Annotated in this window: 56 protein-coding genes (1 of these 56 only partly in view); 33 read left to right on the forward strand and 23 right to left on the reverse strand. The window is 68.8% G+C overall.

Going from position 1 to position 54,337, the window contains the following annotated elements; all coding sequences use genetic code 11:
• Together metG and ACGHC0_RS19575 are read left to right on the forward strand one after the other, a co-directional pair.
• Nucleotides 1–1,210, forward strand: partial view of a methionine--tRNA ligase gene (gene metG, locus ACGHC0_RS19570; protein WP_368352545.1) — the 3' portion only. 890 nt of this gene lie to the left of the window's left edge; the window shows 1,210 of its 2,100 coding nt (coding positions 891–2,100); its start codon lies beyond the left edge, outside the window; it ends in the stop codon at nt 1,208–1,210.
• 10 nt (nt 1,211–1,220) lie between these two features.
• Entirely contained in the window at nt 1,221–1,538 is a 318-nt protein-coding gene (locus tag ACGHC0_RS19575) for a hypothetical protein (RefSeq protein WP_368352546.1), read from the forward strand.
• On the opposite strand, the gene ACGHC0_RS19580 is transcribed toward ACGHC0_RS19575, so the two are convergent.
• Nucleotides 1,523–2,158, reverse strand: a complete 636-nt coding sequence (locus ACGHC0_RS19580) for a YitT family protein (RefSeq protein ID WP_415266515.1) — start codon at nt 2,156–2,158, stop codon at nt 1,523–1,525. The two genes, ACGHC0_RS19575 and ACGHC0_RS19580, sit on opposite strands and share 16 nt — an antisense overlap.
• 95 nt (nt 2,159–2,253) lie before the next feature.
• Complete coding sequence (locus ACGHC0_RS19585; RefSeq protein ID WP_368352548.1) at nt 2,254–2,823, reverse strand: outer membrane protein assembly factor BamE; 570 nt, start codon at nt 2,821–2,823, stop codon at nt 2,254–2,256.
• A gap of 157 nt (nt 2,824–2,980) precedes the next feature.
• Here ACGHC0_RS19585 and ACGHC0_RS19590 point away from each other — a divergent pair, with 157 nt between their 5' ends.
• From ACGHC0_RS19590 to ACGHC0_RS19630, 9 genes are all read left to right on the forward strand, one after another.
• Complete coding sequence (locus tag ACGHC0_RS19590) at nt 2,981–3,184, forward strand: DUF3460 family protein (RefSeq protein ID WP_019701695.1); 204 nt, start codon at nt 2,981–2,983, stop codon at nt 3,182–3,184.
• 73 nt (nt 3,185–3,257) lie between these two features.
• On the forward strand, nt 3,258–4,097 hold the full coding sequence (locus ACGHC0_RS19595; protein WP_368352549.1) for a segregation and condensation protein A: 840 nt from the start codon (nt 3,258–3,260) through the stop codon (nt 4,095–4,097).
• Between the two features lie 72 nt (nt 4,098–4,169).
• Entirely contained in the window at nt 4,170–5,759 is a 1,590-nt protein-coding gene (nadB, locus tag ACGHC0_RS19600) for an L-aspartate oxidase (RefSeq protein WP_368352550.1), read from the forward strand.
• A gap of 35 nt (nt 5,760–5,794) precedes the next feature.
• Nucleotides 5,795–7,162, forward strand: a complete 1,368-nt coding sequence (gene bioA, locus ACGHC0_RS19605) for an adenosylmethionine--8-amino-7-oxononanoate transaminase (protein WP_368352551.1) — start codon at nt 5,795–5,797, stop codon at nt 7,160–7,162.
• On the forward strand, nt 7,159–7,848 hold the full coding sequence (bioD, locus tag ACGHC0_RS19610; protein ID WP_368352552.1) for a dethiobiotin synthase: 690 nt from the start codon (nt 7,159–7,161) through the stop codon (nt 7,846–7,848). Before bioA ends, bioD begins: the two co-directional genes overlap by 4 nt.
• The gene (gene bioF, locus ACGHC0_RS19615) at nt 7,845–9,083 is read left to right on the forward strand and encodes an 8-amino-7-oxononanoate synthase (protein WP_368352553.1); all 1,239 of its coding nucleotides are present in this window, start codon (nt 7,845–7,847) and stop codon (nt 9,081–9,083) included. Before bioD ends, bioF begins: the two co-directional genes overlap by 4 nt.
• Entirely contained in the window at nt 9,080–9,718 is a 639-nt protein-coding gene (gene queE, locus ACGHC0_RS19620; RefSeq protein WP_368352554.1) for a 7-carboxy-7-deazaguanine synthase, read from the forward strand. Before bioF ends, queE begins: the two co-directional genes overlap by 4 nt.
• Before the next feature lie 32 nt (nt 9,719–9,750).
• Nucleotides 9,751–10,128 carry a 6-pyruvoyl trahydropterin synthase family protein gene (locus tag ACGHC0_RS19625; protein ID WP_019702023.1) on the forward strand — a complete coding sequence of 126 codons (378 nt, stop codon included), beginning with the start codon at nt 9,751–9,753 and terminating at the stop codon, nt 10,126–10,128.
• Between the two features lie 39 nt (nt 10,129–10,167).
• Nucleotides 10,168–10,527 carry a 5-carboxymethyl-2-hydroxymuconate Delta-isomerase gene (locus ACGHC0_RS19630; RefSeq protein ID WP_368352555.1) on the forward strand — a complete coding sequence of 120 codons (360 nt, stop codon included), beginning with the start codon at nt 10,168–10,170 and terminating at the stop codon, nt 10,525–10,527.
• A gap of 22 nt (nt 10,528–10,549) precedes the next feature.
• On the opposite strand, the gene ACGHC0_RS19635 is transcribed toward ACGHC0_RS19630, so the two are convergent.
• The 5 genes from ACGHC0_RS19635 to nadC all read right to left on the reverse strand — a co-directional run bounded on the left by ACGHC0_RS19635 (nt 10,550) and on the right by nadC (nt 16,393).
• Nucleotides 10,550–11,758: a hypothetical protein gene (locus tag ACGHC0_RS19635; protein WP_368352556.1), complete on the reverse strand. Its 1,209-nt coding sequence runs from the start codon at nt 11,756–11,758 to the stop codon at nt 10,550–10,552.
• 1 nt (nt 11,759) lies between these two features.
• Nucleotides 11,760–12,254 (reverse strand): hypothetical protein, encoded by a 495-nt coding sequence (locus tag ACGHC0_RS19640; RefSeq protein WP_368352557.1) that lies wholly within the window; start codon nt 12,252–12,254, stop codon nt 11,760–11,762.
• 241 nt (nt 12,255–12,495) lie between these two features.
• Entirely contained in the window at nt 12,496–14,295 is a 1,800-nt protein-coding gene (locus tag ACGHC0_RS19645) for a chorismate-binding protein (RefSeq protein WP_368352558.1), read from the reverse strand.
• Nucleotides 14,292–15,419 carry a quinolinate synthase NadA gene (gene nadA / locus ACGHC0_RS19650; RefSeq protein WP_368352559.1) on the reverse strand — a complete coding sequence of 376 codons (1,128 nt, stop codon included), beginning with the start codon at nt 15,417–15,419 and terminating at the stop codon, nt 14,292–14,294. The genes ACGHC0_RS19645 and nadA overlap by 4 nt, the downstream gene beginning before the upstream one ends.
• A gap of 80 nt (nt 15,420–15,499) precedes the next feature.
• On the reverse strand, nt 15,500–16,393 hold the full coding sequence (gene nadC, locus ACGHC0_RS19655; protein WP_368352560.1) for a carboxylating nicotinate-nucleotide diphosphorylase: 894 nt from the start codon (nt 16,391–16,393) through the stop codon (nt 15,500–15,502).
• Nucleotides 16,394–16,525: 132 nt separating this feature from the next.
• Here nadC and panB point away from each other — a divergent pair, with 132 nt between their 5' ends.
• Both panB and panC read left to right on the forward strand, forming a co-directional pair.
• The gene (gene panB, locus ACGHC0_RS19660; protein ID WP_368352561.1) at nt 16,526–17,416 is read left to right on the forward strand and encodes a 3-methyl-2-oxobutanoate hydroxymethyltransferase; all 891 of its coding nucleotides are present in this window, start codon (nt 16,526–16,528) and stop codon (nt 17,414–17,416) included.
• A 68-nt stretch (nt 17,417–17,484) separates the two neighbouring features.
• Nucleotides 17,485–18,333: a pantoate--beta-alanine ligase gene (gene panC / locus ACGHC0_RS19665; protein ID WP_368352562.1), complete on the forward strand. Its 849-nt coding sequence runs from the start codon at nt 17,485–17,487 to the stop codon at nt 18,331–18,333.
• A 275-nt stretch (nt 18,334–18,608) separates the two neighbouring features.
• Here the strand turns inward: panC and ACGHC0_RS19670 are convergent, their stop codons facing one another.
• From ACGHC0_RS19670 to ACGHC0_RS19685, 4 genes are all read right to left on the reverse strand, one after another.
• The gene (locus ACGHC0_RS19670; RefSeq protein WP_368352563.1) at nt 18,609–19,637 is read right to left on the reverse strand and encodes an NAD(P)H-dependent glycerol-3-phosphate dehydrogenase; all 1,029 of its coding nucleotides are present in this window, start codon (nt 19,635–19,637) and stop codon (nt 18,609–18,611) included.
• 88 nt (nt 19,638–19,725) lie between these two features.
• Complete coding sequence (gene secB, locus ACGHC0_RS19675; RefSeq protein ID WP_011796887.1) at nt 19,726–20,184, reverse strand: protein-export chaperone SecB; 459 nt, start codon at nt 20,182–20,184, stop codon at nt 19,726–19,728.
• 124 nt (nt 20,185–20,308) lie between these two features.
• Nucleotides 20,309–20,566, reverse strand: coding sequence for a glutaredoxin 3 (gene grxC / locus ACGHC0_RS19680; RefSeq protein ID WP_013596134.1), 258 nt, complete (start codon nt 20,564–20,566; stop codon nt 20,309–20,311).
• A gap of 55 nt (nt 20,567–20,621) precedes the next feature.
• Nucleotides 20,622–21,029, reverse strand: coding sequence for a rhodanese-like domain-containing protein (locus ACGHC0_RS19685; RefSeq protein WP_368352564.1), 408 nt, complete (start codon nt 21,027–21,029; stop codon nt 20,622–20,624).
• A gap of 81 nt (nt 21,030–21,110) precedes the next feature.
• Here ACGHC0_RS19685 and gpmA point away from each other — a divergent pair, with 81 nt between their 5' ends.
• From gpmA to ACGHC0_RS19705, 4 genes are all read left to right on the forward strand, one after another.
• Nucleotides 21,111–21,854, forward strand: coding sequence for a 2,3-diphosphoglycerate-dependent phosphoglycerate mutase (gene gpmA / locus ACGHC0_RS19690; protein WP_019702034.1), 744 nt, complete (start codon nt 21,111–21,113; stop codon nt 21,852–21,854).
• A gap of 139 nt (nt 21,855–21,993) precedes the next feature.
• A complete protein-coding gene (locus ACGHC0_RS19695) occupies nt 21,994–23,433 on the forward strand; it encodes a S41 family peptidase (protein WP_368352565.1) in 1,440 nt (479 codons plus the stop codon).
• A 103-nt stretch (nt 23,434–23,536) separates the two neighbouring features.
• Nucleotides 23,537–24,322 (forward strand): HesA/MoeB/ThiF family protein, encoded by a 786-nt coding sequence (locus ACGHC0_RS19700; protein WP_368352566.1) that lies wholly within the window; start codon nt 23,537–23,539, stop codon nt 24,320–24,322.
• A 115-nt stretch (nt 24,323–24,437) separates the two neighbouring features.
• Nucleotides 24,438–24,833 carry a response regulator gene (locus ACGHC0_RS19705; protein ID WP_368352567.1) on the forward strand — a complete coding sequence of 132 codons (396 nt, stop codon included), beginning with the start codon at nt 24,438–24,440 and terminating at the stop codon, nt 24,831–24,833.
• A gap of 263 nt (nt 24,834–25,096) precedes the next feature.
• Here the strand turns inward: ACGHC0_RS19705 and ACGHC0_RS19710 are convergent, their stop codons facing one another.
• Nucleotides 25,097–25,729, reverse strand: a complete 633-nt coding sequence (locus tag ACGHC0_RS19710) for a response regulator transcription factor (protein WP_011796894.1) — start codon at nt 25,727–25,729, stop codon at nt 25,097–25,099.
• 145 nt (nt 25,730–25,874) lie between these two features.
• Between ACGHC0_RS19710 and ACGHC0_RS19715 the strand changes: the two genes are divergently transcribed.
• From ACGHC0_RS19715 to ACGHC0_RS19740, 6 genes are all read left to right on the forward strand, one after another.
• Nucleotides 25,875–27,215 (forward strand): CHASE3 domain-containing protein, encoded by a 1,341-nt coding sequence (locus ACGHC0_RS19715; protein WP_368352568.1) that lies wholly within the window; start codon nt 25,875–25,877, stop codon nt 27,213–27,215.
• A gap of 266 nt (nt 27,216–27,481) precedes the next feature.
• Nucleotides 27,482–27,646 carry a DUF1328 domain-containing protein gene (locus tag ACGHC0_RS19720; RefSeq protein WP_011796896.1) on the forward strand — a complete coding sequence of 55 codons (165 nt, stop codon included), beginning with the start codon at nt 27,482–27,484 and terminating at the stop codon, nt 27,644–27,646.
• A 51-nt stretch (nt 27,647–27,697) separates the two neighbouring features.
• Nucleotides 27,698–28,093 carry a hypothetical protein gene (locus ACGHC0_RS19725; RefSeq protein WP_415266516.1) on the forward strand — a complete coding sequence of 132 codons (396 nt, stop codon included), beginning with the start codon at nt 27,698–27,700 and terminating at the stop codon, nt 28,091–28,093.
• Between the two features lie 98 nt (nt 28,094–28,191).
• A complete protein-coding gene (locus tag ACGHC0_RS19730) occupies nt 28,192–28,746 on the forward strand; it encodes a ferritin-like domain-containing protein (RefSeq protein ID WP_368352570.1) in 555 nt (184 codons plus the stop codon).
• Nucleotides 28,747–28,857: 111 nt separating this feature from the next.
• A complete protein-coding gene (locus ACGHC0_RS19735) occupies nt 28,858–29,172 on the forward strand; it encodes a BON domain-containing protein (RefSeq protein ID WP_013596144.1) in 315 nt (104 codons plus the stop codon).
• A 144-nt stretch (nt 29,173–29,316) separates the two neighbouring features.
• Nucleotides 29,317–30,393, forward strand: coding sequence for a zinc-binding metallopeptidase family protein (locus ACGHC0_RS19740; protein WP_368352571.1), 1,077 nt, complete (start codon nt 29,317–29,319; stop codon nt 30,391–30,393).
• A 25-nt stretch (nt 30,394–30,418) separates the two neighbouring features.
• Here ACGHC0_RS19740 and coaD read toward each other — a convergent pair whose 3' ends face one another.
• Genes coaD through ACGHC0_RS19760 form a run of 4 tightly spaced genes read right to left on the reverse strand, consistent with a single transcriptional unit; the run spans nt 30,419 to nt 34,455 of the window.
• Nucleotides 30,419–30,922, reverse strand: a complete 504-nt coding sequence (gene coaD / locus ACGHC0_RS19745) for a pantetheine-phosphate adenylyltransferase (protein ID WP_368352572.1) — start codon at nt 30,920–30,922, stop codon at nt 30,419–30,421.
• A 42-nt stretch (nt 30,923–30,964) separates the two neighbouring features.
• Nucleotides 30,965–31,615 carry a 16S rRNA (guanine(966)-N(2))-methyltransferase RsmD gene (gene rsmD, locus ACGHC0_RS19750; protein WP_368352573.1) on the reverse strand — a complete coding sequence of 217 codons (651 nt, stop codon included), beginning with the start codon at nt 31,613–31,615 and terminating at the stop codon, nt 30,965–30,967.
• Nucleotides 31,612–32,973 (reverse strand): M16 family metallopeptidase, encoded by a 1,362-nt coding sequence (locus tag ACGHC0_RS19755; protein ID WP_415266517.1) that lies wholly within the window; start codon nt 32,971–32,973, stop codon nt 31,612–31,614. The genes rsmD and ACGHC0_RS19755 overlap by 4 nt, the downstream gene beginning before the upstream one ends.
• Before the next feature lie 27 nt (nt 32,974–33,000).
• Nucleotides 33,001–34,455, reverse strand: coding sequence for a M16 family metallopeptidase (locus ACGHC0_RS19760; protein ID WP_415266518.1), 1,455 nt, complete (start codon nt 34,453–34,455; stop codon nt 33,001–33,003).
• 29 nt (nt 34,456–34,484) lie between these two features.
• On the opposite strand from ACGHC0_RS19760, the gene ftsY reads away from it, so the two are divergent.
• Nucleotides 34,485–35,753 (forward strand): signal recognition particle-docking protein FtsY, encoded by a 1,269-nt coding sequence (gene ftsY, locus ACGHC0_RS19765; RefSeq protein ID WP_368352576.1) that lies wholly within the window; start codon nt 34,485–34,487, stop codon nt 35,751–35,753.
• Between the two features lie 35 nt (nt 35,754–35,788).
• On the opposite strand, the gene ACGHC0_RS19770 is transcribed toward ftsY, so the two are convergent.
• Nucleotides 35,789–36,640 carry a fumarylacetoacetate hydrolase family protein gene (locus tag ACGHC0_RS19770; RefSeq protein ID WP_415266519.1) on the reverse strand — a complete coding sequence of 284 codons (852 nt, stop codon included), beginning with the start codon at nt 36,638–36,640 and terminating at the stop codon, nt 35,789–35,791.
• 47 nt (nt 36,641–36,687) lie between these two features.
• A complete protein-coding gene (locus tag ACGHC0_RS19775) occupies nt 36,688–37,458 on the reverse strand; it encodes an SDR family oxidoreductase (RefSeq protein ID WP_368352578.1) in 771 nt (256 codons plus the stop codon).
• A 60-nt stretch (nt 37,459–37,518) separates the two neighbouring features.
• Here ACGHC0_RS19775 and ACGHC0_RS19780 point away from each other — a divergent pair, with 60 nt between their 5' ends.
• The 4 genes from ACGHC0_RS19780 (at nt 37,519) to ACGHC0_RS19795 (ending at nt 44,546) form a co-directional block, all read left to right on the forward strand.
• Nucleotides 37,519–38,586: a 2-keto-3-deoxygluconate permease gene (locus ACGHC0_RS19780; protein WP_368352579.1), complete on the forward strand. Its 1,068-nt coding sequence runs from the start codon at nt 37,519–37,521 to the stop codon at nt 38,584–38,586.
• Between the two features lie 135 nt (nt 38,587–38,721).
• Nucleotides 38,722–41,976, forward strand: coding sequence for a 3-keto-5-aminohexanoate cleavage protein (locus tag ACGHC0_RS19785; RefSeq protein ID WP_415266520.1), 3,255 nt, complete (start codon nt 38,722–38,724; stop codon nt 41,974–41,976).
• A 149-nt stretch (nt 41,977–42,125) separates the two neighbouring features.
• On the forward strand, nt 42,126–42,623 hold the full coding sequence (locus ACGHC0_RS19790) for a hemerythrin domain-containing protein (RefSeq protein WP_415266521.1): 498 nt from the start codon (nt 42,126–42,128) through the stop codon (nt 42,621–42,623).
• A 258-nt stretch (nt 42,624–42,881) separates the two neighbouring features.
• Nucleotides 42,882–44,546, forward strand: coding sequence for a methyl-accepting chemotaxis protein (locus ACGHC0_RS19795; protein ID WP_415266522.1), 1,665 nt, complete (start codon nt 42,882–42,884; stop codon nt 44,544–44,546).
• A gap of 90 nt (nt 44,547–44,636) precedes the next feature.
• Here the strand turns inward: ACGHC0_RS19795 and ACGHC0_RS19800 are convergent, their stop codons facing one another.
• The 4 genes from ACGHC0_RS19800 to ACGHC0_RS19815 all read right to left on the reverse strand — a co-directional run bounded on the left by ACGHC0_RS19800 (nt 44,637) and on the right by ACGHC0_RS19815 (nt 49,216).
• The gene (locus ACGHC0_RS19800; RefSeq protein WP_368352583.1) at nt 44,637–46,208 is read right to left on the reverse strand and encodes an MATE family efflux transporter; all 1,572 of its coding nucleotides are present in this window, start codon (nt 46,206–46,208) and stop codon (nt 44,637–44,639) included.
• 147 nt (nt 46,209–46,355) lie between these two features.
• On the reverse strand, nt 46,356–47,057 hold the full coding sequence (locus tag ACGHC0_RS19805; RefSeq protein WP_026433059.1) for a MarC family protein: 702 nt from the start codon (nt 47,055–47,057) through the stop codon (nt 46,356–46,358).
• An 88-nt stretch (nt 47,058–47,145) separates the two neighbouring features.
• On the reverse strand, nt 47,146–48,156 hold the full coding sequence (locus ACGHC0_RS19810) for an alpha/beta hydrolase family protein (protein WP_415266523.1): 1,011 nt from the start codon (nt 48,154–48,156) through the stop codon (nt 47,146–47,148).
• Between the two features lie 445 nt (nt 48,157–48,601).
• Nucleotides 48,602–49,216, reverse strand: a complete 615-nt coding sequence (locus ACGHC0_RS19815) for an FMN-dependent NADH-azoreductase (RefSeq protein ID WP_415266524.1) — start codon at nt 49,214–49,216, stop codon at nt 48,602–48,604.
• Nucleotides 49,217–49,269: 53 nt separating this feature from the next.
• Here ACGHC0_RS19815 and ACGHC0_RS19820 point away from each other — a divergent pair, with 53 nt between their 5' ends.
• From ACGHC0_RS19820 to ACGHC0_RS19840, 5 genes are all read left to right on the forward strand, one after another.
• A complete protein-coding gene (locus tag ACGHC0_RS19820; RefSeq protein ID WP_415266525.1) occupies nt 49,270–49,746 on the forward strand; it encodes a winged helix-turn-helix transcriptional regulator in 477 nt (158 codons plus the stop codon).
• 502 nt (nt 49,747–50,248) lie between these two features.
• Complete coding sequence (gene rpoH / locus ACGHC0_RS19825; protein ID WP_013596157.1) at nt 50,249–51,190, forward strand: RNA polymerase sigma factor RpoH; 942 nt, start codon at nt 50,249–50,251, stop codon at nt 51,188–51,190.
• A 104-nt stretch (nt 51,191–51,294) separates the two neighbouring features.
• Nucleotides 51,295–52,323, forward strand: a complete 1,029-nt coding sequence (locus ACGHC0_RS19830) for a Bug family tripartite tricarboxylate transporter substrate binding protein (RefSeq protein WP_368352589.1) — start codon at nt 51,295–51,297, stop codon at nt 52,321–52,323.
• A 117-nt stretch (nt 52,324–52,440) separates the two neighbouring features.
• On the forward strand, nt 52,441–52,821 hold the full coding sequence (locus tag ACGHC0_RS19835) for an oxidoreductase (protein WP_368352590.1): 381 nt from the start codon (nt 52,441–52,443) through the stop codon (nt 52,819–52,821).
• A gap of 7 nt (nt 52,822–52,828) precedes the next feature.
• On the forward strand, nt 52,829–53,668 hold the full coding sequence (locus ACGHC0_RS19840; RefSeq protein ID WP_415266526.1) for a Crp/Fnr family transcriptional regulator: 840 nt from the start codon (nt 52,829–52,831) through the stop codon (nt 53,666–53,668).
• A 44-nt stretch (nt 53,669–53,712) separates the two neighbouring features.
• On the opposite strand, the gene ACGHC0_RS19845 is transcribed toward ACGHC0_RS19840, so the two are convergent.
• The gene (locus ACGHC0_RS19845) at nt 53,713–54,336 is read right to left on the reverse strand and encodes an SCO family protein (RefSeq protein ID WP_415266527.1); all 624 of its coding nucleotides are present in this window, start codon (nt 54,334–54,336) and stop codon (nt 53,713–53,715) included.
• Nucleotide 54,337 lies beyond the last annotated feature (1 nt).

Genomic DNA, 54,337 nt, shown 5'->3' on the forward strand with positions numbered 1-54,337 from the left:
GTACCACTTCATCGGCAAGGACATCGTCACCTTCCACACGCTGTTCTGGCCCGCGATGCTGAAATTCAGCGGCCGCAAGACGCCGGATGCGGTCTTCGTGCACGGTTTCCTCACCGTGAACAACGGCGAGAAGATGAGCAAGAGCCGCGGCACAGGTCTCGACCCGCTCAAGTACCTGGGCCTGGGGATGAACGCCGAGTGGCTGCGCTACTACCTCGCGGCCAAGCTCAACGGCCGCAACGAGGACATCGACTTCAACGCCGAGGACTTCATGGCGCGGGTCAACAGCGACCTGATCGGCAAGTTCGTGAACATCGCGAGCCGCGCCGCGGGCTTCCTCACCAAGCGCTTCGGCGGCAAGCTCGGCACGCCCGATGCCGACGGCGCGGCGCTGCTCGATGCCCTGCGCGCACAGGCCGGCGCCATCGCCGAGGCCTACGAGCGGCGCGACACCGCACGTGCCGTGCGCGAGACCATGCTGCTGGCCGACCGCGTGAACGAGTACGTGGATGCGCGCAAGCCCTGGGAACTCGCCAAGCAGGAAGGCCAGGAGGCCGCGCTGCAGGCCGCCTGCACCACCTGCATCGAGGCCTTCCGCCTGCTCACGCTCTACCTCAAGCCCGTGCTGCCGGCCCTGGCGGCACAGGTGGAGGCGTTCCTGAACGTCCAGCCACTCACGTTCGCCGATGCGCCCGCCCTGCTGGGCGAGGGCCACGCCATCGGTGCCTACCAGCACCTGATGCAGCGCGTGGACATCAAGCAGCTCGAGGCGCTGTTCGAGCCCCCGGCTGCGGCTGCCGCGCCCGCAGCGGCAGCCGCAGCCGATGCCGATGCCGGAGCGGACGCACCGGGCGGCGAAACGATTGCTCCCACCATCACCATCGACGACTTCGCGAAGATCGACCTGCGCATCGCACTGATCGTGAACTGCGAGCCGGTCGAAGGCTCCACCAAGCTGCTGCGCCTCACGCTCGACGTGGGCGAAGGCCGCCACCGCAACGTCTTTTCCGGCATCGCGAGCGCCTACCGCCCCGAGGAACTCGTGGGCAAACTGACCGTGATGGTCGCCAACCTGGCTCCGCGCAAGATGAAGTTCGGCGTCTCCGAAGGCATGGTGCTCGCGGCCAGCCACGGCGACGAGAAGGCGCACCCGGGCATCCATGTGCTGAATCCGTGGCCGGGGGCGACCCCGGGCATGCGGGTCCGCTGACGAGACGACCATGTCCGTCCGACCACACGGGCCGTGCGCCCTGCTGCGGCTGGCCTTGCCGGCAGCACTGGCCATGCTCGCCGGCTGCACGGTGGTGAGCGTGGCCTCCACGGCCGTCGGCGTCACCGCGAGCGCCGTGGGCCTCGCGGCCGATGCGGCCATCGGCACGGTGAAGATCGTCGGCAAGGGCGTGGGCATGGCGGCGGATGCCGTCACGGGCGGCGACTCCGACAACAGCGGCATCCACATCCGCGAGTCGATCCGCCCGGCCCCGGTACAGGCCGCCCCGGCAGCGCCGTATCCCGTCGCGCCCTATTCCCCCACGTAGCGCCCCGGCCGGTGGCTGATCCAGAGGAACACGCTCATCACCACCGCCGCCAGCACCGAATAGCCCACGCGCTCGGGCGGCACCACGAACAGGGCCAGCGCCAGCACGGTGCAGTCGATGGCCATCTGCACCTTGCCCGCACGGATGCCGTGCCGGTTCTGCAGGTACAGCGCGACGATGGTGGCCCCGCCCAGGCTGGACTTGTGCCGGGCCAGGAACAGGCAACCCGTGCCCAGGAGCAGGCCGCCCAGCACCGCAGCGAACAGCGGATCGAGGTAGTCCACGTGCATCACGTGCGGAAACATTTCGGTGAGCAGCGACAGCAGGGCCACGCTCAGGAAGGTCTTGATGGTGAACTCCCGCCCCATGCGGGTCCAGGCGAACCAGTAGAAGGGCAGGTTGACGGCGAAGAACAGCTTGCCGAAGGACACATCCGTCAGGTAGTGCAGCAGGAACGCGATGCCGGCCGTGCTCCCGATGAGCAGCCCGGCCTGCCCGAACAGCATCAGGGCCATGGCCACGAACAGGGTGCCCGCGACCAGCGCCTGGGCATCCTCGTAGCGGCCATGCCGCAGCGAAGGAACGGGAACCGGAATGGGGTCGGGCGGCGTGGACGGCATGGCAGGCAGGAGCGGCGGGAGGTGCAGAAGTGGATGTGCAGAAGGCATGCAAGCGGCGGGCCAGCGGCTTGCTGCGGCACCTCCACCGCGCGGGCTCAGCGGCCGTCCTGCAGCTCGGCCGTGCTGCCGCTGCGCAGCACGCGCCCGCGGAGGTCGAAGGTCACGGTGAACACCATGGGCTGGGTGCCGCCATCGTTCCAGCGCCAGTCCCAGACCGTCTCGCCCTTGCGTTCGAAGGTCATCATCTTCGCCGGCTTGCCGAGGCGGCGGCGCACCTCCTCCATGAGCATGCCGGGGACGATGGTCTCGAACACGTGCGGTGCGAGCACCTGGCGCAGCGCGCTCATGCGGCCATCGGGGCCGATGGTGATCATGTAGTTCTGGTGCCCGGCGGGCTGGCGGTTGTATTCGAGCGTGCGCGCGCCGCCGGGCTCGTCCCAGATGCGCTCCGGCTCGCCGAAGCGGGCGCGCACGTCGGCCTCGGTCGAGACGCCCTCTTCCAGTTCGCTGATGCGCTGGGGGTCGCAGGCGGCAAGCAGCCAGAGCGCCGCGCCGCCCGCGGCGGCGACGGCCAGCGCGCGGCGGCGTGCGGGGGAGGCAGGCCCGGGAAGGCCGGACAGGGTCAGGGAATGGGGTGGGGATGCAGGGGACAGGACAAGCGTCATCGATAAGGGGGAAAAGGCGAGCACGCGCCAGGCGCGGAATGCAGGGTGACGTGCGGCCCCGGCCACCGGAGCGGCGGGGAACACCAGCCGGAAATGGTAGCCGCGTCCGGCCCCCGGTAAAATCTCCGGTTGTTACAAAGACTCCGATTCGCCTGCCATGTCCTTCTTCCGCCGCCCCGACTACCAGTCCGACGCCACCCAGTTCATCCAGAAGCTCAAGTCCGACCGGCCCGAACTCGACGCCCAGCAGGTGGCGGGCCGCGCCCTGCTGTGGGACAAGCAGGTGGACCGCGACATCTGGGAGGAATACGGCGAAGCCCGCGTGGCCCAGAAGCCCTACGTGTACCAGACGCAGGGCTGACCGCACAGCCCATGGAACGGCCGGCATGCCATCGATCGGCGGACGGCCCGGCCCAGCCGGATGAAGGCAGCGCATGAGCGCTGACACCGTGGACTCCCCGCCGCACGCCGGTGACGCTGCGCAGGACGCCGCCGGCGATGCCGTGGCCCGGCTCTACGGAGAGCCCCTGTTCGCCCTGCCGCAGGACCTCTACATCCCTCCCGATGCGCTGGAAGTGTTCCTGGAGGCCTTCGAGGGGCCGCTGGACCTGCTGCTCTACCTCATCCGCAAGCAGAACTTCAACATCCTCGACATCCCGATGCTGGATGTCACGCGGCAGTACCTCGGCTACGTGGACGAGATCCGCAGCCGCAACCTGGAACTGGCGGCCGAGTACTTGCTGATGGCGGCGATGCTCATCGAGATCAAGTCGCGCATGCTGCTGCCGCCCAAGAAGCAGGAAGGCGCGCAGGAGCCGGAAGACCCGCGCGCCGAACTGGTGCGCCGGCTGCTGGAATACGAGCAGATCAAGCTCGCGGCGGCCAACCTGGGCAGCGCTCCGCAGTACGGACGCGATTTCCTGCGCGCGCAGGTCCACATCGAGCAGAGCCTGGTGCAGCGGTTTCCCGATGTCCATGTGGCCGACCTGCAGGAGGCCTGGCGCGACATCCTCAAGCGCGCGAAACTCGTGCAGCACCACCGCATCACCCGCGAAGAGCTGAGCGTGCGCGAGTACATGAGCGCCGTGCTCAAGACGCTGCAGGGCCGGCGCTTCGTCGAGTTCGAGGAACTGTTCGACCCCTCCAAAGGCTCCACGGTGCTCGTGGTGACCTTCATCGCCCTGCTGGAGCTGGGCAAGGAAACGCTGATCGAGATCACCCAGGCGGAAGCCTTCGCACCCATCTACGTGCGCCTGGCCTACACCCCGGTGTGAACCGCCGCCGCGGCACCGCCTTGCGGCGGACAGCGGCCCCTTCGACTTCCATCCCTTCCGAACCGCATCCGCATGGCCTCCTTCGACTACGACGTACTCATCATCGGCAGCGGCCTCGCAGGCCTGTCCACCGCGCTGCACCTCGCCCCCACGCACCGCGTGGCCGTGCTCACCAAGCGGGGGCTGGGCGACGGCGCCAGCGGCTGGGCCCAGGGCGGCATCGCCGCCGTGCTGGCCGAGGGCGACACCTTCGATGCCCACGTGCAGGACACGCTCGTGGCGGGCGCGGGGCTGTGCGATCTCGCCGCCACCCGTGCCGTGGTCGAGGGCGCACCACAGGCCATCCAGTGGCTGCAGACCCTGGGCGTGCCGTTTTCCGAGGAGGCGCCGGGCCGGCTGCACCTGACGCGTGAAGGCGGCCATGGCGCCCGGCGCATCGTGCATGCCACCGATGCCACCGGCGCGGCCGTGCAGCGCACCCTGCTGGACGCGGTGCGCGCCACACCCGGCATCACCCTGCTGGAAGAGCACACGCTGGTGGACCTGATCACCGCCCGCAAGCTCGGCCTGCCCGGCCCGCAGCGCTGCCTGGGGCTCTACGCGCTCGACGAGGCCACCGACACCGTGCACACCTTCCGCGCACCGCATACCGTGCTGGCGACGGGGGGCGCGGGCAAGGTGTACCTCTACACCAGCAACCCGGACACGGCCACGGGCGACGGCATCGCCGCCGCGTGGCGCGCAGGCTGCCGGGTGCAGAACATGGAATTCATCCAGTTCCATCCCACCTGCCTCTACCATCCGCAGGCCAAGTCGTTCCTGATCAGCGAAGCGGTGCGCGGCGAGGGCGGGCGCCTGCTGCGGCCCGACGGCACGCGCTTCATGCCGGCGCACGACGAGCGGGCCGAACTCGCACCGCGCGACGTGGTCGCCCGGGCCATCGACTTCGAGATGAAGACCCACGGTCTCGACTGCGTGCACCTGGACATCTCGCACCAGAGCCCGGAATTCCTGCAGGCGCACTTCCCGACCATCCTCGCGCGCTGCGCGGAACTGGGCATCGACATCACGCGCCAGCCCATCCCCGTGGTGCCCGCCGCCCACTACACCTGCGGCGGCGTGCTCACCGACCTCGCGGGGCGCACCGACCTCGCGGGCCTGCATGCCATCGGCGAGACCGCCTGCACCGGCCTGCACGGCGCCAACCGCCTGGCGAGCAACTCGCTGGTGGAGTGCATGGTGTTCGCGCGCGCGGCGGCCGATGCGATCATGGCCGCGCCCGGCGGCGGTGCAGCGGTGCCGGCGCTCCCCGCCTGGGACGACAGCCGCGTGACCGATGCCGACGAGCGCGTGGTCATCTCGCACAACTGGGACGAGCTGCGCCGCTTCATGTGGGACTACGTGGGCATCGTTCGCACCGACAAGCGCCTGGAGCGTGCCGCGCACCGCATTGCGCTGCTGCAGGCGGAAATCGCCGAGTTCTACGCGAACTTCCATGTCTGCCGCGACCTGCTGGAGCTGCGCAACCTCGTGCAGGTGGCCGAACTCATCGTGCGCTCGGCCCAGCAGCGGCGCGAAAGCCGCGGCCTGCACTACAGCCGCGACTGGCCCGCCATGGCCGCGCCCGCGGCCCCCACCCTCCTCGTGCCGCCGGTCCGCTGACCGGCGCCGGCCCTTTTTTTCGTTCCTGGAGACGCATGGTCCGAGACGACAACCCCCTCGCCGCCCGCAGCATCGCCAGCGTGTGGCATCCCTGCACCCAGATGAAGCGCCACGAGGCCGATCCACCCGTGGCCATCGCCCGCGCGGCCGGCCCCTGGCTGGAAGGCGAAGACGGCCGCCGCTACCTGGACGGCATCAGTTCGTGGTGGGTCAACCTTTTCGGCCACGGGCATCCGCACATCCGCGAGGCCATCGCCGACCAGCTGGCGCGGCTGGACCACGTGATGCTGGCGGGCTTCACGCACGCGCCGGTGGTGGAGCTCTCCGAGCGCCTCTGCGCGCTCACCGGGCTCGGACATGCGTTCTACGGCAGCGACGGCTCGGCCGCCACGGAGATCGCGCTCAAGATGAGCGCGCATTTCTGGCGCAACCACGGCCGTCCGGAGAAATGCCGGTTCATCGGCCTGGCAGGCGGCTACCACGGGGAGACCGTGGGCGCGCTCGCGGTGACCGACATCGGCCTGTTCCGCGAAGCCTACGCGCCCCTCGTGCGCCTGGGCGCCACCGTGCCCAGCCCCGACGCGCGCAACGCCGTGGCCGGAGAGGACGCCGCCGCCGTGGCGCGCCGCGCCGCTGCCGCGCTGCAGGCCTGGCTGGAGGAACACCATGCCACCACCGCCGCGCTCATCGTGGAGCCACTCGTGCAGTGCGCCGCCGGCATGGCGATGCACGACGCCGAATACCTGCGGCAGGCCCGCGCGCTGTGCGACCACCATGGCGTGCACCTCGTCGTGGACGAGATCGCGACCGGCTTCGGCCGCACCGGCACGATGTTCGCGCACCAGCAGGCGGGCATCCGGCCGGACTTCATCTGCCTCTCCAAGGGCCTGACGGGCGGCACCCTGCCGCTCTCGGCCGTGCTCACCACCGATGCGGTATATGCCGCGTTCTACGACGACGACGTGGCGCGCGGCTTCCTGCATTCGCACTCCTACACCGGCAACCCGCTCGCCTGCCGCGCGGCGCTGGCCACGCTCGACCTGTTCGCGCAGACCGATGCGCTGGCGCGCAACGCACGGCGCGCACCGCTGTTCCACGCGGCCTTCGCACCGCTCTCGGCACATCCGCGCGTGCGGCACGCCCGCCACCTCGGCATGCTCTGGGCCTGGGACGTGGAAGGCACGGCCGCCGACTTCGCGCGCCGCTACCACCGCCACGCGATGGCGCGCGGCCTGCTGCTGCGGCCCATCGGCCGCACCCTCTACGCCATGCCGCCCTACGTGCTGGACGACGACGCCATCGCGCACCTGGGCCGGCAGGCGCTCGCGGCGCTGGACGCCACGCTGGCCGAAGAAGACGGCGCGCCCGCCACGGCGCCGGCCGCCGAAGGGAGCCTGCCATGATCGGCTGCTTCGTCACCGGCACCGACACCGGCGTGGGCAAGACCCTGGCCAGCGCCGGCCTGCTGCACGCGCTCGCGCGCCACCATGCGCGCGTGGTCGGCATGAAGGCCATCGCCGCGGGCGCGGAACCCATCGGGCCCGGCGGCGTGCTCGCCAACGAGGACGTGCTCGCGCTGCGCGCCACATCCACGATCCAGGTGGCGCCCGCGCTGGACAACCCCGTGCTGCTGCCCGATCCGCTCTCGCCGCACATCGCCGCGCGGCGTGCGGGCACGCGCATCGACATCGCCGCCATCGTGCATGCCTATGGCGCGCTCGCCGCACAGGCCGATGCCGTCGTGGTGGAAGGGGCCGGCGGCTTCCACGTGCCCCTCTCGGACACGGAAACCGGCGCCGACCTGGCCCAGGCACTCGGCCTGCCCGTGGTGCTCGTCGTGGGCCTGCGCCTGGGTTGCCTCAGCCACGCGGCGCTCACGGCCGATGCCATCCGCGCGCGCGGATTGCCCCTCGCCGGCTGGATCGCCAGCCGCATCGACCCTGCCATGCTGGCCGCGGAGGACAATATCGCCTGGCTGCGCCAGCGCCTGCAGGCGCCCCTGCTCGCCGACATCCCCCACCAGCCACAGCCCGACCCGCGCGCCACGCCGTTCACGCTGCCCGACTCCTGGACCACGCCTTCCGCATGACGACCTTTCCCTTCGCCCCCTCCTGGCTCGACGAACTGCCCGCCCGCCTGGCGGAACTCGACGCCGTCCACCTGCGCCGCCGCCGGCGCGCGGTGCGGCCGCTGCAGGGTGCACACCTGGACGTGGACGGGCTGCCCATGCTGGCCTTCTGCAGCAACGACTACCTGGGGCTGGCCGGCCATCCCGCGCTCACCGATGCCGCCTGTGCGGGCGCGCGGGAATTCGGCGTGGGATCGGGCGGTTCGCCGCTGGTGAGCGGCCACAGCCAGGCCAATGCCGCGCTCGAGGCCGACCTCGCGCGCTTCGTGCAACTGCCCCGGGCGCTCTACTTCTACGCCGGCTACGCGACCAACATCGGCATCGTGCCGGCGCTCGTGGGCGCGGGCGACGCGATTTTCTCGGATGCGCTGAACCACGCCTGCCTGATCGACGGGGCACGCCTTTCTCGCGCCACCATCCACCGCTACCCCCACGGCAACCTTGCCGCGCTGGAGGCACTGCTCGCGGCCAGTCCCGCACGGCGCAAGCTCGTGGTCAGCGATGCCGTCTTCAGCATGGACGGCGACGTGGCCGACATCCGCACGCTGCATGCCCTCTGCGAGCGCCATGACGCCCTCCTGCTGCTCGACGATGCCCACGGCTTCGGCGTGCTCGGCCCGCAGGGCCGCGGCGCCCTCGCCGAGGCGGGCCTGACCGGGCAGCGGGCATCGCAGCGCGTACTCTACATGGCCACGCTGGGCAAGGCGGCAGGCGCCGCCGGGGCCTTCGTGGCCGGCAGCGAAGTCCTCATCGAATGGCTGCTGCAGAAAACGCGCAGCTACATCTTCGCCACTGCCGCACCCGCGCTGCTGGCGCGCACGCTCCAGGCCAGCCTCGGCCTCATCGAGCGCGGGGATGCCCTGCGCGCCCATCTCGATGCCCGCATCGCGCAGCTGCGCGCGGGCCTCGCGCCCGTGCTGCAGGACACGCACTGGGAACTGGGCACGTCGCGCACGGCCGTCCAGGCGCTCGTGATCGGTGCCAACGACGAAGCTCTGGCCGCCATGGAAGCGCTGCGCGCGCGCGGCCTCTGGGTGCCCGCGATCCGGCCGCCGACGGTGCCGGAGGGCACGGCGCGGCTGCGCATCGCCCTCTCGGCAGCCCACACCGAGGCGGACGTGGCACGGCTCGTGGATGCACTGGCCGACATCGCCCCCACTGCCCGATCCACACTGCCCCAGGAGGCCGCCGCATGACCTACAGCGTCAAGGAGATCTTCTACACCCTGCAGGGCGAAGGCGGCCAGGCCGGCATGCCCGCCGTGTTCTGCCGCTTCGCCGGCTGCAACCTCTGGAGCGGACGCGAGGAAGACCGGAGCACCGCGGTGTGCCGTTTCTGCGATACCGATTTCGTCGGCACCGATGGCACGCTGGGCGGCAAGTACGCGCAGGCCGACGCTCTGGCCGACGTGATCGCCGCGCAATGGCCGGCACACGACGCCGACCACCGGCTGGTGGTGCTGACCGGCGGCGAGCCGCTGCTGCAGCTCGACACCCCGCTCATCGGCGCGCTGCACGCCCGGGGCTTCCGGATCGCGGTGGAAAGCAACGGCACCGTCGCCGCCCCGCCCGGCATCGACTGGCTCTGCGTGAGCCCCAAGGCCGGCACGCCCTGGGTGCAGCGCGCGGGCCAGGAACTCAAGCTGGTCTGGCCCCAGCCCGGCTTCGACCTTGCGGAACTCGAAAGCACCACGCACTTCGAGCACCGATTCCTGCAACCCATGGACGGGCCCGAGCAGGCCGCGAACACCGGCCTGTGCATCGCCGCCTGCATGGAGCAGCCCGCCTGGCGCCTGAGCCTGCAGACCCACAAACTCACGGGCATCCGCTGAAGCGGCGCCCCTTTCGCCTTCGTCTCCCGACCATGCTGTTCACCGTCCACCAACGCTTCTTCTTCGACGCCGCGCACACGCTGCAGCGCGAAATCGAAGCCGAAGGCAGCCGCCGCATCCACGGCCACACCTACCACGCGGAGATTTCCGTCACCGGCCCGCGCCATCCTGCCACGGGCATGGTGATCGACCTGGGCCATCTGCGCGCGCGCTGCGCCCAGCTGCGCGAGCGCCTGGACCACCACCTCCTCGACGAAGTGCCGGGCCTGGGCCCCGCCACGCTGGAGAATCTCTGCGTGTTCATCGCCGACGCGCTCGGCGACCTCGATCCGCCGCCCAGCCGGGTGCGGGTGTGGCGCGAGGCCGTCGGCGACGGCTGCGTGCTCGACCTGGCACGCCCGCGCGGCTGACCCTTTTCCGTCCCCTTCCTTCAAAGCCCCTGCGACGCCATGCCCCATCTCGTCATCGAATACAGCGACAACCTGCGCCCGTTCCCCGAAGCGCAGGTGCTGGAGGCGGTCAATGCCTCTCTCACCTCCAGCCCCGAAATCCTGGCCGAATCCGACCTCAAGAGCCGCTTCGCCACCGCCGAGCGATTCGCCATCGGCACCCAGCCGGCCGGGCGCGCCTTCGTCCATGCGCAACTGCGCCTGCTCTCCGGCCGCACGCCCGAGGCCAAGCAGGACCTCGCCGGCCGTGTCGGCGCGGTCCTGCGCGAACACACGCCCAGGCCTGCCGGGGTGATGGTCCAGCTCAGCGTCGAGATCGTGGACATGGACCGTGCGTCCTACGTGAAGGAAAAGCTCTGAAGTAGCCTTTCCGGCCGCAGGATCAGCCGGCCACGGGCCGCATCATCGATGCGATGGCCTGGAAGGCACCGATCGACTGGCCGACGGCGCGGCCACTGCGCTGCAGGGTCCCGCGCTCCGGCGCATCTTCCGCCAGGGCGCGCGCCTGCGGCAGCGAACCGGCAGCCGAAACGGACCGGGCCAGTTCCGCCATCGCGGCGGACGAGCGGCCCACCGATTGCGCGGCACGCCGCGCCATCAGGCCCTGCACGGGGCTCGGCGCATGCGCCGCCGCATCCCCCGCCGCGGGCTCTGCCATGAAGAGCGGCGCGGCCACGGCGGTTTCCATCACCTTCGCCAGGACGGCCTGCCCACGGACGGCCCCCGACGATACGGCCGCGTGCAGCACGCCCAGGTCCGGCACCGGCAGGGTGGACGCCTGCAGGCGCAAGACCAGCGCAGCGCCCACGTGGCGGCCGGCCTCTGCATGCCCGCCGCGGGCCACGGCCCCCAGGGCGATCTGCGCGGCCAGCACATTGCCGTCGCTGCCCGGCGTCGTGATGTCCTCCTGCAGGGAACGGGCCCGCTCGCGCAGCGCCGTCCCGGAGGCCGGCTCCAGCGCGTTCATCCCGTGCACCATGGCATCCGGCACGATCGCACGCTCGTCGATCGGCTCGAACGGCAAGGGCGGAAGCGGCGCCATGGCACCGATCATCGCCTCGGCACGCCGGCTGGCCGCGCCATCCAGCAATGCCTCCACGGCTGCGTCCGGCATCCTGCCAGCGCCATGCAGGGCGCCGAATGCCAGCGCGGCCTGCTCGGCACCCTGGCGCGCAGCCGCAAGATCGGAAGGCAGCGACCGGTCCAGGCCGGCGAGCGCCGCCTGTCCGTGCCGGATCGCCTCGCCATGGGCGGCCTCCTGGCGGCCCGGCATCGACAGGTCCTGTCGCAGGGCGGCGAGCAGCCGGGTGCCGTCGGCGGAGCCGGCCGCGGCCCTGCGCTGCGCTGCCGCCGGCATGCCGGCCGGTGAAGCCGCCTGGCGCGCCACCACCGGGCGCGGCGGCAGGGCCGCGGTCCTGCTCCTGCCGGCCACGCCGCCCTGGGGCTGGGGCGCACGCCGCGCCAGCCCGGACGGAGCTTCCAGGGACTCGGAAGAAGGCCGACCGGTCGGAGCATCCGCAGGCCGTGTCTCCGTGGCGCGCGCCGCATCCGGCCCGGTGGGGGAGCCTTTGCGCGAAATGCGGGTGGTCATGTCAGCCTCCTGCGATGCCGGGGGAAAAGACCAGGGTGGCCAGGCGCGCGGTGGCCACCATTTCGGCTGCCAGTGCCTGCCCTTCGGCATCCCCGGCGGGCAGGGTCACGCGGCGGTGCAGGGTCGCCTCGCCTTCCGGCAGGCAGCCGATCGCGGCATCGAACCCCGCCAGCAGCCCCGGCGCGTTGGACAGCAGCGCGGACGCATCCTGCGCCGGCATTTCGGAGAACCGCTGCCGCATGACCACGGTGAGCATCACCTGCACATCCGGCCGCGGCATCGCGTCCTGCCTGCCGGGCGGAGGCGACAGCGGCGCCACGGTGATCAGCAGGTCGCCGATCGCGCACCCGCCATCCTCCGCCGCACGGTCGATCCCGGCGTTGTCCATGCCCAGCGCACGGGCAGCGGCGCGGATGAAATCATGGGTATCGAGCGGCGGGCTCTGGAACGTGGCGGCACCGTTGTCGGCTACCGCGGGCTGGTGAGACGATCGCATGAGAAATCCTTGTCGTGTATCGAAAAGCGGCGGTCCCTGCCACAACGTGCGCTTTTGGAGCACGCCCGCGCGGGCACGTACGGCATGGCCGGGAACGGGTGCCCGGCCGCCGCGACCCGCAACCACAGGTCCGCCCCGGCAGGGTACCGATGCGGGGGGCATGCAGGCGGCACGGCGCGAAGGCATGCACGGCGATGCGAAGCCGCCAGCCACGGATCCGAAGCCGGCGCCGTGAGCGCGCTCAGGAACCGGAGGCCAGTTCCGCGGGCAGCCAGCCCCGCAGGCTGTTCAGGAACGCCCATCCGCGCACGCGGGGCACGTCTTCCAGCCGGACCACGGCCTCCACGAGCCGCCCCTCGCGCAGCGCGACCGCCCGCCCCACCCCGGGCAGCAACCCGCAGTCCAGCGGCGGCGTGACCCAGCGCCCGTCCAGCAGCGCCGCGATGTTGCCGAAGGTGCCTTCGGTGATCTCCCCCGCCTCGTTCCAGAGCACCGTATCGAACACCCCCGGCGCGGCGGGCGCGAAGGCCGCGTAGTGCGTGCGCCGCGTGGTCTTGTGGCGCACGAACTCGCCATGCGCCGCGCCGAAAGGCCGGTCCGCCAGCACCAGCCGCACCGGCACCGGCACCTCCGGGCAGGCGAACGCTTCGGCGCGTGGCCGTCCGGCGGCATCCAGCAGCAGCCGCGCGCGCCACCGGCCCTGCGGATGCGCCGCCGCCAGGGCGTCCAGGCAGGCCTGCACGCGGCCGGCATCCCAGGGAAAGCCGAAATGCGCGGCGGACCCGGCCATGCGCGCCAGGTGCTCATCCCGATGGCGGAAGGCCCCTTCCTGCAGCGCCAGCGTCTCCAGCACCTCGAAAGGCTGGCTGGCCCGCTCCACGAAGGCCCGCTTGTGGCGCCACTCGTCCCATTCGGCATCCGCCTGCGCATCGGAAGTGATGCCGCTGCCGATGCCGCATTCCGCTGTGCCGCCACGCAGCACCACGGTACGGATCGGCACGTTGAAGGTGGCCGAGATACCGCCCTCTCCAGGCGCGCCGTCGGGACGCACCACGCCCAGCGCCCCGCAGTACACCCCGCGCGGCGCAGCCTCCAGCGCGCGGATGGTCCGCATCGCCTGCACCTTGGGCGCCCCCGTGACCGACCCGCAGGGGAACAGCGCGGCGAACACGTCCGCGAGGCCCAGCCCCGGCCGCGTGCGGGCCGTCACGTCCGACGTCATCTGCCATACGGTGGGCAGCGCCTGGGTGCGGAAAAGCGCAGGCACGCGCACGCTGTGGGGCTCGGCGATGCGCGAGAGGTCGTTGCGCAGCAGATCCACGATCATCACGTTCTCGGCCCGCTCCTTGGGAGCAGTGCGCAGATGTTCCGCCCGGGCTTCGTCCGCTTCGGGGGTGGCACCCCGCGGTGCCGTGCCCTTCATCGGGCGGGCCAGGATCGATCCGCCCGCGGGCCCCGAACGCCAGTCGAAGAACAGTTCTGGAGACACCGACAGCACCTGCTCGCCTCCGGTATCGATGTGCGCGGCGTATCCCTCCGGCTGCGCGCGCTGCAGGGCCCCGAACAATGCCGCCGGGCTGCCCTCGAACCGGCCCCTCAGCGGCGCGGTGAAATTGACCTGGTACAGTTCGCCATCGCGGATGGCCTGCTGGATGCGCCCGAAGGCCCCATCGAAGTCCTGGCGGTCCAGTCCGCTCCAGCCCTCCACCGACGCGGACGCATCGCCGGCTCCAGCCAGGTCGCCGCAGCCCGCCGCTCGGCCTGCCGGCAAGGGGGCGCCATACACCGCGAACCACGCCAGCGGCCCGTCGGCCGGGTGCGTCACGAGCGCCGCATCGAACGCCCCCGCCGCCTCATAGCGCAGATAGCCCACGCACCATGCGCCCCGCCGCGCCGCAGCGTCCACCGCATCGAGCACGGGGCGGACCTCCTGCAGCGAGCGGGCCACCAGCACCTCGCGCGGCTCCGCGAAGGCCAGGCGCAGCCGCGGTGCCGCCGGGTCCAGCGGCGTGGAGAAATCGATGCGGGCCGAAGGGGTCATGCCGCGCCGATGCGCGGCACCAGGGCGCCCGCGGGCTGCCCCCCCTTGAGCGCCGCGGTGAACGCGAGCATGCGGTCGATGGGCTGGCGTGCCCGCGGAATCAGCGCCGGATCGACATGGACCGCATTCGCGCCGGTCTCCAGCACGCGCGCCACATCGGCCAGGCCGTTCATGGCCATCCAGGGGCAGTGCGCGCAGCTCTTGCAGGTGGCGCTGTTGCCGGCCGTGGGCGCCTCGTGGAACACCTTGTCCGGATTGAGCGCACGCAGCTTGTGCATCATCCCGTTGTCCGTGGCCACGATGAACTCGCGCGCGTCCATCTCGCGCGCTGCCTTGAGGATCGCGCTCGTGGAACCCACCGCATCCGCCAGGGCCACCACCTCGGCCGGGCTCTCCGGATGCACCAGCACCCGGGCCTGCGGATGCTCCCGCTTGAGCGCCTCCAGTTCCGCCGCCTTGAACTCGTCGTGCACGATGCAGGCACCGTTCCAGAACAGCATGTCCGCCCCGGTCTCGCGCTGGATGTAGGCCCCCAGGTGCCGGTCGGGCGCCCACAGGATCTTGTGGCCCGCCGCATGCAGTGCGCCCACGATCTCCAGCGCGCAGCTGGACGTGACCAGCCAGTCGGCCCGCGCCTTCACCGCGGCGCTGGTGTTGGCATAGACCACCACGGTGCGGTCCGGATGCGCGTCGCAGAAGGCGCTGAATGCGTCCACGGGACACCCTAGGTCCAGCGAGCAGGTGGCGTCCAGGTCGGGCATGAGCACGGTCTTCTCGGGCGACAGTATCTTCGCCGTCTCGCCCATGAAGCGCACCCCCGAGACGACCAGCGTCTGCGCTGCATGGTCGCGCCCGAAGCGGGCCATCTCCAGCGAATCGCTGACGATGCCGCCGGTTTCCTCCGCCAGATCCTGCAGGTCGGGGTGCACGTAATAGTGCGACACCATGACCGCGTTCTTCTCGCGCAGCAGCGCGCGGATGCGCTCCTTGAGCGCGGCGCGTTCGGCCGGCAGGGGCTCCGCGGGCACGCGGGCCCAGGCGTGGCGGGTGGAACACACGCCCCCGCCCTCGCTGGCGGGCTGTTCGTATTCCACGGGCTTGAGGGCGAGGGTGTCGGTGGTCATGGCGGGGTGCCTATCGGGCCGGTTCTGCGGGGCCTCGTTGGGGTTTCGGAAAACGCGCGATGCAACGTGCGGCGGGCGACTCAGGCCGGATCCTGCATGCGCATCGAAAAATCGGTGGCCTTCACGTCCTTGGTCAGCGTGCCGATGGAAATGCGGTCCACGCCCGTCTCGGCCAGCGCGCGCAGGCCTTCCAGCGTCACGCCCCCGGAAATCTCCAGGATGGCCGGCCCCGCGGGATGCGCGGCATTCAGGCGCACGGCGTCATGCAGCATCGGCAGCGGCATGTTGTCCAGCAGCACCATGCGGGCACCGGCCGACAGGGCCTCGTCCAGCTGCTCCAGCGTCTCGCATTCGATCTCGATGAACTTCGCCTGCGCGGCCGCGGCACGCGCCGCTTGCAGCACGGCCGTGACACCTCCCGCCGCGGCGATGTGGTTTTCCTTGATGAGCACCGCGTCGTGCAGACCGATGCGGTGGTTGGTGCCTCCCCCCATGCGCACGGCGTACTTCTGCGCCAGGCGCAGTCCGGGCAGGGTCTTGCGCGTGTCCACGATCTGCGCGCGGGTGCCCGCCACGGCATCGACATAGCGCCGGGTCTTGGTGGCCACGGCAGACAGCAGTTGCAGGAAATTGAGCGCCGTGCGCTCTGCACTCAGCAGCGCGCGCGCCTGGCCTTCGATCTCCAGCACCACCTGGCCGGCCGTGCAGCGCTGGCCTTCGGCCACGTGCCAGGTCAGGCGCACGCCCGGATCCAGCGCACGCAGCGCGGCCTCGGCCCAGGGGGCGCCGCAGATCACGGCCTCTTCGCGGGCCAGCACGCGCGCACGCGCACGCCGCGCCGGATCGATCAGGGCGGCGGTCAGGTCGCCCGCTCCCACGTCCTCCTGCAGGGCACGGGCCACGTCGGCGTGCACCACGGCCTGCCACTGCGCATCGCCGGTCGGGACGGCGGCTGGCTGAAACAAATTCGTCATGGGACGCGAGCATACCGGCAACGCGCCCCCGCCAGCAGGGGTGTCCCCTGCCTGTGGAAGAGCACTCCGGCGGACCGGTCCGGACGCCGGCTTAGACTCGCGGCTCATTCGCGTTTCCCGAGGATTGATTGCATGACCGCGCCAACGCCGACACCCGCCAACGCCGCCACGCCCTACGGCACTCTGCCTCCCGCCTCCCCGCTGCCGCAGCGCCGCCCCGTGAGCCTGCCGCGCCTGGCGCAGATGCGCGAGGCCGGCGAGAAGATCACCATGCTGACGGCCTATGACGCCACCTTCGCCGCGGTGGCCGACGCTGCGGGAGTGGAATGCCTGCTCGTGGGCGATTCGCTGGGCATGGTCTGCCAGGGCCTGCCCAGCACCGTGGGCGTGTCCCTGGACACCATGGCCTATCACACGGCCAGCGTGGCGCGGGGCCTGCACCGGGTGCAGGGCACGGCCTGGCTGATCGCCGACCTGCCCTACGGCAGCTACGCGGAAAGTCCCGAACAGGCCATGCGCAGCGCCTGCACGCTGATGCAGGCCGGAGCCCACATGGTCAAGCTCGAAGGCGGTGGCTGGACGGCACCCACCGTCCGGTTCCTGGTCGAGCGCGGCGTGCCGGTCTGCGCGCACCTGGGCCTGACCCCTCAGACCGTGCATGCCCTGGGCGGCTACCGCGTCCAGGGCCGCAGCGACGAGGCCGCGCGCGCACTGCGCAGCCAGGCCAACGAACTGCAGGACGCGGGCGCCGCCATGCTGGTGCTCGAAATGGTGCCCGCCACCCTGGCGCGCGAGGTGACCGATGCCCTGCCGCGCTGCCACACCATCGGCATCGGCGCCGGCAGCGGCACGGCCGGCCAGGTGCTGGTGCTGCACGACATGCTGGGCGTGAACCTCGGCAAGAACCCGAAGTTCGCGCACGATTTCATGGCCCAGGCCGGCAGCGTGCGCGGCGCCATCGAAGCCTACGTGCAGGCCGTCAAGACGGGGCAATTCCCGGACGACGCACTCCACGCCTGGTGACGCGCCCTCCCCGAAAGCCCGCAGCCGGCCTTCCGCCGCCCTTCCGACGTTCTTCCAGCCGCTCCTCCATGCTCATCGCACACTCCATCGCCGACCTGCGCTCCGCGCTCGCCAGCCGGGGCCGCCCGGCCTTCGTCCCCACCATGGGCAACCTCCACGAAGGGCACCTGTCCCTGGTGCGGCAGGCCGGCGCGCTCGGCGACGTGACCGTCGCCAGCATCTTCGTCAACCGCCTCCAGTTCCTGCCCCACGAGGATTTCGACAGCTATCCCCGGACCTGGGAGGCCGACCGCACGCAACTGGAGGCCGCGGGCTGCGACATCCTCTTCGCCCCCCGCGAGACGGACCTCTACCCGCAGGCGCAGACTTTCAAGGTCCAGCCCGATCCGCTGCTGGCCGACCTGCTCGAAGGGCACTTCCGCCCCGGCTTCTTCACGGGCGTCTGCACCGTGGTCATGAAGCTGTTCTCCGCCGTTTTCGGCACGACCGGCGGCGGCACGGCCCTGTTCGGCAAGAAGGACTACCAGCAGTTGATGGTGATCCGCCGCATGGTGGAGCAGTTCGCCCTGCCGGTGGACATCGTCGCGGGGGATACCTGCCGCGCCCTGGACGGGCTCGCCCTCAGCTCGCGCAATGGCTACCTGGGACCTGCAGAACGCACCCAGGCGGTGGAGCTGTCGCGCGCCCTGCGGACACTGTCGGACGCCGCACTCTCCCGCCCCGTCGCCGACTGGCCCGAACTGGAGGCTGCGGCGAGCGACGCGCTGCGTAGCCAGGGCTGGCAGCCCGACTACCTCGTGGTGCGCCGCAGGGCCGACCTGCAGCGTCCCGACACCGCACCCGAGCCCGGCACGCTGGTGGCCCTGGGCGCGGCCCGGCTGGGCTCCACACGGCTCATCGACAACCTCGAAATCTGAGCAGCTCGGCACGAGATGTCCCGCGCGGCGGGAAGGTGCGCACCTACGCGGGCAGGTGCCGCGCGCGCACAATCCTCAGGGCGGCAGGGTCTTAAGGTGGAGGCATCTTCAACCCACCTTTCAGGAGAAAGACCATGCCCATCATCCTGTGGCTCCTCGGCGTCCCGTTGTCCCTCGTCCTGCTGCTGATGCTCTTCGGCGTGGTGTGACGCGGGTCCGCGGCATGGGGCAGCCGGTGCGCCGGCCCCATGCTGGCGCACCGCGGCCAGCAACGCTCAGCAGGAGCGCAGTTCCGCCGCGGGGCCACGCCCCATCAGCCGTGCCACCGCCTCCGGAGCGGTCGAACGGCCATCCAGCAACGCCACCACTTCCTGCGCGATCGGCATGTCCACGCCGAGCTGGCCTGCGCGACGCACCACCGTCCGTGCGCTGTACACCCCTTCGGCCACATGGCCGAGCGATTCCACTGCCTGATCGAGCGTGAGCCCGCGCGCGAGTGCCAGGCCCACGCGGCGGTTGCGGGACAGGTCTCCCGTGGCCGTCAGCACGAGGTCGCCCAGTCCGGACAGACCCATGAACGTCTCCGCCCGCGCGCCGAGCGCGAGCCCGAGACGGCTCATCTCGGCCAGCCCCCGGGTGATGAGCGCGGCACGTGCGTTCGTGCCCAGATCCAGCCCATCGCACAGCCCGGTAGCGATGGCCAGCACGTTCTTCACGGCCCCACCCACTTCCACGCCCACGATGTCCTCGTTGGCGTAAACGCGCAGGGTGGGCCCATGGAACGCCTCCACGAGCAGTTCACGCACTTGCGCATCGCGGCTGGCAGCCACCAGCGCGGTAGGCCGCCCCTGGGCCGCCTCCAGCGCGAAGCTGGGGCCGCTGAGCGCGCCTGCGCGCAACCGCGGGGCCACCTGGCTGCAGATCTCGTGCGCCATCAGCCCCTGGGACGAGGCCTCGCCACCTGCGGGAACGGCCTCGAACCCCTTGCACAGCCAGGCCACGGGAAGGGTCGCATCGCGCAGTTCCTCCAGCATGCCGCGCAGCCCCGACATGGGGGTGGCGACGATGGCCAGGTCGGCCTGGCAGGACGCGAGCGCCGCGGATGGCGCACCGCTCGCGAGGGCGAGGGCCGGGGGAAAGGCGATGCCCGGAAGATAGCGGGCGTTCTGGCGCGCCGCCTGCATGGCGGCGGCCTGGCCTCCATCGCGCGCCCAGAGGGTCACGGCATGTCCGGCCGGGTGCGCGGCAGCGCTGAGAGCCATGGCCGTGCCCCAGGCGCCTGCACCGAACACGATGATCTTCATGAGGGATGTCGTTGCGGTTTCGGCAGGGGAACCGCTCGCAGTCCCCGGCTGCGACGCGCCGCCGCGCGGCGGCGCCCGGTGGGAAGGATTACTGCGTGACGCCCGGCGTCGGCGCGGCCGAAGCCAGCTGCGACTGCTGCTGCTCGTACATCGCCTGGAAGTTGATCTCTGCCAGGTGCACGGGCGGGAAGCCGGCGCGCGTGATCACGTCGGCGATGTTGCCGCGCAGGTAGGGATACACGATCTGCGGGCAGGCGATGCCCATGATGGGGCCCATCTGGTCTTCCGGAATGTTGCGGATCTCGAAGATGCCGGCCTGCTTGGCCTCGACCAGGAACACCGTCTTGTCCTTGATCTTGGTCTGCACCGTGGCCGTCACGGCCACTTCGAAAATGCCGTCGGCGACGGGGGCCGCCTCGACGCCCAGCTGGATGTCCACGTTGGGCTGCTCCTGCTCCAGCAGGATCTGGGGCGAGTTCGGCTGCTCCAGGGACAGATCCTTCAGATACACGCGCTGGATCTGGAACACGGGATTTTCTTCGGACATGAGGTCGTTCTTTCGATTCGGAAACGGGAAAAGGGCCAGGTAAGACAAAGCCCGCCGGGGACGTCTCGTTCCCGCAGCGGGCAGCACCCGGGGCCGCATTATGCAGCGCCCGGCCGGTGCGTCTTCAGGCGCCGAGCAGGGGCATCAGGCCACCGCGGCCGTCGAGCGCGACCAGGTCGTCATGGCCACCCACGTGGGTGTCGCCGATGAAGATCTGCGGCACCGTGCGCCGTCCGGTGATCTCCATCATGTGCGAACGGGCCTCGGGGTCGAGATCCACGCGGACCTCCTCGATCTGCTCCACGCCCTTGGACTTGAGGATCTGCTTGGCCCGGATGCAATAGGGGCAGACGGCGGTGGTGTACATCTTGACGGGTTGCATGGGGCGGGCCTTCCTGGAAGATTGCGTGGGGTGTGACAGGGCACGTGGTGCCGCTTCAGGCCTTTTCAACCGGCATGCTGGCATCGCGCCAGGCCTTCAGCCCGCCCGCGAGCGCCTCGGCCTTCTCATAGCCGAGCTTCCTGGCCACCGCCACCGCGCGCTGCGCCCGGGCGCCCTTGGCGCACACCAGCACGAGCGGCACCGACTTGTTCCTGACCACCTGCGGCAGGCGTTCCTCCAGCTGGCCCAGCGGCACGTTCTTCGCGCCGCCGACATGGCCGGCCGCGAACTCGTCGGGCTCGGAGACATCGACCACCACGGCCTTCTCGCGGTTGATGAGTTGCACCGCGCGCGCCGCGGTGAGCGAGCCGCCCGCGGCTTCGCGGAAGACCGGCAGGAGCAGCATCGCGCCCGAAACCAGCGCGACGAGGACGAGATACCAGTTGTCGATGATGAAATTCACGGAAGTCCTTGGGGAAAGCAAACCGCGCAATTTTAGAATGCGGCGTTTTACCCGACCGCATCCACTGCTTCTCACGCCACCATGCACAAACTCGTCCTGATCCGCCACGGCGAATCCACCTGGAACCTCGAAAACCGCTTCACCGGCTGGACCGACGTGGACCTGACACCCACCGGCATCGAGCAGGCCAAGACCGCCGGCCGCCTGCTGAAGGCCGAAGGCTACGAGTTCGACCTGGCGTTCACCAGCGTGCTCAAGCGCGCCACGCGCACCCTGTGGCACGTCCTGGACGAGATGGACCGCACCTGGCTGCCCGTGGAGCACAGCTGGCGGCTCAACGAGCGCCACTACGGCGCCCTGCAGGGGCTCAACAAGGCCGACATGGCCAAGCAGTACGGCGATGCGCAGGTGCTCGTCTGGCGCCGCAGCTACGACACCCCCCCGCCGGCCCTGGAGGCCACCGATCCGCGCAGCGAGCGCGGCGACCTCCGCTATGCCGGCCTCGCCCCCGAGCAGATTCCGCTCACCGAATGCCTGAAGGACACCGTCGCCCGGGTGCTGCCTTTCTGGAACGAGCGCATCGCACCCGCCATGCGGTCGGGCCAGCGGGTGATGGTCGCCGCCCACGGCAACTCGATCCGGGCACTGGTCAAGTACCTGGACGGCATCTCCGACGACGACATCGTCGGCCTGAACATTCCCAACGGCATTCCCCTGGTCTACGAGCTGGGCGACGACCTGAAGCCGCTGCGCCATTACTACCTCGGCGATGCCGAGGCCGCGGCCAGGGCGGCCGCCGCGGTGGCGTCCCAGGGCAAGGCCTGACCCCACGGGCCGCGGGCGGGGGTAAACCCGCGAGGCGGCCCCGATGCGCCAAAAAGCCCCGCGGGCGCGGAACTGCGCCGCGCCTGCCCTTTCCAAGGGGGTGTATATTGGACCTAGAACCGGCAAAGGTGTTTTTCGAATGGGCCACAAACTCAAAATCGCAGGATGGGTGTCGGTCGGCGTCGTTGCCGGCGCTCTGACCACGGTCTCCCTGCAGACCGTCGCCCGCGGAGCCATGACTCCGCTTCCCCTCGAGGAAATCCAGCAGCTCTCCGCGGTCTTCGGGCTCATCAAGACCGACTACGTCGAGCCCGTGGACGACAAGAAGCTCATCACCGACGCCATCTCCGGCATGGTGTCCAGCCTCGACCCGCACTCCCAGTACTTCGACAAGAAGTCCTTCAAGGAATTCCGCGAGGGCACCACGGGCCGCTTCGTGGGCGTGGGCATCGAAATCACCCAGGAAGACGGCCTGATCAAGATCGTGTCGCCCATCGAGGGCTCCCCGGCCTTCCGCGCGGGCCTGAAGACCAACGACCTCATCACCAAGATCGACGACACGGCCGTGAAGGGGCTCGCCCTCAACGAAGCCGTCAAGAAGATGCGCGGCGAGCCCAACACCCAGGTCACGCTCACCATCTTCCGCAAGGACGAAAGCCGCACCTTCCCGGTCACGGTCACGCGCGAGGAGATCAAGACCCAGTCCGTGAAGGGCAAGGTGATCGAGCCCGGCTATGCTTGGATCCGGCTGTCGCAGTTCCAGGAACGCACGGTGGACGACTTCGTGCGCAAGGTCGAGGAGATCTACCGCCAGGATCCGAACCTCAAGGGCATGGTGCTGGACCTGCGCAACGACCCCGGCGGCCTGCTCGACGCGGCCGTGGCCATCTCCACCGCCTTCCTCCCAGAGGACGTGACCGTCGTGTCCACCAACGGGCAGCTCGCGGAGAGCAAGGCGGTCTACAAGGCCTCTCCCGAGTTCTACCAGCGCCGCGGGGCCGGCGACCCGCTCAAGCGGCTGCCCGCGGCGCTCAAGAACGTTCCGCTGGTGGTGCTGGTGAACGAAGGCTCCGCTTCGGCCAGCGAGATCGTCGCCGGTGCGCTGCAGGACCACAAGCGCGCCACCGTCATGGGCAGCCAGACCTTCGGCAAGGGATCGGTGCAGACCGTGCGCCCCCTGGGCCCGGACACCGGCATCAAGCTCACCACGGCGCGCTACTACACGCCCAGCGGCAAGTCGATCCAGGCCAAGGGCATCGTCCCCGACGTCATGGTGGACGACAGCCCCGACGGGGACCCCTTCGCCGCATTGCGCATGCGTGAGGCGGACCTCGAAAAGCACCTGACCAGCGGCCAGGGCGAGGAGCAGAAGGACGAAGCGCGCGAAAAGGCCCGCGAGGAGGCCCGCAAGCGCCTCGAGGAAGAAGCCAAGAAACCCGTCGCCGAACGCAACAAGATGCCCGAGTTCGGAACCGACAAGGATTTCCAGCTCACCCAGGCACTCAACCAGCTCAAGGGCCTGACCGTCGTCGTCAGCAAGACGCAGACGGAGCGCAAGGAAGAGAAGAAGGACAACTGACCGGCGCGGATGCATCCTTCCAGCGAGGGCCGGACTCCGAGGGGTCCGGCCTTTTGCTTTGTGCTTCGTGCTCCTCGCCATCGCCCGCACCACGCCCCCATCCATGAACGACGACCAGCTCCTGCGCTACTCCCGCCACATCCTGCTCGACGAAATCGGCATCGAAGGACAGGAACGGCTGCTCGCCGCCCATGCGCTGGTCATCGGTGCCGGCGGTCTGGGATCGCCCGCAGCCCTGTTCCTCGCTTCGGCAGGCGTGGGCCGCCTGACCCTGGTCGATGCCGACACCGTGGACCTGACCAATCTGCAGCGGCAGATCGCCCACACCACGCAGCGTGTCGGCGAGTCCAAGGTCGCTTCGGCAACGCAGGCCGTGCAGGCGATCAACCCCGGCGTGCAGGTGCAGGCGCTGCCCCTGCGCGCGGATGCACCCTGGCTCGACGCCCATGTGCCGCTCGCGGACGTGGTGCTCGACTGCAGCGACAACTATGCAACGAGGCAGGCCGTCAACGCCGCCTGCGTTCGCCACCGCGTGCCTGTGGTGGCCGGCGCAGCGATCCGCTTCGACGGACAGATCACCGTGATCGACCCGCGCGCTTCCGATACGCCCTGCTACGCCTGCCTCTTCCCACCGGAGGCGGCCTTCGAGGAAGTACAGTGCTCCACGATGGGCGTGTTCGCACCGATGGTCGGCGTCATCGGCGCCATGCAGGCGGCCGAGGCGCTCAAACTGCTCTGCGGTGCCGGACGATCGCTCGCAGGCCGCCTGCTCATGCTGGACGGCCTTTCCATGGAGTGGACCGCCATGCGCGCCGGCCGCGACCCGGCCTGCAGCGTGTGCGGAACACGGCACGCGAAAGAGGGCGCCAGCGGCGAAGCCCTTCAGTAGGAGAAATCCTACCGGGGTAACACCCTGCTGCTGGCAGAATGCCGGCTCTCTCCCTATAAAGTAGAGCCGTGATCAACCCCTCCCATCCGACGCCTTCAACGGCACCGGCCTCACAGTGAAACTGCGCACCTATATTGTCGAAGACAACGCCACGATCCGGGAGAACCTGATCGGCACGCTGGAGGAGCTGGCGGAAGTCGAAGCCGTGGGTGTCGCCGAAACCGAGGACGAAGGCAAGGAGTGGCTGGCCTCGAACCCAGAACAATGGGACCTGGCCATCGTGGATCTTTTCCTCAGGCAAGGCAGCGGCCTGGGCATCCTCGCAGCCTGCCGCGACCGCACGGCACGCCAGAAGATGGTCGTCCTGAGCAACTACGCCACCCCCGATGTTCGCGTGCGTTGCGCCCAGCTCGGCGTCGACGCCGTGTTCGACAAATCCAACGAGATAGATGCCCTCGTGGAGTACTGCGTGGAACACAGCACGCTGCGCAAGACCGCCAGCAGCGCCTGACCGCGCAATCGTTTTCCACGCCGCAGCGGATCTTTCTGCGGCCTCCGAGGCCATCTCACCCTGCAGGCGCTCACGCATGCAGCCGCGTGATGCAGCGCCCTATCCCATGAAGTACAAAACCCCGGAGGGAATCCATCCCTCCAGGGTTCTGAACGCGCGGATCTGCAAACCAGTCCAGGCGTGGCGAACCGGTCCTCCGAAGGCCTGGCTGCGGGGCACACGCTGCAGCAGGGCGCGATGCCCTGCCGCAAACGACCCACCGATCAATCGATGAGCTTGTTCTTCAGCGCGTAGTAGGTCAGGTCGCTGTTGGACGACAGCGCCATCTTCTCCATCAGGCGCGTGCGGTAGGTGCTCACGGTCTTGACGCTCAGGGAAAGCGACTTCGCGATGTCGCCCGCGGTCTCGCCCTTGGCCAGCTTCAGGAACACCTGGAACTCGCGCTCGGAGAGTTGCTCGTGCGGAGGCGCGTCGTCCTTGCGATTGAGCTGCTGCGCGAGCAGGTCCGCCACGGCCGGCGTGAGATAGCGGCGGCCCAGAGAGATGGTGCGGATGGCCTCCACGATCTCCTTGGGGTCGCATTCCTTGTTCAGGTAGCCGCTGGCGCCCTGGCGGATGAGGTTGATCGCGTAGTGTTCCTCAGGGTACCCGCTCAGGATGAGGATGCCCATGTCCGGCGCTTTCGCGCGCAGCATGGCCAGCGCATCGAGGCCGCTCTGGCCGGGCATCGACAGGTCCATCAGCAGCACGTCGATCTCGTGGTTGCGCACGAGGTCGATGGCTTCGCGGCCATTCGCGGCCTCGCCGACTACGCGAAGGTCTACATGTTCTGACAGAAATTGTCGCAATCCCGAGCGGACAATCGCATGGTCATCCACAATGCCGATCTTGATCATTGAGAGTTTCTTTCAAGAGGCAGCTGGGCTGCCCATCATTGGTCAGGTGGCCCATCCACCGTTGCGGGAGCGTGCCTGCGGCGATTGCTGCGGGCTGATGACATTATCCAGAATTCGCCCCCGTCCCTACCGGAGAAACATACATATGCGCTGGTCCAATTTTCGCAAGATGGCTGTCAGCCTGCCCCTGGCGCTGCTGGCAGCCGCTGCGTTGGTTGGCATCAATGAAGCCGGATACGCGCGGTCCAACGAAGCCGTGCGCGCGCTGTCGAGCACCTACACGACCCGCGCCGCGCTCAACCGCATGATGCAGAACATGCTGGATGCGGAAACGGGCCTGCGCGGCTACCTGCTCACGGGCGACGACCGCTATCTCCAGCCCTACCAGAAGGCGGCCGCCACCATCGATGCCAACCTGGAAGAGTTGCGTGCCATCTACCGTTCCTCTCCGGAAGACCAGGAAGACTTCACCCAGCTCTCCCGGCAGATCTCCCGCAAGATGTCCGAGCTGGACCTGAGCCTGCGCCTGCGCCGCCAGAACAACGACGACGCCTGGAAATTCGTCCTCTCCACCGATGTCGGCAAGGAGAACATGGATGCCATCCGCACACTGTCCGGCCGCCTCGCGCAGCGCAGCACGGACCGCTCCACGCACCACACCGACGAGATCCTCCACTCGCTCACCCTCTCGCGCATCGGCATCGCGACCGTCGTGGCCATCGGCCTGCTCGCGTTCTACATGTACCTGCGCCAGGCCAGCGCCCTGCAGACCGCCCAGGAACGCGAGCAGGAGGCCCTGCAGCGCGAGCGCGACCGGCTGGAACTGCTGGTGCGGGAACGCACCGCGTCGCTGACCGAACTGGCGAACCACCTGCAGCAGGTGCGCGAGGATGAGCGGGGCCACCTGGCCCGCGAACTGCACGACGAACTGGGCGCACTGCTCACGGCCGCCAAGCTCGACGTCGCGCGGCTGAAGTCGAAGATCGACGCGCAGTCGCCCGAGATCGCCGAGCGGCTCAAGCACCTCACCGAAACCCTGAACAGCGGCATCGCGCTCAAGCGCAGGATCATCGAGGACCTGCGGCCCTCGTCCCTCTTCAACCTGGGCCTGACCGCCTCGCTGGAGATCCTCGCGCGCGAGTTCGAGCAGCGCAGCAGCGTGGAGGTGGAACTCAATCTCGAACCGGTGGAGCTGCCGGAGGCTGTGCAGCTCACGATCTACCGGATGGTGCAGGAGTCGCTGACCAACATCGGCAAATACGCCAATGCCACCAAGGTGCTGGTGGCCGTCCACAACTACCCCACCCATGTGGCCGTGCAGATCCGCGACAACGGCGCGGGCTTCGACACCACCAAGGTACAGGCCTCCGCCCACGGGCTCATGGGCATGCGCCACCGCGTCGAGGCCGCCGGCGGGCGCCTGACGGTCACCTCCGAAGCCAACGAAGGCACGCTCGTTTCCGCCGTGCTGCCCGTCGTTCACTGAACGCCGCAGGGCGCCGCCACGCGCCCGCTGCAGCCGTTGCCGCGGCCTCTTCCACGCCGCTTCCTGCGACGTTTCCCACGGTCTTTTCCTCCGGTTTTCCGTCGCTGCACCATTGCAGCGGCGGTGGTCGGCCGCGTCCTACAGCGCAGCGCGCCAGGGGCCGGCAGCCTGGGTGCGCCCCCAAATCTACATTGGATCCCAGGCGCCAACGCGACAGCGCCATCGACCAACCACCGACCGGCCCTCCGGTCCAAGAGGAGAAAGATATGTTGCACTACGCAGTCGTTTTTCTGGTGATCGCCCTGATCGCCGCACTCTTCGGCTTTGGTGGGATCGCAGCGGGCGCCGTCGGCATCGCCAAGATCCTGTTCTTCGTGTTCGTGATCATGGCCGTCGTCACCTTCGTGCTGAGCCTGCTCAAGCGCGGCTGAACGCACCGACCCACCCGCCCTGACGACCCGACTACCTGAGGAACAGAAACCATGGAAGCACAAAAACTCGCCGACAAGGCTGCAGATACCGCGCACGATGTGGCCGACGACATGCTGGACAACGCCCAGGACGCCGTGCGCACCACCCGCAACGCGGCGAACAAGACCCTGGACAAGGCCGAACGCAAGGTGCGGGAACTGCAGAGCGACGTGGATCCGCTGATCGACGACCTGGCCGCACGCGCCCAGGACCTCGCCTCCCGCGGTATCGCCTACTGCGCAGACACCAGCGAGCGCGCCCGCCGGCAATTCAACCAGGCCGCCGATGCCACCGCCCGCTACGTTTCGGAACAGCCCGGCAAGTCGCTGGCCATTGCAGCGGCTGCAGGTGCCTTCGTGGCCACGCTGTGCATGCTGGCACGCCGCCCCCGGGGCCGCGACTACTGATCTCCCGACTTGCGAACGCGGGACCGGAAACGGAAGCCTCCAGCAGCCCTCCACCACCGGCCCGCTCCATATCCACAACAACATTCCACGGGCGCTCCATGACCACCCCGAACTCCACACCTACGGCAACTGCATCGCTCACCCTGGATGAGAAAGCCCTCCAGTACGCTGCCACCCAGGATCTCGACGAAGGCGCCGTCACGCCTGCGTACGGTCCGCACCGCGACGCCATCGTGAAGCTGCTGAACGATGCTCTGGCGACCGAACTCGTGTGCGTGCTGCGCTACAAGCGCCACTACTTCACGGCCGACGGTCTGGAGTCTCCCGCGATCGCCGCGGAATTCCTGGTACATGCGAACGAGGAAGCCGCCCACGCCGACCTCATCGCCCAGCGCATCGTGCAACTGGGCGGCGAGCCGGACTTCAGCCCCCGCACGCTGGAAGAACGAAGCCACGCGCAGTACGACGAGTCGTCGGACCTCAAGGCGATGGTGCGCGCCAATCTGGTGGCCGAACGCATCGCTGTCGAAGCCTACCGGCAGATGATCACCCTGATCGGCGACAAGGACCCCACCACGCGCCGCATGCTGGAAGGCATCCTCGCCGACGAGGAAGAGCATGCCGACGAACTCAAGGATTGGCTGCACCGCTGAAGGCGCAGCCGGCCCTCGCAGGCAGTCCACCGGCAAGGAGGGTGCAGAAGGCCGGCGGACTGAAGGATGTCCCCGCACCCGTGTTCTCTCAACCAAACCAAGGAAATAACCATGAAGTACGCTCGTGCACTCGCCTTTGCAGCCCTCGCTGGCGCCACCATCGTCACCACCGGATGCTCGGTGGCACGTGACCAGCAGACCGTGGGCTCCTACGTGGATGACGCCGGCATCACCACCGCCGTGAAGGCCAAGATGGCCGAAGACAAGTCGGTCTCCGCCACGTCCATCAGCGTGGAGACGCTGAACGGCACGGTGCAGCTGTCCGGCTTCGCCAAGTCGCAGGCCGAGAAGGATCGCGCGGAAGCCATCGCCCGCAACACCAAGCACGTGCGGGAAGTGCGCAACAGCATCGTCGTGCGTCCCTGATGCACGCGGGCCGGCGGGCTCCACCCGCCCGGCCATCCCTCTCAAGCAGGCTCCTCACGGAGCCTGTTTTTTCTTTTGCAGTCTTCTGCGGCAGAGTCCATCGCCCACCGCCAATGGCCGCCATCGGCCCTATGCTCCGCAACCATGCAGGTTTTCAATTGCGACCAGTGCGGTCATCTCGTTTTCTTCGACAGCGTCCAGTGCCTGCACTGCGGCGCGAAGCTGGCCTTCCTGCCTGACCTGCTCACCATGGCGGCGCTGGTGCCCGCGGTGCCGGGCCTGCAGGGCGATACCGACCTGTGGCAACGGGTACCGTCGCGCCGCCAGGGCAGCGCCTCGCCGCTCTACCGCATGTGCCACAACCGGATCGCGCACGCCGCGTGCAATTTCGCGGTAGCCGCCGACGATCCGCAGCAGTTGTGCGGGTCGTGCCGCCAGACACGCATCCTTCCCGATCTCTCCGAACCGGCCAACCTGCGCCGCTGGAAGCAGATCGAGCATGCCAAGCGGCAGCTCTACTACACCCTCGCACGCCTGGGCCTGCAGCCCGCGCCCGACGGAGCCAGTCCGGTCTTCGAGTTCCTGGCGGACCAGCCCGGACATCCCGTGATGACGGGGCATGCAGCCGGAACCATCACGCTGAACGTGGCCGAGGCGGACGATGACGAGCGCGCCCGGCGGCGCCTCGCGCTGCACGAGCCCTACCGCACCCTGCTGGGCCATCTGCGGCACGAATCGGGCCATTTCTACTGGGACCACCTGCTGCTGGAATCAGGCCGGCTGAAGGAATTCCGCTCGGTCTTCGGCGACGAACGCCAGGACTACGGCGAGGCCCTGCAGGCCTACTACGCCAGCAGCCCGCACCTGGGCGGGTGGCGCGAGCGCCACGTGAGCGCCTATGCCACCGCCCACCCCTGGGAAGACTGGGCCGAGACCTGGGCCCACTATCTGCACATGGTCGATCTGCTGGAAACGGCCTCCAGCTACCACACGGGTCTGGAAATACCGGAAAGCGGCGTGATGCAGAGCTACCGCGTAGGCAATCCGTTCGCCACGGACCGGCCGGATTTCGAGGCCATGGTGCAGGAATGGGTGCCGCTGACGCTGCTGCTCAACAGCCTGAACCGGAGCCTCGGCCAGCAGGACGCCTACCCCTTCGCCCTGTCGTCCGGGGCGCTGGCCAAGCTGCGCTTCGTGCACGACATCGTCCACGCCGCCTGAGGACCGCGCGGGCCCCGAAGGGGCATCAGCCCGCCGGGGCCATCGCCCGGACCCTGTCGGCGAGCCGCTGGCAGACCCCGGGGGACACGAACTTGTCCACTTCGCCGCCGAGCACGGCGATCTCGCGCACGAACGTGCTGCTGATGAACTGGAACTTGTCGCTCGGGGTGAGAAAGACCGTCTCGACCTCGGGCATGAGGCTGCGGTTCATGCCGGCGAGCTGGAATTCATAGTCGAAGTCGGTGACGGCACGCAGGCCGCGCACCATGGCCTTGCCGCCGCGCGCGACCACGAAGTCGCGCAGCAGCCCGGAGAAGCTCTCCACCTGCACCTGGGGATAGGGCTGCACCGCCTCGCGCACCATCTCGATGCGCTCTTCCAGGCTGAACAGCGTTTTCTTGTGGTGGCCCGCGGCGACCGCCACGATCACGCTGCCGAACAGCTGCGTGGCGCGGCGCACCACGTCCTCATGGCCCAGCGTGATGGGGTCGAAAGTGCCGGGATAGACGGCGATGACGTTCTGGACCATGGCGGGCGGATCTCCTGGATTGAAGGCAGTCGGTGGAGCGGATTATTGCGGCGCTCTTGCGCCCTGGCCCTTGCGAATCAAGTGGGCATGTACCGCGCCCGCCCGCAGATGGCGGTGGATGGCAAGGCCCAGGGGTGCCAGCGCCGCATCGTCCCAGGGCTGGGGCGCCTCGAGGTAGATGCATCCATCCTCCGCAAGCACCGGCGCGGCAGCCGCCAGGGCCGCGTCGAACAGCCCGCCGTCGAAAGGCGGATCGAGCAGCACCAGGTGCGCGGAGCCCGGCGCACGCTGGCGCAGGACGGCCACGCCGTCGCCCCGCTGCACCCGTGCCGCCGTGGCGCCCAGCTTTTCACAGGAACGCCGCAACTGATCCGCGAGGGCGGCATCGCTTTCCACCAGCAGCACCTCCACCGCTCCGCGGGATGCAGCCTCCAGGCCGAGCGCGCCCGTGCCGGCGAAGGCATCGATGCAGCGCCATCCCGACAGGTCCTGTCCCAGCCAGTTGAACAGGGTCTCCCTCACCCGGTCCGGCGTGGGCCGCAGCCCCGGGCGCGACGGTACCGGCAACCGCGTGCGCTTCCAGAGTCCGCCGATGATGCGCACTTCGCCCGCACCGGCATGCCCGCCTTGCCGGCCTCCCGGACTCGCCGCAGGGCGCTGGGGCGCAGCGGGTTTGCGCGGCGCCGGGCTCATGGTGCGCTCCCTCCGACCACCACGGTCACCATCCGGGCAGGCTGCAGTTTGCGCGCCATCGCTGCGCGGATGTCCTCCGCGGTCAGCGCCTCCACGCGGTCGGTCCAGTGCTCGAGATAGTCGAGCGGCAGGTCGTTCCAGGCGATGTTCACGACATTCCCCAGCAGCTTGCGGTTGCTGTCGATGCGCAGCGCGAAGCCACCGATCAGGTTGTCCTTGGCGGCGCGCAACTCCGCGGCCGTGGGACCTTCGGCAACGAAGCGGGCGAGCACATCGCGCGACACCTGCACGGCCTGTTCCGCCTGGTCCGGACGCGTCTGCAGCGCGACGACGAAGGGGCCGGCATCCAGCCCCGGGGAAAACTGGCTGTACACGCTGTAGCTCAGCCCGCGCTTTTCGCGCACCTCCTCGGTCAGCCGCGACGTGAAGCCGCCGCCGCCCAGGATGTGATTGCCCACCAGCAGCGCGAGGAAATCAGGGTCCTTGCGCGGGAAGCTGGGCTGGCCGATCAGCACGTGTGCCTGGGCCGACGCGAAGGGGATGCGTTCTTCCTGCGACCTGGCGAGTGACTGCACGGGCGGCACCGGCGGCAGCGCGGCGCAGGCCGGGGCATCCGTGGCCGGCAGGTGCGAGAGCAGTGTCCGGGCCAGGGCGCGGGCCTGCTCCCGGTTCACGGCGCCCACGATGCTCACGCGCGCCCGGCAGGCCTGCAGGTAGCGGTCGTGGAAGTTCTGCAGGTCAGCGACTTCGATGCGTGCCAGCGTCTCCGGCGTGGCGCGCTGGCCATAGGGATGGGAGCCATAGACGGCCTGCGAGAAAGCCCTGGCGGCCACCGTGCCGGGCCGTGTTTCGGCCTCCTTCAGGGATGCGCTCCAGCGCGCGCGCTCGCGCTGCCAGATGTCCTGCGCGAAGGCCGGCTGGGCGATCTGCCGCGCGGCCAGCCGGGCCGCACGGTCCAGCAGGCCGGCATCGGTGAGCGAACGCAGCCCGTAGCTGAAGCCGTCGCGCTCCGCGGACGCCTGCAGGCTCGCGCCCAGATCGGCCCAGGCCTCGCCCAGGGCGTTCTCGTCCATTGCGGGCTCGGCCCCGTCGGCACGCACGCCCTTGGACGACATCGCGGCCACGGCGGCGGCCAGGCCGGCCTGCGGCGCCGGATCACGCCGGGCTCCGGCATCGAAATCGACCTGCACGTCCACCATCGGAATGCCGGGGCTTTCGACGAGCCAGACACGCGCGCCGCTGGGCTCGGCCCAGTGCTGGATGGGCAGCAGCGCCCAGGCGGACTGCGCGGCCAGCAGGCCGGCCGCCGCCGCGAATGCCGCCCGGAGGGCGGCTTTTTTGATTGCAAGGGGCATCATGGGAGTTTCCTTCCGGCCGGCGGCGCGTCAGTGCATGCGTCCGTCGGCGCTCGCGGGAGCGGCAGGGCGGCGGGAACCGGGTGCCACCGGCTGTGGCACCAGGGTGGCCACGGTCAACTGGTCATCGCCGAAGTAGCGGGCCGCCACGGCCTGGACCTGCGCCGGCGTCACCTCGCGCAGCAGCGCCAGCAGGCGCGCGTCGGCGTCGGGCGGAAGGCCCTGCACCCAGTTGCTTCCCAGGTCGCTCGCCTGGGCCTGCAGGGAATCACGCGCATAGATGGTGGATGCCGCCCACTGTGTCTTCACGCGCGAGAGTTCGGCATCGCCCACCCCTTCGCGCGCCACGCGGGCCACCTCGGCCCGCAACGCGGCCTCGACCTGCTGCGCCGTCTTGCCGCCCGCGGGGACCCCGCTCAGCAGGAACAGGCTCGGCCCCCTGCCCGTGACGGAGGCACCGCTGTCCGCTCCGTCGGCCACATGGTCGGCACCCTGCGTGAGAGCGCGTTCCAGCCGTGCGCCGTCGTAGCCGCTCAGCACGCCCGAGAGCATCATCAGCGCCAGTGCATCGCGGTCGGAATCCGTGAGCTGCTCCAGCCGCTGCAGCCCGGGCACCCGGAACGCCATCGCGACGAAGGCCTGTTCCGCGGGCGCCTTGAAATCGATGCGGCGCAGGCCGCGCTGCGCCGGCTCGGTGCGCGGCTTGCGCACCGGCACCGCCGCCGCGGGAATGCGGCCGTAGGTGTCTTCTGCGAGCTTGCGGACGGCTTCCGGATCCACATCACCGGCGACCACGATGGCGGCGTTCGCGGGCACGTACCACTGGCGGTGGAACGCGCGGACATCGTCCGGCGTCATCGCATCCAGGTCGCTCATCCAGCCGACCACCGGCCTGCGGTACGGAGACGCCGTGAACACTGCAGCGTTCAGTTGCTCCATCAGGGCCGCGCGCGGCTGGTCGTCCGTGCGCATGCGCCGCTCTTCCTTGATGACCTCGATCTCCTTCTTGAATTCCGCGTCCGGCCACTGGTTGTGCGCGAACCGGTCGGACTCCAGCCGCATGACCTCCGCGAGGCGCTTTGCGGGAATCTGCTGGTAGTAGCCCGTGTAGTCGCGGCTGGTGAAGGCGTTTTCCTGACCGCCCAGCGCGGCCACGCGGCGCGAGAACTGGCCTGGCGGCACCGTCTTCGTGCCCTTGAACATCATGTGCTCCAGGGCATGGGCCACGCCCGATGTGCCATCCACCTCGTCCATCGAACCGACCCGTACCCACACCATGTGCACCGCCGTGGGGGCACGCCGGTCGGTCTGCACGAACAGCTGCATGCCGTTGCGCAGCGTGTACTGGCGCACGCCGGGCACCTGGGCTCCGGGCTGGGCGCCTTGCGCCGACGCAGGCGAGGGAGAGGACGTGGTGGTGGCGGGGGTCTGGGCCCCGGCGTGCACGCAGGCCAGCAGGCCCAGGAGGGTAAGTGCGCGTTTCATAGAATGGGTGCGATTCTAAGAACCTGCCAATGTTCAGTTTTTTCAAGAAAAAGCCCGCCCCTGCTCCCGCTGCGGAGATCCCGTCCCCGGTACCGGCCGACGCTGCCCCGGCCCTGCCCGATCCCATGCCGGTTTCCGCGCCCGCCGCGCCGGAGGCCGGGCCTGCGGCCGGCGAAGCGGCAGGGACCTCCGGAGGCCCCGGAGCTTTCGGCTGGCTGCGCAACCCGTTCGCCAAATCCCCCGCTCCGCAGGAGCCTGCCGCGCCGGCTCCTCCACAGCCGGGTCCTGTGACCACTCCGGTGGCGGCTGTGCCCACGCCGATACCGGTGCCGCCGCCTGCCGTCCAGGCTCCCGTGCCCCTTCCTTCCTCCATGCCGCCGGCAATGGACGCCGGACAGGAGCGCAAGGGCTGGCTGGACCGGCTCAAGAACGGACTGCGCAAGACGGGCACCAGCATTGCCACGGTCTTCACCGGCACGCAGATCGGCGATGCGCTCTACGACGAACTCGAAGAGGCGCTGCTGATGGCCGACACGGGCGTCAAGGCCACCGAACACCTGCTGCAGGACCTCCGGCGGCGCGTGAAGGAAGCCAGGGCCACCGATCCCGCCGCGGTCAAGGGACTGCTCGCCGATGCCCTGTCCGACCTGCTGCGCCCGCTCGAGAAACCCCTCGAGATCGGACGCCACACGCCCACCGTGATCATGGTGGCCGGCGTCAACGGTGCCGGCAAGACCACCTCCATCGGCAAGCTCACCAGGCACCTTGCCACCGAAGGCGCCGCGGTCCTGCTGGCGGCGGCCGATACCTTCCGGGCCGCCGCGCGCGAGCAGCTCGGGGTGTGGGCCGACCGCAATACCGTGGAAATCGTGAGCCAGGAAGGCGGCGACCCGGCCGCGGTGAGCTTCGATGCCGTGAGTGCCGGCAAGGCACGCGGCAAGGACGTGGTGCTGGTGGACACGGCGGGCCGGCTGCCGACGCAGCTCCACCTGATGCAGGAGTTGCAGAAGATCAAGCGCGTCATCACCAAGGCCGATGGCACGGCACCGCACGAGGTACTGCTGGTGATCGACGGCAACACGGGCCAGAACGCCCTCGCGCAGGTGCGGGCCTTCGACGACGCGCTGCAGCTCACGGGGCTCATCGTCACCAAGCTCGACGGCACGGCCAAGGGCGGCGTGCTAGCGGCCATCGCGCAGGAACGCCCCATACCGGTGTATTTCATCGGCGTCGGCGAAAAGCTGGAAGACCTGGAAACCTTCAGCGCCCGCGAGTTCGCGCAGGCCCTGCTCGCCTGAGGCAGGGCCCACCCGGAACCGGAGCGCGGGGCGGATCAGCGGGCCCAGGCGCGCGTGGTCTGCCGCTGCTCGCCCAGGCCCTCGATGCCCAGCCGCATGGTGTCGCCAGCCTTCAGGTACACCGGCGGCTTCTGGCCCAGGCCCACGCCGGGCGGCGTTCCGGTACTGATGATGTCGCCCGGCATGAGCGACATGAACTCGCTGATGTAGCTCACCAGCTTCGCCACCGGGAAGATCATCGTGCGCGTGCTGCCGTCCTGGTAGCGCCGGCCGTTGACCTCCAGCCACAGGCCGAGGTTCTGCGGGTCGGGCACCTCGTCCCTCGAAACCAGCCAGGGACCGATGGGCGCGAAGGTGTCGCATCCCTTGCCCTTGTCCCACTGGCCTCCGCGCTCCATCTGGTACTCCCGCTCGGACACGTCGTTGACCACCGTGTAGCCCGCCACGTGGTCCATCGCATCGCCCTCGGCGACATACGAGGCCCTGCGGCCGATCACCACGCCCAGTTCGACCTCCCAGTCGGTCTTGGTGGAGCCGCGGGGAATCACCACGGTATCGTCCGGCCCGACGATGCACGAGTTCGGCTTCAGGAACAGGATGGGCTCGGCCGGGATCGGTGCCCCCGTTTCCGCCGCGTGGTCCGCGTAGTTGAGCCCCACGCAGACGATCTTGCCCACGCGGGCGACCGGAGGACCGTAGCGCACGCTCCCGTCCACCACGGGCAGGCTCGCAGGATCGAGGCTGGACAACGACGCCCAGGCTTCGGGCGACGACAGCAGGTCGGGATCCACGTCGGACACGTGGCCCGAGAGGTCGCGTATCCGGCCCTCGGCATCGACGAGTCCGGGCTTCTCCTGGCCAGGCTGGCCGTAACGTACCAATTTCATGCGTATCTCCAGACGGGGTCTTGCCGGACATTCTCGGCGAACCTGCGTCAGTTGGACCATCCGCCGTCGATCATGTGGATGGCGCCGGTTGTGAAGGAGGCCTCGTCGCTCGCGAGATACACCACCAGCGCGGCCACCTCTTCGGGGCGCCCCAGGCGACCGGCCGGCTGCCGCCCGACGAAGGCGGCCCGGACTTCGGCCTCATCGGCACCGGAGCGCGCGGACAGCTCCCGGATGCGCCCTCGCAGCGAGGGAGATTCGATGGTGCCCGGGCAGATGGCATTGCAGCGGATGCCCTTCTGGACATAGTCGGTCGCCAGTGCCTTCGTCAGTCCGATCACCGCCGCCTTGGAGGCACCGTAGGCAAAGCGGTTGGGCACGCCTTTCACGCTGGACGCCGCCGAGGCCATGTTGATGATGCAGCCGCCCCCTCCTGCAAGCATGGACGGCAGGTAGGCGCGGATGGTGCGGTACATGGACTTGACGTTCAGATCGAAAGTGAAATCCCAATCCTCCTCCTCGCACGCGAGGATGTCGCCGTGGTGCACGTAGCCTGCGCAGTTGAACAGCACGTCCACCCGGCCGGTATGCGCGGCGAAGGCGTGGACCGCTGCGCTGTCCCGCACGTCCAGGCGGGCCGTTCTCAGGGGCGGACTGTCCTCGAGGGCCGCTTCGGCAGCGAGCTGGGCCAGGGCCTGGTCATCGATGTCCGTGGCCCAGACCTCGGCCCCCTCCCGGGCCATCGCCAGGGCGCTGGCCCTGCCGATGCCCTGACCCGCGGCGGTGACCAGGACGGTTTTTCCTTGCAAACGTCGCATCGAAGCTCCTTCCAAAAAAGCCGAGCCGATCAGGCAAAAAACAATTAATCCACGCCATTAATGAACGGCGCCATTTCCGCTGGCAAAGCGCACCGTTCCCAAGGCGCACCGCAATATGCTCCCGCTGAGCGGCCAGCGCAATACATCGCCATGAAAATCAAATCCACCATCGAAAAGATACCGGGCGGCATGATGCTCGTCCCGCTCCTGCTGGGAGCCGCGCTCCACACAGTACAGCCGGACACCGGCAAGTACTACGGCTCGTTCACGCAGGGTCTGATCTCCGGCGTGGTACCCATACTGGCCGTCTGGATGTTCTGCCTCGGAGCGTCCATCCATCTGCGGGCCGCGGGTGCCCTGCTGCGCAAATCAGGAGCGCTGGTCGGCGCCAAGATCGGCACGGCCTGGCTGGCTGCGTGGCTGCTCCCCCTGTGGATTCCTGTGGACGGCCTGCGCACCGGATTCTTCGCCGGGTTGTCGGTGCTGGCCGTCGTGGCGGCGCTGGACATGACCAACGGGGGCCTCTATGCGTCGATCATGGAAGAGCACGGAACCCGCGAAGAAGCGGGCGTCTCGGTGTTGATCGGACTGGAATCCGGGCCGCTGGTGACCATGCTCATCCTCGGCTCCACCGGCCTCGCCGCATTCGAGCCGCGCCTGCTGGTCGGAGTGGTCATCCCCTTCATCGCCGGCTTCGTGCTCGGCAACCTCGATCCCGAACTGCGAAGCTTCTTCTCTCCTGCCACGCGCATCCTGATTCCCTTCTTCGCCTTCGCACTCGGCAACACAATCGACCTGCGCGTGGTGGCGGAAGCCGGGATGCCGGGCATCGCGATGGCGCTGGCCGTCATGGCCGTCTCGGGCACGGCCCTCGTTCTGGCGGACATCTTCATCGGCGGCGGCCGCGGCACTGCGGGCATCGCCGCGTCCAGCACCGCGGGTGCGGCAGTGGCCACGCCGCACCTCGTCGCCCAGGCGGCACCGCAGTTCGCTACCGTAGCGCCATCCGCGACGGCGCTGGTCGCGGCATGCGTCGTGATTACCGCGGTGCTGGTTCCGCTCGCCTCCACATGGTGGGCTTCCCGGGTGGCGCCCCGGATTCACGCCATGGATGGACAACCATCATGAAATCAGAACGATAAAGCAAAAAATCCAGTTATCCAAAACATGATCAGTACTACGAATTCATCCCGACGCGGGTCCATTCCCGACAAGCTTCCCCGTTGAATAATCCGCCCCTCCCAATCAACGATCCGGGGATCCGTGCACGAGATATTCATTACCGCAGCCCCGGTAGGGGCCGTACCGCGCCGCATCGAGCCGCTGGGCCCGAAATACCTTTCCGCAGCGCTGGTGCGGCATATCGACGGCCTGGAAGCGGCACTCGGGAACCGCAACGGATGGGAGCCCGTGGCGGCGGGTGGCCTGCTGGCGAGCGAATCCACACGGATTCCGGCGGGCGCGGATTTCATCCGGGCCATCGCTCCCACGGCAGAACTGCTCGAACGCTGGCGCCGCGAGGCCGGCCTGCACGCGCAGGATGGTGTATTCCAGTACCACCCGGACAGCCCGGTCCTGCGGCAGCTGGACGCGGCATGGTTCGCCAGGATCGGCTCCGCAGAAGCCTCGAGGGAACTGGTGGTGCACCTGACGGGCCAGGGCTGGACCAGCGACGGAGAGGGCGGCCTGGCGTGGACGCATGCCGGTGCGGTGGAGTCGTACATTCCGCCCGACCTCGTCCACCTGCTCCATGCCTGCGGCACCAGCGTGGTGGAAGCGCTCGCCGACGCCGGCTGGTGCCACGCCAGCACCGGCTTTGCGCTGTCGGGCAAGGGTGCCAGCTGCTGGCTGCCGGTCGCGCCCGCCGCCATCGTGGACGAATGCGTGGCGGCTGTCCGGGAAGGCGCCGCCATCCTCCATCTGCACACCCGAGAGCGTGGCGGGCAGGCGTGGAAGCTGCCCTGGTCGTCCCTGTCGCTGCTCACCGGCGCGCAACCCAACCGCATCGTCCCGGACGACTACGAGGCCATCGTCCCCCGCCTGCGCGCGCAGATTCCGCTGGCCATCCTCAACCTTTCCACCAGCGTGCGGGGTGGTGGAGACTCCGACAGCGCCATCCGCCGCGAGCACCTCAGGCCTTACGAACCTGACGGCACGCCCCCGGAACTCTCATCGCTCAGCCCGGGCGAAGTGCTGTTCCAGTCCGGTGGGGGATACCTCAACACCCCCAACTTCCTGCAGCAGCAGCTGGACCATGCGCGCAGGCATGGCATACGCCTCGAGATCGAGGTCTTCAACCACACGATCCTGCAGAAGACGCTGGAAGATTTCAGGACGCACCTGGAAGGCGCCGGAACCCCGTGCCTGCTGATGCTGGTGGCCGGCGTGGACCAGTACCGCCGCGCCGGCGAGGCTTTCGAGGATGACTCCCTCATCCCCGCCGTGCAGCGCCAGGCCATCTTCGCGCTGCTGCAGGCCGGCGGCGCCCCGGGCATCGACCGTGCACTGGACATGGCCGTGGCCGCATTGGCGCCGGTGGTGGAACAGATACGGCGCCGGCTTCCCACGGCCCGGATCTCCGTCCTGATGCCGGGCCCGATGCAGCAACTGCTGCCCAGGGTGGCAGTGCACCTGCAGCTCGACGGGGTACGCGTAGGCCTGGAAGACGGCCTGACGGTGCCGGACCGGGACCTCCCGGGAGGCCTGCGCAAGGGGCGGACCGCGCAACAGGTCCGGTGGATCCGCGAGGAGCTGGAAGCGCTCGGCTGCCAAGTGCTCTCCGCCGAAGCCACCCGGCAGGCGCTGCACATGCCCTCCTCGGCAGAAACACTCTTCCTGGCGGCCATGAAGGCCACGGCATCCCTCGCTGGCGCTGACGGCGCTGGGACCGCCAGTCCCATGGAAGCCCTGGCACATGCCCTGGCGCCGCTGCGACCCGCATTCGAGCGCCGCGAGCAATGGCTGCGCGCGCAGCTGTCGCGACACGGCCACGGAGATCCCGCCAACGCGGCGGCCACCGCCCGCGACCTCATCCGGCAGGCGGGCCTGTACGTCCGCCACTTCATCGAGGAGCGGGACCGCTACCCCATGCAGGGCGCACGCGCGTTCCGCAACCCCTACGAGATCCAGCCGCTCAACCATGCATGGGAACTGCTGCTGGAAGCCGGACACGATGCATCGTTCTACGAGGAAGCGCTGCAACGGCTGGCCGTCCGGGCGGGCGTGGCGCCCGGCAGCTTCCTGACCCCGCCGTCGCAGAGGAAGGGGCGGGACCTCCGGTTCCTCGAATACATCGCCTCCCTGCCCTGCCGCCTCGGCCACGACCGGCTGCAGGTGGAGCACTTCGGACTGCGCCGTCTGCCCGGATACAACGCCTTCATGGCGACCCTCTTCCTGGGCATGGAAGAAGCATACCGGCGCCTTCGCACGCACAGTGAATCCGAGCCCAAATCGCAAGGCATCCTGGCATTCCAGGCCGATACAGGCGACACCATCGATCCCCGCGACCTGCAGGGCGAACTCGGCCGGAGCCAGTGGGTCGTGCTGCCCTGCACCACCGACACGCACTATGCGGAAGGCATCCGGCAGGCGAAGAAACTGGCCGCGGCCTTCCTCTCGTTCCTGCGCAGTGCCCTGCCGTCCCATGCCGCGGCACTGTACGTGGTCGGCTTCGTGCATACCGGGCAGGATCGTGACGGACAGCCGCTGGTCGAGGCCAGCCTGCTGCACCACCGGTTCCTGCTGGGCACCGACCGGCACGCCGACGTCGTCAGCCATGCCTCGCGGCTGCTCTACGAGGCCATCCTGCTTCCACGGCTGGTGCAGGAACCCGAACGGCTGATGCGCCATATGGACGGCACCGTGGCGCGCACCGCCGGCCTGCCGCTCTACGAAGACGGCAGCGCCGCCCGTCGCGCCGATCCACGGACGGTCGCGGGAACGCCGCCCCTGCGATTCCTGGCCCACAGCTCCGGCATCGCGGCACTTCAGCAAATGGACAACGCCATGCGCCAGGACATGCAGGCCCTGGGCTACTCCGCCCAGGAGCACAGGGCCCTGTTCCATCGCAACGTCGTGGTGTCGTTCGCCTCGACGGCGGACATCCGCACGGACCTGCCCGGCACCCCGACCGTGGACATCACGGCCTACAACGATGTGCGCAGCATGGCGGGGACCACCACGCCCGACTACGTCCAGGGCGACAGGCACCGCAGGGCACAGGCCCGCGCCGCAGAGGCTGCGGGATATCGCTACGAGGCCACGCACTGGAAGCTCATCGAAGATGCCGGCGGAAAGGCCCTGCTGAGGCGCATGGGGGTGTTCCTCCAGGACGACCCCGCCCGCCTGGACGATGGTCACGCGCTCCGCCGCTACCTGCAGGGTGCTCCGGACGGGATCCACCACCTGATCAGGCAACTGCACTGGAATTCCGACGCACCGCATTTCGACGGGACGCTGCGGCGCATAGCCTCGGCCGAAGCACCGCAGCCGCAGCCACAACGACAACATCGCACGTGAAGCGCGGTGCCGGCCCTGCACAGGCTCGACGGCAGCCGTTCGCATGGCCCGCCGCGCCGTGGGAAGACGGACACACAGGCGCCGCTCCTACGGCCAGGCATGACGGCAAAAAGACAATGGGTTTTCCAACACCCTACGAGGAAAACGCCATGCCCACGACGACGAACCAGCGGCCCCCCGCCGATGCCTGCAGCCTCCTGGATGCGGACCATCGCAAGGTGAAGAAGATGTTCAAGGAGTACGAAGAACTCGCAGGCTCCAAATCGAAGACGTCCATCGCCAAGAAGCGCGAACTGGCACAGCAGATCTGCCTGGAGCTGACGGTGCACGCGCAGATCGAAGAGGAGATTTTCTATCCGGCCCTGCGCGAAGCACTGCGCGAGACCGACCTGATCGACGAGGCCGAAGTCGAGCACGCCAGCGCCAAGGACCTGATCGCCCAGATCCAGGACGGCGACGCCATGGACGACAAGTTCGATGCCAAGGTCACCGTGCTGGGCGAATACATCGACCACCACGTCAAGGAAGAGCGCAACGAAATCTTCGTCAAGGCCCGCGCGGCCCGCAAGCTGGACCTGGTGGCCATGCGCGACACGCTGCAGGCCCGCAAGGAGGAACTCATGGAGGAGATGCAGGCCATGGCCTGACCCTCCGAGCCGGCCAGAGGGACGAACCGTCTCTCGCGGCCAGCCTTCCATTGCACGCCCGCGCCCGGTCATGCCGGGCGCGGGCGTTTGTCGTCATGGCACCACGAAATACGGCGCGCGAAGCAGGTCGGGCAGCCGGCCTACAGAAGAGTCGACACGTTTACACAACATTACACAAGAAGCGATTTTAGACAGATCGTTCGCCCGCGATGCCTTGCCTCGCCGCCCGGTTGCGGTGAGGTTTCCCAACGAAAGACCATGATGACCCTCGACAACTGGATGATGCGCACCAAACTGCTGGCCGGCTTTGGCCTGGTGCTGGTCATCGCCTGCATCGTCAGCCTGCTGGGCGTTGCCAACCTGTCCAGCATGAACGACCGATCCACCGAGATTTCCAGGAAATCGCTGCCGAGCGTGGCGGCTTCGGGAACGATCAGCAGGAATCTGTCCGCCCTGCGCATCGCCCGCCTGGGCCTGATCCTCACCGGACCCAATGCGCCCATGCCGCAGGCGATCGCCACGGTGGAAAGCGCCAGCACGGCGCTCAATGCGTCCGTCGAGGCTGCGGCTCCGCTCTTCACCAGTGCCGAAGAGCGCCCGCTCTACACGGAGCTACGCAACCAGGTGGCCTCGTACAGCTCGACGCTTCCGGAACAGCTGCAGCACGCACGGAACAACGACATCCCCGCGGTGCGCGCGATTTTCGTGGGGCCGGCGGGCGCGGCCTACCGGGCCGCGAACAAGGCGCTCGACGACCTGATCGCCATCAACAACAAGGGCAGTGATCTCGCCGCCGAACGCGCCGCGGCCACCTACAGGGAGGGCCGCCTCCAGCTCGCCGTCGGACTGGTCGCCATGATCGCGCTCAGCGCCGTGGTCGCCGTCCTGCTGGCGGGCAACCTGTCGCGCCGTGCCCGCCAGGGCGTGGACGCTGCCCTGCGCATGGCACGCGGTGAGCTGGGCCACCCCGTCCAGGCCACCGGCAAGGACGAATTGGCCCAGATGATGCAGGCGCTCGAGGCGACCCGGGCACACCTGCACACGACCGTGGGCAGCGTGCGCCAGAACGCGGAAGCCGTGGCCACGGCCAGCGCGCAGATATCGCAGGGCAACCAGGACCTCAGCGGCCGCACCGAGAGCCAGGCCAGTGCGCTCGAGCAGACGGCCGCCTCCATGGAAGAGCTGGGCTCTACCGTGCAGCAGAACGCCGACAGCGCGCGCCAGGCCAACCAGCTTGCCAAGAATGCCGCCCTGGTCGCGGTGCAGGGCGGCGAGGTCGTGGGACAGGTCGTGGAAACCATGAAGGGCATCAACGAGTCGTCGCGGCAGATCGCGGACATCATCCAGGTGATCGACAGCATCGCCTTCCAGACCAACATCCTGGCGCTGAACGCGGCCGTGGAAGCCGCCCGTGCCGGCGAGCAGGGCCGGGGATTCGCCGTGGTCGCCAGCGAGGTGCGCAGCCTGGCAGGCCGCTCCGCCGACGCGGCCAAGGAGATCAAGGGCCTCATCGGGGCCAGCGTCGAGCGCGTGACAGCCGGCAATGCGCTGGTGGACAAGGCTGGCGCCACCATGCAGGAGATCGTCGGCGCCATCAACCGCGTGACGGACATCATGGGCGAGATCAGCGCCGCCAGTGTCGAACAGGCGTCGGGCGTGAACCAGGTCGGCGAAGCCGTGAGCGAGATGGACCGTGCGACGCAGCAGAACGCCGCGCTGGTCGAGGAAATGGCCGCGGCGGCCGGCAGCCTCAAGAAGCAGGCCGAGGACCTGGTGCGCGGCGTGGCCACGTTCCAGCTGGGCGATGGCCGGCTGGCCGCGCCCTCTGTCTCCTCCGGCCCGGCGGATTTCCGCCGTCCCGCGGCGCTGCAGAACACATCCGCCCCGGCGTTCGGGCTGGCACCGGCCAACCTGACTTCGTGAAATCGCACATCGCCTGCCGGCGTGCGGCAAGTCTTGCACCAGCCGACGTCGCGGTCTGGATTTGCCCGAACCTCGCCGCGATCAAGGCCATCAAGCCGGCCGGCGGGACACGCCGGGTTTCCAGGCATGCCGGCCGGGTGACTCGTGCGCGGCTCCTGCCTGCGCGCAGACCGGCGAAGGCGGCAGGCCACCCACTTCGGCCGGGGTCGCCACCACCGGCTCGGCCGGTGCGAGCATGCGTGCCTGGCGCCAGCGGCCCCAGCGGTAGTAGGCCATCGACATCAGCATGGCGCACAACGCGCTGGCCGGAAAGCTCCACCAGATCGCATCGGTGCCCAGCCAGGGCTGCAGGCCATAGGCGACCGGCAGGCGGATGCCCCAGAGCGCCAGGCCCAGGATGATGAGCGGTGGCACCACCGCGCCGGTGGAACGCACCACGCCCGAGAGCACGAAGGTGACGCCGAAGAACAGGAACGAGCCCACGGCGATGTGATTCAAATGGCGCGCCGCCTCCAGCGACGCGCTGCCGGCTGGCAGGAAGAGCGACAACGCCGTGCGGTCCAGCAGCAACAGCGGCACGATGATCGCGCCGGTCAGCACGAAGTTGAAGAGCGTGCCGCTGCGGGCCACGCCGTCCACCCGCTCCCACCGGCCGGCGCCCACGTTCTGCGCCGCCATGGACGAGCAGGCCGCCCCGATGGCCATGGCCGGCATCTGCACGTAGGTCCAGAGCTGCAGCGCCGCGCCGTAGGCCGATGCAGTGACCACGCCCTGCGCATTGACGAGGCCCATCAGCATCAGCATGGCGGTGGAGATCATCACCATCTGCGCGCCCATCGGCAGGCCCTTGACGACCAGCGCACGCAGGATGGGCCCGTCGGGCACGAAGAGCCGCCAGTCGGCCCGGCCGATCCAGAGCGGGTGCCGGCGCCAGCGCAGCCACGCCAGCAGCGCGGCGAAGCTGATCGCGTTGGCCACCAAGGTGGCCATGGCAGAGCCGGCGATGCCCATGCGCGGCACGGGACCCCAGCCGAAGATGAGCAACGGATTCAGCGCCGTGTCCAGCACCACCACCAGCAGCAGGAAGAGGAACGGCGTGCGCGTGTCGCCCGCGCCGCGCAGCACGGCCGAGATGAAGGCGAACAGGTAGAGCAGCGGCACCGCCAGGAACAGCGTGCGCAGATAGACCTCTGCCAGCGCCAGGGCGGCGGCGGGCGTGCCCATCCAGCCCAGGATCTCGCGCGAGAGCGGCGGGCCGGCCGCCGCGATCAGCACGGCCGTGCCGCCGAAGAAGGTGGCGCTGGTGCCGATCACGCGGCGGGCCTGCTGCGGATTGCGCGCCCCCATGGCCTGCGCCACGAGGATGGTGGCCGCCATTCCCACGCCGAACACCGCCCCGATCAAAAGGAACAGGATGTTGTTGGCATTGGCCGTGGCAGTGAGCGCGGCCTCGCCCAGGTAGCGGCCCACCCACACCGCGTTGACCGAGCCGTTCAGCGACTGCAGCACGTTGCCTGCCAGGATGGGCAGCGCGAAGACCAGCAGGGTGCGGCCGATCGGGCCTTGCGTCAGGTCGCGCGTCGGGGCGCGGGTGGATGCGGATGAGGGGTTTGCAGGGGGGCTCGAAGGAGCGCTGGAGAGGACGGGCGGCGAAGCGGGCATGCGGTATCGTGCCCACGCCTTGCAGGGCAGGCTGTCGGCCGATGCCTGATGTGTGCGCTGCGAAGATCGATCCTGCCGCGGCCCGGCAGCCGGGGAGATCCAACCGTCAGGCGAGCGAAGCAGCAGGCCATGAACTGAAGTCGAAGTTCAAGAATGCAGTGGCAGCATCCCGTCGCGCAACATCGCGACGCCCAGTTCGTACACGCCGTCCCACACGATCTGCACGCCCAGGCACAGCAGGATGAAGGCCGACAACCGGAGGAAGATCACCGAGCCGGCCTCGCCGAGCGGCTTGAGCAGTTGCTGCGCATAGCGGAAGGCGAAGTACAGCAGTACGGCGACGGACAGCAGCGCCAGTACGCCACCTCCCATCCGCGCCAGCGACAGCGACAACCGCGCGTCGGCCAGTGACACACCCACCGTGATGGCCGCCGCGATCGAGCCGGGCCCGCAACTCACCGGAAAGGTGAGCGGGTAGAAAGCCTGGCGTCGCGCCATGTCGGGCGTGAAGCTCTCGGCCAGTTCGGTGCGGCTGTCCACCGTGGCCTGCGTGGCCGTCAGCAACCGCCAGGCCGTCGCGGCCACGATCATGCCGCCACCCACGCGCACGATGGGCAGCGAGATGCCGAAGAACTCCAGCACGTAGGAGCCGACCAGCATGGCGCCCAGCAGCAGCCAGAACATGTTGCGCGCGATGCGGCGCGCCAGCAGCGCGCGCGTGTTCGGTGATGCACCCTCGGTCAGGCCCAGGAAGATGGGCGCCGTGGCGGCCGGGTTCAGGATCGGCAGCAGCGCGGCGACTACGAAGAGAAAGCTCTTGCCGAAGGCGCCCAGAAGTTCAAGTGTCACGGTGTTCCTATTCAGATGGGGAGCGGCTGGTCATCAATCTCCCTCGCAGCAAGGTCTCTCCCGATGTCCACTTCGGGGCCGGACCAGTCTACTCACCCAAGCTGGATTGAAAGAACTTGGTGATGGCCGACTCAATACCGGGATGAGCGGCCACGCGGTCTGTGCCAAGCGGGTCCACGCATACCTCTGGAGCGGCGGCGCGCTGCGGTGGCGAACAAACATCGGTGAATACAAAATGACCGCCCGGCAACGTTTCGAGTTTTGGGGGCTGTGGCAGCGCACGGGCCAGGCCCATGGCATTTCCTTCGCCCGGAAGCTCACTGTTCAATGGCCGCAGGATGAGCACAGGCACGGTGATGGCCCTGAGGTCACTCCTGTCGAAGAGTGCCGCCAGGGGGTCCAGCAAGGCGATGGCCTTCAGTGGCAGGCGCGTGGCACTGGCCCCGTCGCTTGCCGCGGACCCGCGTTTTGGTCGTTCTCCATGGGCATCTTGGTCAGGGGCATGCCCGCACGACATCACATCGGCAGGGTGGGCACGGCAATAGGATTCAAAGTAGGCCGTATTGGGCGTGGCGCCTGCCAGCTCCAGCGTGACGGCCCCGACGAGCGAAAAGCCCACCATGCCCAGCCGGGATACATCCGCATGCGGCGCAAAGCGTGGGTCGGCAAGCACCGCGTCAAGCGCGCGCCTGACTTGCATGGGCCGATGGGCCAAGCCTGTTTTCCCGTGGAAAGGCGCGACCACCAGGTATCCCTGGCGAGCAAGCGAGGCGGACAGCTCCCGCAGGATCAAGGGGCTGCCTCCCCCTGGTCCACCTCCATGGTCCAGCAGGATGACCGGGAGTTTTCCCTCTGCCACGGGCGTGTCCCGGCTCGCCGGTACGGAAATCTTTCCTATCAGCGACGGTGTCTCATCCGCATCGGTCGGGTACCAGACCAGCACCGAGTTCGGTGTGTCGGAGGCAACCTCCAGGCTGGCGATGCCTGCATGGCGCAATGGAGTCTGGGCTACTGCAACAGGCAGGCCGCCACTGGTTGCACACCCGATGAGAAAGGCGCCGATCCATCTCGGAAGCGAGGTCATGGTGATATTGAGCATTTGTCCGCCATTGGCCGATAGCAGCCGCTGAGCATAGTAGCCGTGCGCGGACAGCACCCGGCCCAGCGCAAGGCGAGTCCAAAGGGCCCGATCATCCCCAAGGGAGGCCACACGATGCCTTCACACCTCCACATTACCTCGCGTGGCGCTGATCTACCGAAACTTTGTCCGCCGCGGGCGCTTACCCTCCATTGGAGCGTTGAATGGCGAGCCGTCGGCCGCCTCAGCCACCCTCGCTATGGGGACGAAGAAGCGCACATCCAATCGCCATGCCATCTGTGTACAAGCCCGGTGAAAACCGTCAAAGCCTCCACCGGGACCGGCAGAAATCGACACGTGCGAAGAAAGGCCCCGCCTGACACATGTTCCCCACTCTCGCCACGCCGCGAGACTGGAGCGCATTGCGCATCGTTCATCAGTACCGCGGGCAACCCATCCATGCCCTTCAGGTCAGTTCGGCGATGCGCTCTTCTGCCGCGGCAATAGACGCAAGTCTGGCGTCCGGGCCGAGCGCCACGCCATCGGCGGCGATGGCCTGAACTTCGGTAACGCCCATCAACGCGAAGCCGCTACGCAGATGGGTTTCCGCATGCTCGAGCGCGGCAGCCGGCGTGCCAGCTTCGTAGCGCCCGCCTCGGGCGATGGCGAGGATGATGCGTTTTCCGTTGACGAGTCCCACGGGTCCGCTGTCTGAATATCGAAAGGTTTTGCCGGGCACCGATATCCGATCGATCCAGGCTTTCAAATGGCTCGCCACTCCAAGATTATAAAAACCCACGCCGATCACGACGGTGTCCGCAGCGAGAAAGGCTTCCAGATCGGCTGCTCCGAGAGACAAATCGGCCTGTATATCCGCATCGCCATGTGGAGAGCCTGTCTGGAAGGCGTGGATCTGCGCGCTGGTGAGGTGAGCGAGGGGCTGCGCGTCCAAGTCCCGATAGACAACATGGGCCGAGGGATGACGCACTAGAAGCTTATCGACGATTTCTCTGGACAGTTTTCTGCTGACAGACTGGGCTCCAAGAATGCTGGAATCAATATGAAGGATATTTTCGGGCATTTCGTGTTTACCACTATAGTGGACAGGTTGGTTTCTATGCACAGGATTTTTGAATGATAAAAACCGCCAGTCAACAAGGCACGTCGGTGATACTTGGGCACACGCAGGTAACCAGTGCCAAAGAATCTCCCGGTGGGCAAGATGGAAATACGCCGACCCAGGACGCGTCATTCACCGAGACTTGCCTGCGCGCCAACCAGGTTCTGGCACGCATCGGTGACAAGTGGACGTTGCTCGTGGTGATGACGCTGGCCGGTGGGCCCCGCCGTTTCAGCGAGCTCAAACGCTCCATTGACGGTGTTTCACAGCGCATGCTGACATTGACGCTGCGGGGGCTCGAACGGGACGGTCTCGTCCATCGCAAGGCCTATGGAACGGTTCCGCCGCGCGTGGATTACGCACTGACCCCTCTCGGCCGCTCCTTACGGGAGCCTGTGGAGGAGTTGGGAGCCTGGGCACTGGCCCATGCGGACACAGTCGAGGCCGCGCGCCGTGCATTCGATGCAGCGGAGCCGTCGGAGGAGCGCTGATAGTGTTGCAGGTGGATCTGCTGATTTTTCCGCAGGTTCTGCACTCGAAAATGTGCGGCAGCTCGGAGCGGAATCACCCCCGCCGTCGTAGGCAGCGTTGCCACGCGGTCTTCCAGGTGCTGCAGGAACGCCATCGAGGCGGCCTGCACGCGCCGCAGCACTACCACCTACCTGCCGGGCCTGAGTGCTCGGGCGGGGCTGCTCCGTTCGCCACGTCTAGAACGCGGACAAAGCGCGGATGGTCCGTATCGTGCGGTTGCGCCTTGGTTTTGAGCAATCAACGTTCGCAAATGTCGTGGACGATGACTGAATTATCCTTACGAATCAAAGACTTATATCGTCTCCATCGTGCTGTCCGAGTACAAAACTCAATGGATGCTCGGGTTAAATCGCACCCCGGCTTCGCATACAGCCCCAGTCCTACGCGGGGAAAGGAACTTCGGCCTTAGCACTCCCTCCAATAGACTGCTAAAGTGAAAGCATGGAAGAAAGGATTTCTGGAATGACGATTCAGTCTGGAACCGCCGCCACCGCGCTCGCACCGGCCAACGCCTGGGCCCTGATCCCCCCGCTGGGCAACCTGGATGCCTATATCTCCGCCGTGAACCGTCTGCCGATGCTGACGGCCGAGGAAGAACGCACCTATGCGCGCCGGCTGAAGGAACACAACGACGTGGAAGCCGCGGGCCGGATGGTGATGTCGCACCTGCGGCTGGTGGTGTCGATCGCCCGGCAGTACCTGGGCTACGGCCTGCCGCACGGCGACCTGATCCAGGAAGGCAACGTGGGCCTGATGAAGGCCGTGAAACGCTTCGATCCGGACCAGAACGTCCGCCTGGTGAGCTACGCCATGCACTGGATCAAGGCCGAGATCCACGAATACATCCTGAAGAACTGGCGCATGGTGAAGGTGGCCACCACCAAGAGCCAGCGCAAGCTGTTCTTCAATCTGCGCTCGATGAAGCAGGGCTTCAAGGCCGACTCTGCCGCCGGCAACACGGGCACCCACCGCGAGACGCTCTCCGAACAGGAAATCGACGTCGTGGCCCAGCAGCTCAACGTCAAGCGCGAGGAAGTGATCGAGATGGAAACGCGCCTGTCCGGAGGCGACGTGATGCTGGATCCGGCCCCGTCGGACGACGGCGAGCAGGCCTACGGTCCCATCGCCTACCTGGCCGATGGCACGCACGAGCCGACCGCCATGATCGAATCGCGCCAGCGGGACGTGCTGGCCACGGACGGCATCGCGAATGCGCTGGCGACGCTGGACGACCGGAGCCGCCGCATCGTCGAGGAGCGCTGGCTCAAGGTCAACGACGACGGCTCGGGCGGCATGACGCTGCATGAGCTGGCCGCGGTATACGGCGTGAGCGCCGAGCGCATCCGGCAGATCGAAGTCGCCGCGATGAAGAAGATGAAGAAGGCGCTGGCGGAATACGCCTGACACCTTTCACAACGTTTCGCGCTACGGAATCTTCGTGGCGACAGCGATAATCGGGCGTGCTACCTGGACGGGTAGCGCGCCCTTTTTTATCTGCCGCACATTCCATGCAACGCCCAGACAAGTCGCTTCCCATCTCCCTGGCCCGCCGCCGCATCCTCGCTTCCGGAGCCGCCCTGCTGGGCTGCGAATGGGCGGTGGCAGCGCCGCCGCCGGCACAGGATGCCGCGTGGCCGTCCAGGCCGTTGCGCATCATCGTGGGATTCCCCCCGGGCTCCTCGCCCGACCTCACGGCACGTACCTTCGCCGATCCGCTCGCCCATGCGCTGGGCCAGCCGGTGGTCGTGGAGAACAAGGTCGGTGCCAGCGGCAACATCGGCGCGGATGCCGTGGCCAAGGCGACGGACGGCCACACCATCGGTCTGTTCATCAACGTCAACCTCACGATCGCGAAACTGGTCAATCCCTCGCTGCCGTTCGACTCGCACAAGGATCTCGCGCCACTCAGCCTCGTGGGCGTGTCGCCGCTGGTGCTCACGGCGCCGGCGGCGCAGGCGGGGGTGCCGGCGCATGTGGACGCACGCACCTTCCTGGAGGCTGCCCGCCAGGCGGGTGACCGCTGGAGCTACGGAACGCCCGGCGTCGGCACCATGGGCCATCTCGGGACCGAGCTGCTCAAGGCCCGCACGGGCATCGCGCCGGTGCATGTCCCCTATCCGGGCTATCCGCAGGTGGCCATGGGCATGCTCGGCGGACAGCTGCAGATGGCCCTTCTGCCGCCGGCGCTGGCCGTGGCACAGCAACGCAGCGGCAAGCTGCAGCTGCTGGGCGTGACCTCGGCCGGCCGCAGTTCGCTCGTGCCGGGCGTCCCGAGCCTCGCCGAGGCCGGCGTGAAGGACTTCCAGCTGGAGATCTGGAATGCCTTCGCCGCGCCCGCGTCGATGCCGGCCGCCCACCGGGCGCGCCTGTCCACCGCGATCGCCGAGATCGCCCGGACGCCGGAAGTGCGCGATGCGCTGTTCCAGCAGGGCTGGCAGGTGGCAGGCACCTCCGCGGAAGGACTGGCCCGCCGCATCGAGGCGGACACGTCGCAGATGGAGCAGGTGATCCGCGCGCAGAAGATCCGGGTGGAATGACGGCACGCTGGGCTCCCGCCCCGCGAACGCAGCGTGGCCATTGATGTAGATCATGCCCGCCAGGGCATCGCGCCTGCAGACTCCGGTCATCGATCCAACTTCCGGGAGTTTCCTGCCATGCCAACATTCCGCATCATCGTCATCGGTGCAGGCCAGACGGGCACGCCGCTGCTGCGGCAGCTGCTGGCCGCGCCCTTCGTCCAGGTGCTGGGCGTGGCGGAACTGGATCTCTCGCTGCCCGGCGTCGCCCTGGCACGCAGCCACGGCGTGCCCGTCCACCAGGACTACATGGACCTGCTGCAACAACATGGCGCCGCGGCGGACATCGTGATCGACGTCACCGGCCAGGCAGCGGTACGGGAAGCGCTGCGCAAGCACATGGTGGACTCCGGCAACCAGAAGACCGTGATCCTGCACGAGCGGATCGCGCTGCTCATGATGTCGCTTTCTGCCGGCACCCTCGTGCCGAGCCGCCATGGCGACGTGGCTTACGCCTGAGCCAGCCATGCCCATTTCCGAAGCGGACCGCCAGAACTGCCATGAATGCTCCAGCCGGCACCAGTGCCTGATCGGCCGCCAAATCGATGCCGCGAGGGCGTCCTGGCCCGCGCTCGTGCAGGAGCACCGATTCCGCAAGGGGGATGTACTCCAGCTCCAGGGGGAAACGGCCGTATCCCTGTCGGTGCTCAAGGTGGGAACGGCGCTGCAGCAGCGCACGGGCCCCGACCAGGTGGCGCGCCCCGTGGCCATGGCGGGCTGCGGACAGGCATTCGGCACCGGTTCGGTACTCGGCACGGCCGAGCGCCTGACCTGGGTCGCCGTCCAGGAAGGACGGCTGTGCCGGCTGCCGGCTGCCGCGCTGGTGCGCTCGGGCGGGCTGGATTCGGAGTTCCTGCAGGCGTTGCTGCACGAGGAAGCGCAGGCGCAGTCACGGCTGGCGGACTGGTCGGGGCTGCTGCATCTGCGCGGCGTGCCTGCCCAACTGGCCAGCGCGCTGCTGCAGCTGTCCCAGCTGCAGCGCAGCACGCTCGTGCGGCTGCCCACCCATACGGTGCTGGCCTCCCTGCTGGCCACCACCCGGGAAACCATTGCGCGGTCGCTCACGCAACTGGCACAGCAGGGCGCCGTGGTGCGCCACGACCGCTGGCATTGCGCCATCGTGCGCGCACCGCTGGTCGCCTTGCTGGCGAGCCAGGCGGCGCGGGCCGAGGATGCACCCCCGGCCCCTGCGCCGGGGCGGCGCGCCACGCCCTCTGCGCGCGATACCGCCCGGCCGTCCTCCTGGCGGGTGGCGCGTGCCACGCCCGCGACGCGTGCCACCGTCCCGCAGGCGCTCGGCGTGTGAGCCCCTCGCGGCCTGGGCAGGTTTTCCGGCCCTGCCCTCCGTGCTCAGGTGGCCGGGGCCTGCAGCAGGGCCTTGACGTCGGAAGCGAGCGCCTGCGCCCCACTGCCGTAGCGGTGGTACACGCGCAGCCGGCCGGCGGGGTCGTAGATGTAGCTGCCCGCGGAATGGTCCATGGTGTAGCTCGTAGGCGTCTGGCCCGGCACCTTCTTGTAGTAGATCTTGAAGTCCTTGGCGACGGCTGCGAGTTGCTCGGGCGTGCCGCGCAACGCGAGGAAGCTCGGGTCGAAATTGGTCATGTACGCCTTGAGCACCTCGGGCGTGTCGCGCTCCGGGTCCACCGTGACGAACAGGCCCTGCAGCCGGTCGCCGTCCGCGCCCAGCGAGCGCTTGACCTCGGCCAGCTCGGCCATGGAGGTCGGGCAGACGTCCGGGCACTGGGTGTAGCCGAAGAAGACGACCACCACCTTGCCGGCGAAGTCCTTCAAATGGCGCGGCTGGCCGTTATGGTCGGGCAGCGGAAGGTCGCGCGCGTACTCGGCACCGGTGATGTCCACGCCCTGGAAGGCCGGGGTCTTTTCCTGGGAACAGCCCGCGAGCAGGCCCGCCGTGCCGGCGAACAGGGCGCAGGCCGCTGCGCTGCGAAGAAGGGTGCGTTTGTTCAGGGACATG

This window comes from Acidovorax sacchari (assembly GCF_042847045.1).
Classification (GTDB): domain Bacteria; phylum Pseudomonadota; class Gammaproteobacteria; order Burkholderiales; family Burkholderiaceae_C; genus Paracidovorax; species Paracidovorax sacchari.

What these genes read in the sequence shown, in the direction of transcription:
- ACGHC0_RS19575 (WP_368352546.1), top strand. Translation starts at nt 1,221, where the DNA reads ATGTCCGTCCGACCACACGGGCCGTGCGCCCTGCTGCGGCTGGCCTTG.
- ACGHC0_RS19580 (WP_415266515.1), bottom strand. Translation starts at nt 2,158, where the DNA reads ATGCCGTCCACGCCGCCCGACCCCATTCCGGTTCCCGTTCCTTCGCTG.
- ACGHC0_RS19585 (WP_368352548.1), bottom strand. Translation starts at nt 2,823, where the DNA reads ATGACGCTTGTCCTGTCCCCTGCATCCCCACCCCATTCCCTGACCCTG.
- ACGHC0_RS19590 (WP_019701695.1), top strand. Translation starts at nt 2,981, where the DNA reads ATGTCCTTCTTCCGCCGCCCCGACTACCAGTCCGACGCCACCCAGTTC.
- ACGHC0_RS19595 (WP_368352549.1), top strand. Translation starts at nt 3,258, where the DNA reads ATGAGCGCTGACACCGTGGACTCCCCGCCGCACGCCGGTGACGCTGCG.
- nadB (WP_368352550.1), top strand. Translation starts at nt 4,170, where the DNA reads ATGGCCTCCTTCGACTACGACGTACTCATCATCGGCAGCGGCCTCGCA.
- bioA (WP_368352551.1), top strand. Translation starts at nt 5,795, where the DNA reads ATGGTCCGAGACGACAACCCCCTCGCCGCCCGCAGCATCGCCAGCGTG.
- bioD (WP_368352552.1), top strand. Translation starts at nt 7,159, where the DNA reads ATGATCGGCTGCTTCGTCACCGGCACCGACACCGGCGTGGGCAAGACC.
- bioF (WP_368352553.1), top strand. Translation starts at nt 7,845, where the DNA reads ATGACGACCTTTCCCTTCGCCCCCTCCTGGCTCGACGAACTGCCCGCC.
- queE (WP_368352554.1), top strand. Translation starts at nt 9,080, where the DNA reads ATGACCTACAGCGTCAAGGAGATCTTCTACACCCTGCAGGGCGAAGGC.
- ACGHC0_RS19625 (WP_019702023.1), top strand. Translation starts at nt 9,751, where the DNA reads ATGCTGTTCACCGTCCACCAACGCTTCTTCTTCGACGCCGCGCACACG.
- ACGHC0_RS19630 (WP_368352555.1), top strand. Translation starts at nt 10,168, where the DNA reads ATGCCCCATCTCGTCATCGAATACAGCGACAACCTGCGCCCGTTCCCC.
- ACGHC0_RS19635 (WP_368352556.1), bottom strand. Translation starts at nt 11,758, where the DNA reads ATGACCACCCGCATTTCGCGCAAAGGCTCCCCCACCGGGCCGGATGCG.
- ACGHC0_RS19640 (WP_368352557.1), bottom strand. Translation starts at nt 12,254, where the DNA reads ATGCGATCGTCTCACCAGCCCGCGGTAGCCGACAACGGTGCCGCCACG.
- ACGHC0_RS19645 (WP_368352558.1), bottom strand. Translation starts at nt 14,295, where the DNA reads ATGACCCCTTCGGCCCGCATCGATTTCTCCACGCCGCTGGACCCGGCG.
- nadA (WP_368352559.1), bottom strand. Translation starts at nt 15,419, where the DNA reads ATGACCACCGACACCCTCGCCCTCAAGCCCGTGGAATACGAACAGCCC.
- nadC (WP_368352560.1), bottom strand. Translation starts at nt 16,393, where the DNA reads ATGACGAATTTGTTTCAGCCAGCCGCCGTCCCGACCGGCGATGCGCAG.
- panB (WP_368352561.1), top strand. Translation starts at nt 16,526, where the DNA reads ATGACCGCGCCAACGCCGACACCCGCCAACGCCGCCACGCCCTACGGC.
- panC (WP_368352562.1), top strand. Translation starts at nt 17,485, where the DNA reads ATGCTCATCGCACACTCCATCGCCGACCTGCGCTCCGCGCTCGCCAGC.
- ACGHC0_RS19670 (WP_368352563.1), bottom strand. Translation starts at nt 19,637, where the DNA reads ATGAAGATCATCGTGTTCGGTGCAGGCGCCTGGGGCACGGCCATGGCT.
- secB (WP_011796887.1), bottom strand. Translation starts at nt 20,184, where the DNA reads ATGTCCGAAGAAAATCCCGTGTTCCAGATCCAGCGCGTGTATCTGAAG.
- grxC (WP_013596134.1), bottom strand. Translation starts at nt 20,566, where the DNA reads ATGCAACCCGTCAAGATGTACACCACCGCCGTCTGCCCCTATTGCATC.
- gpmA (WP_019702034.1), top strand. Translation starts at nt 21,111, where the DNA reads ATGCACAAACTCGTCCTGATCCGCCACGGCGAATCCACCTGGAACCTC.
- ACGHC0_RS19695 (WP_368352565.1), top strand. Translation starts at nt 21,994, where the DNA reads ATGGGCCACAAACTCAAAATCGCAGGATGGGTGTCGGTCGGCGTCGTT.
- ACGHC0_RS19700 (WP_368352566.1), top strand. Translation starts at nt 23,537, where the DNA reads ATGAACGACGACCAGCTCCTGCGCTACTCCCGCCACATCCTGCTCGAC.
- ACGHC0_RS19710 (WP_011796894.1), bottom strand. Translation starts at nt 25,729, where the DNA reads ATGATCAAGATCGGCATTGTGGATGACCATGCGATTGTCCGCTCGGGA.
- ACGHC0_RS19715 (WP_368352568.1), top strand. Translation starts at nt 25,875, where the DNA reads ATGCGCTGGTCCAATTTTCGCAAGATGGCTGTCAGCCTGCCCCTGGCG.
- ACGHC0_RS19720 (WP_011796896.1), top strand. Translation starts at nt 27,482, where the DNA reads ATGTTGCACTACGCAGTCGTTTTTCTGGTGATCGCCCTGATCGCCGCA.
- ACGHC0_RS19725 (WP_415266516.1), top strand. Translation starts at nt 27,698, where the DNA reads ATGGAAGCACAAAAACTCGCCGACAAGGCTGCAGATACCGCGCACGAT.
- ACGHC0_RS19730 (WP_368352570.1), top strand. Translation starts at nt 28,192, where the DNA reads ATGACCACCCCGAACTCCACACCTACGGCAACTGCATCGCTCACCCTG.
- ACGHC0_RS19735 (WP_013596144.1), top strand. Translation starts at nt 28,858, where the DNA reads ATGAAGTACGCTCGTGCACTCGCCTTTGCAGCCCTCGCTGGCGCCACC.
- ACGHC0_RS19740 (WP_368352571.1), top strand. Translation starts at nt 29,317, where the DNA reads ATGCAGGTTTTCAATTGCGACCAGTGCGGTCATCTCGTTTTCTTCGAC.
- coaD (WP_368352572.1), bottom strand. Translation starts at nt 30,922, where the DNA reads ATGGTCCAGAACGTCATCGCCGTCTATCCCGGCACTTTCGACCCCATC.
- rsmD (WP_368352573.1), bottom strand. Translation starts at nt 31,615, where the DNA reads ATGAGCCCGGCGCCGCGCAAACCCGCTGCGCCCCAGCGCCCTGCGGCG.
- ACGHC0_RS19755 (WP_415266517.1), bottom strand. Translation starts at nt 32,973, where the DNA reads ATGATGCCCCTTGCAATCAAAAAAGCCGCCCTCCGGGCGGCATTCGCG.
- ACGHC0_RS19760 (WP_415266518.1), bottom strand. Translation starts at nt 34,455, where the DNA reads ATGAAACGCGCACTTACCCTCCTGGGCCTGCTGGCCTGCGTGCACGCC.
- ftsY (WP_368352576.1), top strand. Translation starts at nt 34,485, where the DNA reads ATGTTCAGTTTTTTCAAGAAAAAGCCCGCCCCTGCTCCCGCTGCGGAG.
- ACGHC0_RS19770 (WP_415266519.1), bottom strand. Translation starts at nt 36,640, where the DNA reads ATGAAATTGGTACGTTACGGCCAGCCTGGCCAGGAGAAGCCCGGACTC.
- ACGHC0_RS19775 (WP_368352578.1), bottom strand. Translation starts at nt 37,458, where the DNA reads ATGCGACGTTTGCAAGGAAAAACCGTCCTGGTCACCGCCGCGGGTCAG.
- ACGHC0_RS19780 (WP_368352579.1), top strand. Translation starts at nt 37,519, where the DNA reads ATGAACGGCGCCATTTCCGCTGGCAAAGCGCACCGTTCCCAAGGCGCA.
- ACGHC0_RS19790 (WP_415266521.1), top strand. Translation starts at nt 42,126, where the DNA reads ATGCCCACGACGACGAACCAGCGGCCCCCCGCCGATGCCTGCAGCCTC.
- ACGHC0_RS19795 (WP_415266522.1), top strand. Translation starts at nt 42,882, where the DNA reads ATGATGACCCTCGACAACTGGATGATGCGCACCAAACTGCTGGCCGGC.
- ACGHC0_RS19800 (WP_368352583.1), bottom strand. Translation starts at nt 46,208, where the DNA reads ATGCCCGCTTCGCCGCCCGTCCTCTCCAGCGCTCCTTCGAGCCCCCCT.
- ACGHC0_RS19810 (WP_415266523.1), bottom strand. Translation starts at nt 48,156, where the DNA reads ATGCTCAATATCACCATGACCTCGCTTCCGAGATGGATCGGCGCCTTT.
- ACGHC0_RS19815 (WP_415266524.1), bottom strand. Translation starts at nt 49,216, where the DNA reads ATGCCCGAAAATATCCTTCATATTGATTCCAGCATTCTTGGAGCCCAG.
- ACGHC0_RS19820 (WP_415266525.1), top strand. Translation starts at nt 49,270, where the DNA reads ATGATAAAAACCGCCAGTCAACAAGGCACGTCGGTGATACTTGGGCAC.
- rpoH (WP_013596157.1), top strand. Translation starts at nt 50,249, where the DNA reads ATGACGATTCAGTCTGGAACCGCCGCCACCGCGCTCGCACCGGCCAAC.
- ACGHC0_RS19830 (WP_368352589.1), top strand. Translation starts at nt 51,295, where the DNA reads ATGCAACGCCCAGACAAGTCGCTTCCCATCTCCCTGGCCCGCCGCCGC.
- ACGHC0_RS19835 (WP_368352590.1), top strand. Translation starts at nt 52,441, where the DNA reads ATGCCAACATTCCGCATCATCGTCATCGGTGCAGGCCAGACGGGCACG.
- ACGHC0_RS19840 (WP_415266526.1), top strand. Translation starts at nt 52,829, where the DNA reads ATGCCCATTTCCGAAGCGGACCGCCAGAACTGCCATGAATGCTCCAGC.
- ACGHC0_RS19845 (WP_415266527.1), bottom strand. Translation starts at nt 54,336, where the DNA reads ATGTCCCTGAACAAACGCACCCTTCTTCGCAGCGCAGCGGCCTGCGCC.